Source organism: Kitasatospora sp. NPDC001527, assembly GCF_040298605.1.
GTDB lineage: Bacteria > Actinomycetota > Actinomycetes > Streptomycetales > Streptomycetaceae > Kitasatospora.
Genome location: NZ_JBEPAM010000008.1, coordinates 55,936 through 111,727, shown reverse-complemented (window position 1 = coordinate 111,727; position 55,792 = coordinate 55,936). Strand labels below are relative to the sequence as shown.

General features: G+C 74.8%; 52 protein-coding genes, 1 tRNA gene, 1 pseudogene and 1 riboswitch (2 of these 55 running past the window's edge). Of the genes and pseudogenes, 30 read left to right on the top strand and 24 right to left on the bottom strand.

Going from position 1 to position 55,792, the window contains the following annotated elements; genetic code table 11:
* Positions 1–12, top strand: partial view of a phosphoribosyltransferase gene (locus tag ABT238_RS11235; protein WP_350756680.1) — the end only. The gene continues 2,544 nt to the left of window position 1, outside the view; only the last 12 of its 2,556 coding nucleotides appear in the window; the start codon falls outside the window, past its left edge; it ends in the stop codon at positions 10–12.
* A gap of 6 nt (positions 13–18) precedes the next feature.
* Complete coding sequence (locus ABT238_RS11230) at positions 19–918, top strand: HAD family hydrolase (protein WP_350756677.1); 900 nt, start codon at positions 19–21, stop codon at positions 916–918.
* A 41-nt stretch (positions 919–959) separates the two neighbouring features.
* Here ABT238_RS11230 and ABT238_RS11225 read toward each other — a convergent pair whose 3' ends face one another.
* Both ABT238_RS11225 and ABT238_RS11220 read right to left on the bottom strand, forming a co-directional pair.
* Positions 960–1,187, bottom strand: a complete 228-nt coding sequence (locus ABT238_RS11225; protein ID WP_350562014.1) for an FmdB family zinc ribbon protein — start codon at positions 1,185–1,187, stop codon at positions 960–962.
* Positions 1,188–1,253: 66 nt separating this feature from the next.
* Positions 1,254–2,576, bottom strand: coding sequence for a hypothetical protein (locus ABT238_RS11220; protein WP_350756675.1), 1,323 nt, complete (start codon positions 2,574–2,576; stop codon positions 1,254–1,256).
* 220 nt (positions 2,577–2,796) lie between these two features.
* Between ABT238_RS11220 and ABT238_RS11215 the strand changes: the two genes are divergently transcribed.
* Positions 2,797–2,868: transfer RNA gene (locus ABT238_RS11215), tRNA-Val, on the top strand.
* A gap of 158 nt (positions 2,869–3,026) precedes the next feature.
* Positions 3,027–5,585 (top strand): ATP-dependent Clp protease ATP-binding subunit, encoded by a 2,559-nt coding sequence (locus tag ABT238_RS11210; protein ID WP_502884186.1) that lies wholly within the window; start codon positions 3,027–3,029, stop codon positions 5,583–5,585.
* A gap of 66 nt (positions 5,586–5,651) precedes the next feature.
* On the opposite strand, the gene ABT238_RS11205 is transcribed toward ABT238_RS11210, so the two are convergent.
* Positions 5,652–6,524 (bottom strand): metallophosphoesterase family protein, encoded by an 873-nt coding sequence (locus ABT238_RS11205; protein ID WP_350562048.1) that lies wholly within the window; start codon positions 6,522–6,524, stop codon positions 5,652–5,654.
* Positions 6,525–6,680: 156 nt separating this feature from the next.
* On the opposite strand from ABT238_RS11205, the gene ABT238_RS11200 reads away from it, so the two are divergent.
* The 8 genes and pseudogenes from ABT238_RS11200 (at position 6,681) to ABT238_RS11165 (ending at position 13,997) form a co-directional block, all read left to right on the top strand.
* Positions 6,681–7,598, top strand: a complete 918-nt coding sequence (locus ABT238_RS11200) for a S1 family peptidase (RefSeq protein ID WP_350562050.1) — start codon at positions 6,681–6,683, stop codon at positions 7,596–7,598.
* Between the two features lie 155 nt (positions 7,599–7,753).
* A complete protein-coding gene (locus ABT238_RS11195; RefSeq protein WP_350756672.1) occupies positions 7,754–9,238 on the top strand; it encodes a S28 family serine protease in 1,485 nt (494 codons plus the stop codon).
* 122 nt (positions 9,239–9,360) lie between these two features.
* Entirely contained in the window at positions 9,361–9,990 is a 630-nt protein-coding gene (locus ABT238_RS11190) for a TetR/AcrR family transcriptional regulator (RefSeq protein WP_350562054.1), read from the top strand.
* Positions 9,974–11,611 (top strand): acyl-CoA dehydrogenase family protein, encoded by a 1,638-nt coding sequence (locus tag ABT238_RS11185; protein WP_350562056.1) that lies wholly within the window; start codon positions 9,974–9,976, stop codon positions 11,609–11,611. The genes ABT238_RS11190 and ABT238_RS11185 overlap by 17 nt, the downstream gene beginning before the upstream one ends.
* On the top strand, positions 11,608–12,489 hold the full coding sequence (locus tag ABT238_RS11180) for an amidohydrolase family protein (protein WP_350562058.1): 882 nt from the start codon (positions 11,608–11,610) through the stop codon (positions 12,487–12,489). The genes ABT238_RS11185 and ABT238_RS11180 overlap by 4 nt, the downstream gene beginning before the upstream one ends.
* Positions 12,392–12,793: pseudogene (locus ABT238_RS11175) on the top strand (hypothetical protein); the annotation flags it as partial. The gene ABT238_RS11180 and the pseudogene ABT238_RS11175, both read left to right, overlap by 98 nt.
* A gap of 304 nt (positions 12,794–13,097) precedes the next feature.
* A complete protein-coding gene (locus ABT238_RS11170) occupies positions 13,098–13,472 on the top strand; it encodes an Lrp/AsnC family transcriptional regulator (protein ID WP_350756670.1) in 375 nt (124 codons plus the stop codon).
* 105 nt (positions 13,473–13,577) lie between these two features.
* On the top strand, positions 13,578–13,997 hold the full coding sequence (locus ABT238_RS11165) for a hypothetical protein (RefSeq protein WP_350756667.1): 420 nt from the start codon (positions 13,578–13,580) through the stop codon (positions 13,995–13,997).
* Positions 13,998–14,016: 19 nt separating this feature from the next.
* Here ABT238_RS11165 and ABT238_RS11160 read toward each other — a convergent pair whose 3' ends face one another.
* The 3 genes from ABT238_RS11160 to ABT238_RS11150 form a co-directional block, all read right to left on the bottom strand.
* Complete coding sequence (locus ABT238_RS11160) at positions 14,017–14,853, bottom strand: MmyB family transcriptional regulator (RefSeq protein WP_350756664.1); 837 nt, start codon at positions 14,851–14,853, stop codon at positions 14,017–14,019.
* Positions 14,854–14,885: 32 nt separating this feature from the next.
* Positions 14,886–15,368, bottom strand: a complete 483-nt coding sequence (locus ABT238_RS11155) for a DUF2269 family protein (protein WP_350756661.1) — start codon at positions 15,366–15,368, stop codon at positions 14,886–14,888.
* A 174-nt stretch (positions 15,369–15,542) separates the two neighbouring features.
* A complete protein-coding gene (locus ABT238_RS11150) occupies positions 15,543–16,268 on the bottom strand; it encodes a 4'-phosphopantetheinyl transferase family protein (RefSeq protein WP_350756658.1) in 726 nt (241 codons plus the stop codon).
* Between the two features lie 270 nt (positions 16,269–16,538).
* Between ABT238_RS11150 and ABT238_RS11145 the strand changes: the two genes are divergently transcribed.
* Positions 16,539–18,017, top strand: a complete 1,479-nt coding sequence (locus ABT238_RS11145) for a choice-of-anchor A family protein (RefSeq protein ID WP_350756655.1) — start codon at positions 16,539–16,541, stop codon at positions 18,015–18,017.
* Between the two features lie 69 nt (positions 18,018–18,086).
* Here ABT238_RS11145 and ABT238_RS11140 read toward each other — a convergent pair whose 3' ends face one another.
* Positions 18,087–18,725, bottom strand: a complete 639-nt coding sequence (locus tag ABT238_RS11140) for a TetR/AcrR family transcriptional regulator (RefSeq protein ID WP_350756652.1) — start codon at positions 18,723–18,725, stop codon at positions 18,087–18,089.
* Between the two features lie 65 nt (positions 18,726–18,790).
* Here ABT238_RS11140 and ABT238_RS11135 point away from each other — a divergent pair, with 65 nt between their 5' ends.
* A complete protein-coding gene (locus ABT238_RS11135; RefSeq protein WP_350562074.1) occupies positions 18,791–19,744 on the top strand; it encodes a hypothetical protein in 954 nt (317 codons plus the stop codon).
* 43 nt (positions 19,745–19,787) lie between these two features.
* Here the strand turns inward: ABT238_RS11135 and kynU are convergent, their stop codons facing one another.
* On the bottom strand, positions 19,788–21,014 hold the full coding sequence (kynU, locus tag ABT238_RS11130; protein ID WP_350756649.1) for a kynureninase: 1,227 nt from the start codon (positions 21,012–21,014) through the stop codon (positions 19,788–19,790).
* A 64-nt stretch (positions 21,015–21,078) separates the two neighbouring features.
* Positions 21,079–21,909: a tryptophan 2,3-dioxygenase gene (locus ABT238_RS11125; protein WP_350562078.1), complete on the bottom strand. Its 831-nt coding sequence runs from the start codon at positions 21,907–21,909 to the stop codon at positions 21,079–21,081.
* Positions 21,910–22,097: 188 nt separating this feature from the next.
* On the opposite strand from ABT238_RS11125, the gene ABT238_RS11120 reads away from it, so the two are divergent.
* Both ABT238_RS11120 and ABT238_RS11115 read left to right on the top strand, forming a co-directional pair.
* Positions 22,098–22,532, top strand: coding sequence for an Lrp/AsnC family transcriptional regulator (locus tag ABT238_RS11120; RefSeq protein ID WP_350562080.1), 435 nt, complete (start codon positions 22,098–22,100; stop codon positions 22,530–22,532).
* 22 nt (positions 22,533–22,554) lie between these two features.
* Positions 22,555–23,097: an NADPH-dependent FMN reductase gene (locus ABT238_RS11115; RefSeq protein WP_350562082.1), complete on the top strand. Its 543-nt coding sequence runs from the start codon at positions 22,555–22,557 to the stop codon at positions 23,095–23,097.
* Positions 23,098–23,146: 49 nt separating this feature from the next.
* Here ABT238_RS11115 and ABT238_RS11110 read toward each other — a convergent pair whose 3' ends face one another.
* Positions 23,147–23,782, bottom strand: a complete 636-nt coding sequence (locus ABT238_RS11110) for a MarC family protein (RefSeq protein WP_350562084.1) — start codon at positions 23,780–23,782, stop codon at positions 23,147–23,149.
* 182 nt (positions 23,783–23,964) lie between these two features.
* Between ABT238_RS11110 and ABT238_RS11105 the strand changes: the two genes are divergently transcribed.
* The 3 genes from ABT238_RS11105 (at position 23,965) to ABT238_RS11095 (ending at position 27,428) form a co-directional block, all read left to right on the top strand.
* The gene (locus ABT238_RS11105) at positions 23,965–24,525 is read left to right on the top strand and encodes a DoxX family protein (protein ID WP_350562086.1); all 561 of its coding nucleotides are present in this window, start codon (positions 23,965–23,967) and stop codon (positions 24,523–24,525) included.
* A 143-nt stretch (positions 24,526–24,668) separates the two neighbouring features.
* Positions 24,669–25,289 (top strand): hypothetical protein, encoded by a 621-nt coding sequence (locus tag ABT238_RS11100; protein ID WP_350562088.1) that lies wholly within the window; start codon positions 24,669–24,671, stop codon positions 25,287–25,289.
* A 339-nt stretch (positions 25,290–25,628) separates the two neighbouring features.
* On the top strand, positions 25,629–27,428 hold the full coding sequence (locus ABT238_RS11095) for a glycosyl hydrolase family 18 protein (RefSeq protein WP_350756647.1): 1,800 nt from the start codon (positions 25,629–25,631) through the stop codon (positions 27,426–27,428).
* 106 nt (positions 27,429–27,534) lie between these two features.
* Here ABT238_RS11095 and ABT238_RS11090 read toward each other — a convergent pair whose 3' ends face one another.
* A complete protein-coding gene (locus tag ABT238_RS11090; protein ID WP_350562092.1) occupies positions 27,535–28,095 on the bottom strand; it encodes a MarR family winged helix-turn-helix transcriptional regulator in 561 nt (186 codons plus the stop codon).
* A gap of 170 nt (positions 28,096–28,265) precedes the next feature.
* Here ABT238_RS11090 and ABT238_RS11085 point away from each other — a divergent pair, with 170 nt between their 5' ends.
* The 4 genes from ABT238_RS11085 (at position 28,266) to ABT238_RS11070 (ending at position 33,058) form a co-directional block, all read left to right on the top strand.
* A complete protein-coding gene (locus ABT238_RS11085) occupies positions 28,266–29,606 on the top strand; it encodes an MFS transporter (RefSeq protein ID WP_350562093.1) in 1,341 nt (446 codons plus the stop codon).
* A 227-nt stretch (positions 29,607–29,833) separates the two neighbouring features.
* Complete coding sequence (locus ABT238_RS11080; protein ID WP_350562094.1) at positions 29,834–31,441, top strand: dolichyl-phosphate-mannose--protein mannosyltransferase; 1,608 nt, start codon at positions 29,834–29,836, stop codon at positions 31,439–31,441.
* Between the two features lie 3 nt (positions 31,442–31,444).
* On the top strand, positions 31,445–32,230 hold the full coding sequence (locus tag ABT238_RS11075) for an ABC transporter permease (RefSeq protein WP_350562096.1): 786 nt from the start codon (positions 31,445–31,447) through the stop codon (positions 32,228–32,230).
* Positions 32,231–32,470: 240 nt separating this feature from the next.
* Positions 32,471–33,058 carry a TMEM165/GDT1 family protein gene (locus ABT238_RS11070; RefSeq protein WP_350562098.1) on the top strand — a complete coding sequence of 196 codons (588 nt, stop codon included), beginning with the start codon at positions 32,471–32,473 and terminating at the stop codon, positions 33,056–33,058.
* A gap of 66 nt (positions 33,059–33,124) precedes the next feature.
* Here ABT238_RS11070 and ABT238_RS11065 read toward each other — a convergent pair whose 3' ends face one another.
* The gene (locus ABT238_RS11065; RefSeq protein WP_350756644.1) at positions 33,125–34,288 is read right to left on the bottom strand and encodes a peptidoglycan-binding domain-containing protein; all 1,164 of its coding nucleotides are present in this window, start codon (positions 34,286–34,288) and stop codon (positions 33,125–33,127) included.
* 321 nt (positions 34,289–34,609) lie between these two features.
* Here ABT238_RS11065 and ABT238_RS11060 point away from each other — a divergent pair, with 321 nt between their 5' ends.
* Positions 34,610–36,712 (top strand): MDR family MFS transporter, encoded by a 2,103-nt coding sequence (locus ABT238_RS11060; RefSeq protein ID WP_350562102.1) that lies wholly within the window; start codon positions 34,610–34,612, stop codon positions 36,710–36,712.
* Between the two features lie 6 nt (positions 36,713–36,718).
* Here the strand turns inward: ABT238_RS11060 and ABT238_RS11055 are convergent, their stop codons facing one another.
* Positions 36,719–37,198, bottom strand: a complete 480-nt coding sequence (locus ABT238_RS11055) for a MarR family winged helix-turn-helix transcriptional regulator (RefSeq protein ID WP_350562104.1) — start codon at positions 37,196–37,198, stop codon at positions 36,719–36,721.
* A 63-nt stretch (positions 37,199–37,261) separates the two neighbouring features.
* On the opposite strand from ABT238_RS11055, the gene ABT238_RS11050 reads away from it, so the two are divergent.
* Positions 37,262–37,633, top strand: coding sequence for a cupin domain-containing protein (locus ABT238_RS11050; protein WP_350756641.1), 372 nt, complete (start codon positions 37,262–37,264; stop codon positions 37,631–37,633).
* A 45-nt stretch (positions 37,634–37,678) separates the two neighbouring features.
* Entirely contained in the window at positions 37,679–38,005 is a 327-nt protein-coding gene (locus tag ABT238_RS11045) for an antibiotic biosynthesis monooxygenase family protein (protein ID WP_350562108.1), read from the top strand.
* A gap of 76 nt (positions 38,006–38,081) precedes the next feature.
* On the opposite strand, the gene ABT238_RS11040 is transcribed toward ABT238_RS11045, so the two are convergent.
* The 6 genes from ABT238_RS11040 to ABT238_RS11015 form a co-directional block, all read right to left on the bottom strand.
* On the bottom strand, positions 38,082–38,984 hold the full coding sequence (locus ABT238_RS11040) for an ECF transporter S component (protein WP_350562110.1): 903 nt from the start codon (positions 38,982–38,984) through the stop codon (positions 38,082–38,084).
* On the bottom strand, positions 38,981–40,603 hold the full coding sequence (locus ABT238_RS11035; RefSeq protein ID WP_350756639.1) for an ABC transporter ATP-binding protein: 1,623 nt from the start codon (positions 40,601–40,603) through the stop codon (positions 38,981–38,983). The genes ABT238_RS11040 and ABT238_RS11035 overlap by 4 nt, the downstream gene beginning before the upstream one ends.
* Positions 40,600–41,817, bottom strand: a complete 1,218-nt coding sequence (locus ABT238_RS11030; RefSeq protein ID WP_350756636.1) for a CbiQ family ECF transporter T component — start codon at positions 41,815–41,817, stop codon at positions 40,600–40,602. Before ABT238_RS11030 ends, ABT238_RS11035 begins: the two co-directional genes overlap by 4 nt.
* A gap of 241 nt (positions 41,818–42,058) precedes the next feature.
* Positions 42,059–42,865 carry an SCO2322 family protein gene (locus ABT238_RS11025; RefSeq protein WP_350756633.1) on the bottom strand — a complete coding sequence of 269 codons (807 nt, stop codon included), beginning with the start codon at positions 42,863–42,865 and terminating at the stop codon, positions 42,059–42,061.
* Entirely contained in the window at positions 42,862–44,166 is a 1,305-nt protein-coding gene (locus ABT238_RS11020; protein WP_350756631.1) for an SCO2321 family membrane protein, read from the bottom strand. The genes ABT238_RS11025 and ABT238_RS11020 overlap by 4 nt, the downstream gene beginning before the upstream one ends.
* A 114-nt stretch (positions 44,167–44,280) precedes the next feature.
* Positions 44,281–44,350, bottom strand: a riboswitch (cobalamin riboswitch).
* Positions 44,351–44,457: 107 nt separating this feature from the next.
* Positions 44,458–45,081 (bottom strand): TetR family transcriptional regulator, encoded by a 624-nt coding sequence (locus ABT238_RS11015; protein WP_502891420.1) that lies wholly within the window; start codon positions 45,079–45,081, stop codon positions 44,458–44,460.
* A gap of 229 nt (positions 45,082–45,310) precedes the next feature.
* Here ABT238_RS11015 and ABT238_RS11010 point away from each other — a divergent pair, with 229 nt between their 5' ends.
* The 3 genes from ABT238_RS11010 to ABT238_RS11000 all read left to right on the top strand — a co-directional run bounded on the left by ABT238_RS11010 (position 45,311) and on the right by ABT238_RS11000 (position 48,675).
* Positions 45,311–46,621 carry a glycosyltransferase family 4 protein gene (locus tag ABT238_RS11010; RefSeq protein WP_350562120.1) on the top strand — a complete coding sequence of 437 codons (1,311 nt, stop codon included), beginning with the start codon at positions 45,311–45,313 and terminating at the stop codon, positions 46,619–46,621.
* Positions 46,622–46,786: 165 nt separating this feature from the next.
* The gene (locus tag ABT238_RS11005; protein ID WP_350562122.1) at positions 46,787–47,596 is read left to right on the top strand and encodes a class I SAM-dependent methyltransferase; all 810 of its coding nucleotides are present in this window, start codon (positions 46,787–46,789) and stop codon (positions 47,594–47,596) included.
* Positions 47,593–48,675, top strand: a complete 1,083-nt coding sequence (locus tag ABT238_RS11000; protein WP_350562124.1) for a prenyltransferase — start codon at positions 47,593–47,595, stop codon at positions 48,673–48,675. Before ABT238_RS11005 ends, ABT238_RS11000 begins: the two co-directional genes overlap by 4 nt.
* 88 nt (positions 48,676–48,763) lie before the next feature.
* On the opposite strand, the gene ABT238_RS10995 is transcribed toward ABT238_RS11000, so the two are convergent.
* The 5 genes from ABT238_RS10995 to ABT238_RS10975 form a co-directional block, all read right to left on the bottom strand.
* On the bottom strand, positions 48,764–49,744 hold the full coding sequence (locus ABT238_RS10995) for a hypothetical protein (protein ID WP_350756629.1): 981 nt from the start codon (positions 49,742–49,744) through the stop codon (positions 48,764–48,766).
* Between the two features lie 242 nt (positions 49,745–49,986).
* Entirely contained in the window at positions 49,987–51,048 is a 1,062-nt protein-coding gene (locus tag ABT238_RS10990) for an N-acetylmuramoyl-L-alanine amidase (RefSeq protein WP_350756626.1), read from the bottom strand.
* 7 nt (positions 51,049–51,055) lie between these two features.
* Complete coding sequence (locus ABT238_RS10985; protein WP_350756623.1) at positions 51,056–52,315, bottom strand: hypothetical protein; 1,260 nt, start codon at positions 52,313–52,315, stop codon at positions 51,056–51,058.
* A 257-nt stretch (positions 52,316–52,572) separates the two neighbouring features.
* Positions 52,573–53,232 (bottom strand): class I SAM-dependent methyltransferase, encoded by a 660-nt coding sequence (locus ABT238_RS10980; RefSeq protein WP_350756620.1) that lies wholly within the window; start codon positions 53,230–53,232, stop codon positions 52,573–52,575.
* A 532-nt stretch (positions 53,233–53,764) separates the two neighbouring features.
* Complete coding sequence (locus ABT238_RS10975; RefSeq protein WP_350756617.1) at positions 53,765–55,144, bottom strand: M48 family metallopeptidase; 1,380 nt, start codon at positions 55,142–55,144, stop codon at positions 53,765–53,767.
* A gap of 150 nt (positions 55,145–55,294) precedes the next feature.
* On the opposite strand from ABT238_RS10975, the gene ABT238_RS10970 reads away from it, so the two are divergent.
* On the top strand, positions 55,295–55,792 hold the beginning of the coding sequence (locus tag ABT238_RS10970; protein WP_350562136.1) for an alcohol dehydrogenase catalytic domain-containing protein. 579 nt of this gene lie beyond the right edge of the window; the window shows 498 of its 1,077 coding nt (coding positions 1–498); its start codon is at positions 55,295–55,297; the stop codon falls past the right edge of the window.

The following is a 55,792-nucleotide window of genomic DNA, read 5'->3' as shown; positions in this document are numbered from 1 at the left end:
AAGGAGTCCTGAGCCCCGATGACCGGTTACCTGAGCGGCGGCATGAACGGCGGCGCCGCGGGCCGCTTCGTCGTCGCGAGCGACCTCGACCGCACCCTGATCTACTCCAACCGCGCCCTCGCCCTCGACGTGCCGGACCGGCTCGCGCCGCGCCTGCTCTCCGTCGAGGTGCACGACGGCAAGGCGCTCTCCTTCATGACCGAGCAGGCCGCCGCGCTGCTCGTCGAGCTCGCCGGCCAGGCCCTGCTGGTCCCCGCCACCACCCGCACCCGGGCCCAGTACGAGCGGGTCAACCTGCCCGGCCCGACGCCCGGCTGGGTCCCGCCGTACGCGATCTGCGCCAACGGCGGGCGGCTGCTCGTCGACGGCGTGCCGGACGCCGACTGGGAGGCCGAGATGGCCGCCCGGCTGGCCGGCGGGGCGGCGCCGCTGGCCGAGGTGGTCGAGCACCTGGCGCTCTGCGCGGACCCCGAGTGGACGCACAAGCGGCGGGTCGCCGACGAGCTGTTCGCCTACCTGGTGGTGGAGCGCGCCGAGCTGCCGCAGGGCTGGCTCGCGGAGCTCACCGGCTGGTGCGCGGAGCGCGGGTGGACCGTCTCGCTCCAGGGACGCAAGGTGTACGCGGTGCCGGCGCCGCTCAGCAAGAGCGCGGCGCTGGCCGAGGTCGTGCGGCGGGTCGGCGGGGCCACCGTGCTCTCCGCCGGGGACTCGCTGCTCGACGCCGACCTGCTGCGCGCCGCCGACGCCGCCTGGCGGCCCGGCCACGGCGAGCTGGCCGACACCGGGTGGACGGCGCCCGGCGTCACCGCGCTCGACGAGGTGGGCGTGGCGGCGGGCGAGGAGATCGTCCGCCGCTTCCTGGCCCGGGTCCGGGGCGAGGCCGTCGAGGCCGACCCGGCCGCCGTCACGGCGGGCTGAGCCGCCGGCTGCGCCGTTCCGGCCGTTCGCTCAGGCGCCTGTCAGCCGCAGCAGCCGCCGCCGCAGCAGCCCCCGCCGCCACCGGCCGACGGGGCCTGCTGCGGCGCGCCGCCGGCGGAGGCCGCGCCCGTGACGGCGACGGTCGACAGCAGCTTCACGGTGTCCTGGTGGCCCTGCGGGCAGACGGCGGGGTCGCCCGCCTGGGCCATCGGACGGCGGAGCTCGAAGGTGGCGCCACAGGCGCGGCAGCGGAAGTCATAACGAGGCATGTCCGCCAGCGTATCCGCGCCGCCGCCCGTTGTCCGGCCCGTTGTCCGGCCCGCTAGCCCGGCCCGCTACCGCACTCCGCCGCCCAGCTCCCCGCGGATCAGCTCCACCACGTCCGCCGCCGTCTCCCGCACCGCGGCCAGCTCGGTCAGGAAGCGCCAGTAGTCCGGGTGCCGTCCGGCCGACTCCAGCTCGGCCACCGCGCGGTCCAGCCGGGCCACCGCGGCGTCCAGCGGCCCGGCGTGCCGCGGGTCCGGCGCGTGCCGCCCGGCCATCGCGAGCCGCTGGGCGTCCCGCAGGGCGAAGCGGGCCCGCTCGACCTCCTTGTTCGGGTCGATCTGCACCTCGTTCAGCTGCCGCAGCCGGTCGTTCACCGCGACCACCGAGCCGTCCGCCGTGTCCAGCAGCGCGCGCACCGTGCCCAGCGCGCCCGTGGCGTCCGCCCAGCGCTGGCCGTCCCGGGCCCGGGCGGCCTCGGCGAGCTTCTCCTCGGCGGCCCGCCGGGTCTCCGCGACCTGGACCGGCACCCGCTGGAGGTCCTGCCAGCACGAGGTCGAGAACCGCCGGCGCAACTCGCTCAGCGCCGGTTCCACCGTCCCGGCCTTGGTCTCCAGCGCCTGGATCCTGGTCCGCAGGCTGGCCACCCGGCGGTCGATCTCGCGGGCCCGCTCCGGCAGCTGCCCGGACTCCGCCGCGATCGCCTCGGCGCGCTCGCGCACCCGCTCCGCGCGCTCCAGCGTGCCGGGCACCCCGTGCTGCGCCACGCCCTCGTTCAGCCGCGCCAGCTCCGGGGCCAGCTCGGCCAGCCGCGTCGCCAGCTCGTCCGCCCGCAGCCCGGCGCCGCGCGCGGCGTCCAGCGCGTTGCTCGCGGCCAGCAGCGCCGCCCTGGCCTGCTCCACCGCCGGGGTCACCCGCATCAGCTGCTGCTCGGCCCGCTCCAGCGCCGGCTGCAGCTTGCGCAGGAAGTCGTTCAGTTCCGCGAGCGCCGAACCGAGCTGCCCCTTCACGTCGTCCAGCTGGTGCTTGGCGCGGGCCGCCGTCCCGGACTCCAGGTCCTCCGCGTCCAGGTCATGTGCGTCGAGGGCGGTCAGGTAGTTCACGGTCACCTGGTCGACCCGGCCGGAGATCGCCTCGAAGTCCGCCACCGCCCGCCGCGCCGTCGCGCCGTCCCCGGCGGAGCGCACCGTCTCCACCGCCAGCCGCGCCTCGCGCTGGGTGGAGTCCACGTCGTAGAACGCCTGCTGCGCCGCGTCCCGCGCCGCCCGGGCGTCCGCCCGCATGCCCTCCCCGCCGCGCCGCCCCCACCAGCCCCCGCCGGCCCCGAACGACGCCGCCCCGGCGGCCCCGAGGGCACCCGCGACGACCAGCGGCAGCACCAGCGCCTCGGACATCGCGCTCCCCGGCCACCGCCGCCCCCGCCCGCCTCCGCCGGCCACCCTCACTGCGCGCTCCCTGGTTCCCGACCACTGATCCACGGCCCATTCTTCCCGATCACCCCGCCCGACCGGCACCCCACCCGCCCCACCCCCGACCACCCTGCACCACACCACCCCACGGACCAGGTACCCTAAGCATTCGTCGTGCGCCCGAACCGGGCCCACCACACCCCCGGGGCGCGTAGCTCAGCGGTAGAGCGCTGCTCTTACAAAGCAGATGTCGGCGGTTCGAAACCGTCCGCGCCCACCTTGTGAATGACGGAACGACGGCTGCGGCCCGGGCCGGGACTTGTGTCCCGGCCCGGGCCGTTGTCGTGGGCTGGGTGGGGGTGTTCGGGAGGCGGGGTGGGGTGGGGTGTGTTTGTGTGGGCACCAACCGTTTGGGAGAGGTGATCCTCCGTGACCATGCCGCCGTTCGGTTCGAACGACCCGTTCTCCGATCTGCTCAGCCGGTTCTTCGGGATGAGCCCGCTGGCCTCCCCGCCCGCCGTGCAGCGGGTGCCGATCGGGCGACTGCTGAGCGAGTCGGCCCAGGAGTTGCTCGCCTCGGCCGCCCAGCGGGCCGCCGAGGACGGGAGCAGTGATCTCGACACCGCGCATCTGGCGTGGGCGGCCACCCGGGTGGAGCCGTCGCGGCGGATGCTGGAGCGGGCCGGGATCGATCCGGACCGGCTGGCCGGTGATCTGGCCGAGGTGCTGCCGTCCGGGGGCGGCGGGCCGGCGGAGGACGGGCGGCCCGCGCTGACGCCGGCCGCCAAGCGGGCGCTGCTGGCCGCGCACGCCCGGTCGCAGGGGGCCGGGGCCTCGTACATCGGGCCGGAGCACATCCTCGGCGCGCTGCTGGAGGAGGAACGCTCCGGCGCCGGGGCGGCGCTGCGCAACGTCGCGCCGTCCCAGGAGGCGCTGCGCACGGTGCTGGACGGGCGCGGGGTGGGCGGCGAGCGCAGCCAGGGCGGTGCGCGGCCGAGCCAGACGCCCACGCTGGACGAGTACGGGCGCGACCTCACCGAGGAGGCCCGGGCGGGGCGGCTGGACCCGGTGGTCGGCCGGGCCGAGGAGATCGAGCAGACCGTCGAGATCCTCTCCCGCCGGACCAAGAACAACCCGGTGCTGATCGGCGAGCCGGGTGTCGGCAAGACGGCGATCGTGGAGGGGCTGGCGCAGCGGATCGTCTCCGGGGACGTCCCGCAGAGCCTCAAGGAGAAGCGGGTCGTCACCCTGGACCTCACCGCCCTGGTGGCCGGATCCAAGTACCGGGGCGAGTTCGAGGAGCGGCTGAAGAGCGTGATCGACGAGGTCACGGCCGCCGAGCAGAGCGTGATCCTGTTCCTCGACGAGCTGCACACCGTGGTCGGCGCGGGCGGTGGCGGCGAGGGCTCGATGGACGCGGGCAACATCCTCAAGCCGGCGCTGGCCCGCGGCGAGCTGAGCGTGGTCGGCGCGACCACCCTGGACGAGTACCGCAAGCACGTCGAGAAGGACGCCGCGCTGGAGCGCCGCTTCCAGCCGGTGCTGGTGCCGGAGCCGACCGTCGAGGAGACGGTCGAGATCCTCCAGGGCCTGCGCGACGCCTACGAGGCGCACCACCAGGTGCGGTTCGCCGACGAGGCGCTGGACGCGGCCGCCACCCTCTCCGACCGCTACGTCAGCGACCGCTTCCTGCCGGACAAGGCGATCGACCTGCTCGACCAGGCCGGCGCCCGGGTGCGGCTGCGCAGCCTGAGCGGCTCCACGGTGGCGATGCCGGTCCAGGACCGGATCACCAAGCTGCGCCGCGAGCTGGAGGAGGCGGTGGCGGACGAGGAGTTCGTCCGGGCCGCCAACCTGAAGAGCGAACTGCGGCAGACCGAGGACGAGTTGGCCGCGATCGCGGAGTCCCGCGAGGAGGTCGTGGCGGTCACCGCGGACGACATCGCCCAGGTGCTGTCCAGCCGCACCGGCATCCCGGTCGCCGAGCTGAACGCGACCGAGCGCGAGCGGCTGCTGAAGCTGGAGGAGCACCTGCACGAGAAGGTGATCGGCCAGGACCAGGCGGTCACCGCGGTCGCCCAGGCGGTGCGGCGGGGCCGCGCCGGGATGGGCGATCCGGACCGGCCGACCGGCTCGTTCCTCTTCCTCGGCCCGACCGGCGTCGGCAAGACCGAGCTGGCGAAGGCGCTGGCCGCGCTGCTGTTCGGCGACCCGGACCGGATGATCCGCTTCGACATGAGCGAGTTCCAGGAGAAGCACACCGTCTCCCGGCTGGTCGGCTCCCCGCCCGGGTACGTCGGCTACGACGAGGCGGGCCAGCTCACCGAGGCGGTGCGCCGCAAGCCGTACAGCGTGCTGCTCTTCGACGAGGTGGAGAAGGCCCACCCGGACGTCTTCAACCTGCTGCTCCAGGTGCTGGACGACGGCCGGCTGACAGACGCGCAGGGCCGTACCGTCGACTTCCGCAACACCGTGCTGATCATGACGAGCAACATCGGCTCGCAGCGGATCCTCGACCACGCGGGCGACGTCGACGAGATCCGGGACGACCTGATGCGGGACCTGCGCGGTCGGTTCCGGCCGGAGTTCCTCAACCGGATCGACGAGGTGATCGTCTTCCACGCGCTGACCCGCAAGGACCTGCTCCAGGTGGTGGACCTGCTGCTGGACCGCTCCCGGCGCCGGCTCAGGGCCCAGGACGTGGAGCTGGAGGTGACGCAGGACGCGAAGGAGTGGCTGGTGAACCGCGGCTACCTGCCGGAGTTCGGGGCCCGGCCGCTGCGCCGGACGATCCAGCAGGAGCTGGACAACCGGATCTCCAACCTGCTGCTGGACGGCACCGTGCAGGAGGGGGACACCCTGGTCGCGGAGGTGTCGGACGGGGAGCTGACGGTGGCGCTGGCGCGTCCGGAACGCTCGGCCACCTTCGAGGAGGCCCAGGAGGAGGCCCAGGAGAAGGCGGGGGAGCAGGCCCAGGAGAAGGCCGGGGAGTAGCGGCACACGCGGCACACACGGCACACACGGCGCGCCGGGCGGGACCCGGCGCGCCGTCGTCTGCGCTCAGGCGCCCGGGAAGACCTCGCGCAGCAGCGGGTCGGGCACGCCGCGCTTGCCCCACTCGCGCGGGTAGCCGAGCGACACCTCCTCGAACGGGACGCCGTCGTAGCTGGTGCGCCGCGGGATGTGCAGGTGCCCGTAGATCATCGTGGCGGTGGGGAACCGGCGGTGCCAGTCCGCGGTCAGCTCGGTGCCGCACCACTGGGCGAACTCGGGGTACCAGAGCACCTCGGTGGGCTGGCGGACCAGCGGGTAGTGGTTGACCAGCACCAGCGGCAGCTGCGGGTCGTGCTCGGCGAGCCGCTTCTCGGTGAGCCGGACGCGCTCGCGGCACCAGGAGTCGCGGTCCGGGAACGGGTCCGGGTGCAGGAAGCGCTCGTCCGCGCAGACCACGCCGGATTCGTAGGCGGCGGCCAGCGACTCCTCCTTGGTGCTGGTGCCGGGTGCCCGGAAGGAGTAGTCGTACAGCAGGAACAGCGGGGCGACGGCGACCGGGCCGCCCGCGCCGGTCCACACGGGGTAGGGGTCCTCGGGGGTCACCACGCCGAGCTCGCGGCAGATGTCCAGCAGGTGCTCGTAGCGTTCGACGCCGCGCAGCTGGACCGGGTCGTTGGGGTGGGTCCACAGCTCGTGGTTGCCGGGGGCCCAGATCACCTTGGCGAAGCGCTCGGCGAGCAGGCCCAGGGCCCAGCGGATGGTGGTGGTGGACTCGGCCACGTCACCGGCCACGATCAGCCAGTCCTCGGGTGAGGCGGGCTGCAACTGTTCGACCAGCTCACGGTTCTGCTGGTAGGAGACGTGCAGGTCGCTCACCGCGAGCAGCCGGCCGCCGGCCCCGTCCCGTCGCGTGCCGTCCGTGTGGTTGTCGCCGGTCATGTCAGCCCCCCAGGTGGTCGTCCCTGCCGTTGCGGTCACAGTACCGGGGTCCGGCGGCCGGAACACGGCGCCCGGATCACCGGCCGCCGCCGCGGCCCTTGACAGGGCGTCATGTCCGCGCCAGCTTTGGGGCACCCCCACACCGAGAGGTCTCTCATGAAGAAGCCGCTCATAGGCATGCTGGCCGCGCTCCTGACCGCCGGGGCGACCGCCCTCGCCGGAGCACCCGCCGCGACCGCCACCACGACGGCCACGACGACGGCCGCGACTGCCACCACGACCACCGCGACGGCCGGCGCCACGACCGTCGCCGCGGAGCCGGCCCAGGCCGGCAAGATCGCCGCCGTCACCTTCGCCGGCACCGTGGCCCTGAGCAACTGTTCCGGCTCGCTCGTCCGGTTCCCCGGCTCCACCGCCAACGACCCGGCGCTGGTGCTCTCCAACGGCCACTGCCTGGAGACCGGTATGCCCGGCCCCGGCCAGGTGGTCGTCAACCAGGCCTCCAGCCGCAGCTTCACCCTGCTGAACGCGAGCGGCGGATCGCTCGGCACCCTGCGCGCCAGCAAGATGGTCTACGGCACCATGACCGACACCGATGTGTCGATCTACCAGCTGAACACCACCTACGCCGCCATCCAGTCGCGCTACGGCATCGCCCCGCTGACCGTGGCGGCCACCCACCCCGTGCAGGGCACCTCGATCAAGGTCGTCTCCGGGTACTGGAAGAAGATCTACTCCTGCTCCGCCGACGGCTTCGCCTACCGGCTCAAGGAAGCGGACTGGACCTTCAAGGACTCCCTCCGCTACACCTCCACCTGCAACGTCATCGGCGGCACCTCCGGCTCGCCGGTCGTCGACGCCACCAGCGGCCAGGTCGTGGCGGTGAACAACACCATCAACGAGAGCGGCCAGCGCTGCACCCTGAACAACCCGTGCGAGGTGGACCAGAACGGCGCGGTGACCGTCCGTCCGGGCATCGGCTACGCCCAGGAGACGTACATCATCCCCGCCTGCTTCAGCGCCGGGAACAAGCTCGACCTGACCAAGGCCGGCTGCACCCTACCGCGCCCCTGACCAGCACGTTCGCCCCTGATGGGCCATCCGCGACCGGCGGGTGGCCCATTCGGCCGTCTACCGGACGGCCGGTCCGACCGGCGGCCGCGCACCGGCTGCCGGAGAGTTGTACGGACCAGAGCACCAACCAGTTCCGTTGACCCGATGGAGAGTTGATGACCACCACGATCAGAAGGCTGCTGGTCGCCGTTCTGTTGATACCGCTGCTCGGCCTCGGCCTGGCCCCGACGGCCCTGGCCGCCGATCCGGCGGCAGGCGCGGCCCCGGGCGCCGCCCGGGCCGGCGGCGGCGCCTCGCCCGCCGACGACCCGTCGGCCGACATCGGGGACCGCCTGGCGGCGATCCCCGGGCTGACGATCACCGAGGAGCAGCCCACCACCACCGGCCACCGCTTCTTCCTGCTCACCTACACCCAGCCGATCGACCACAGCCGGCCCTGGCGGGGCACCTTCCAGCAGCGCCTCACCGTGCTGCACCGCGGCTACGACCGGCCGACCGTCTTCTTCACCAACGGCTACGCCCTGCGCACCGCGCCCACCCGCACCGAACCGGCCCGGCTGGTCGACGGCAACCAGGTCTCCATCGAGTACCGCTACTTCGCGCCGTCGCGCCCCGAGCCCGCCGACTGGACCAAGGCCGGCATCGAGCAGGCGGCCACCGACGCGCACCGGCTGATCACCGCGCTCAAGCGGATCTACCACCAGGAGTGGCTCTCCACCGGCGGCTCCAAGGGCGGCATGTCCTCCACCTACCACCGCCGCTTCTTCCCGGACGACGTGGCCGGCACCATCGCCTACGTCGCGCCGAACGACGTCGACGACCGCGAGGACTCCGCGTACAGCCGGTTCTTCCAGAACGTCGGCACCCCCGAGTGCCGGGCCGCGCTGACCGCCACCCAGCGTGAGCTGCTGGCCCGCCGCGACCGGCTGGAGCCCCGCTACGCCGCCGACAACGCCGCCGCCAGCTCCACCTTCACCACCATCGGCAGCGCCGACCGGGCCTACGAACTCGCCGTGCTGGACTCGGTCTGGGCGTTCTGGCAGTACAGCCTGGAGGCCGACTGCGCGAACGTCCCGGGCGCCGCCGGCACCGACGACGCGCTGTACGCCTGGCTGGACGCGCGGGTCGGCATCACCGGCAACAGCGACCAGGAGCTCGCCGGCTACACCGCGTACTACTACCAGGCCGGCACCGAGCTGGGCTCGCCCTCCTTCGACGTCTCGGCCCTCAAGGGCCTGCTGCGCTACGACTACAAGGAGCTGTACGCGCCGCGCAGCTACGTGCCGCGCAGCATCCCGATGCGGTTCGACCCGTCCGCCATGCGCGACATCGACCGCTGGGTGCGCCACTCCGCCGAGCGGATCATCTACGTCTACGGCCAGAACGACCCGTGGGGCGCCGAGCCGTTCCGCCTCGGCCGGGGCAGCGAGGACAGCTACGTCTACACGGTGCCCGGCGGCAACCACGGCGCGAACATCGCCCGGCTGCCGGCCGCCGAGTCCGCGGCGGCCACCGCCAAGGTGCTGGAGTGGGCCGGCCTCGGCTCCGACGCCGCCCACGCGCTGAAGGGCCAGTACCAAGTGCCGCCGATCGGCCCGCTGGACGAGGCGGGGCTGCGGCAGGACCGCGTCCGCCTGTAGGACGCCGCTGCCCACGAGACACGGGGCACGAGACGAGGGCCGCCCTGCCGGGCGGCCCTTCGTCGTACGGCGGGCCCGTGCACCCCCTCCCCGAAGCAGTGAATCGGTGCTTCAATGCTTCCATGGCCTACCGCCGCACCCCCGCCGTGCAAGCCCGCCTGGACGCCCAGCGCGAGGCGGTGCTCCAGGCCGCGGCCGGCCTGCTCGCCGAGCGCGGCTACGGCGGCTGCAGCATGGCCGCCGTCGCCGAGCGCGCCGGGATCGCCACCGGGTCGATGTACCAGCACTTCGCGAGCAAGGCCGAGCTGTCCGTCGAGCTCTTCCGCCGGGTGGTCACCCGGGAGGTCGCCGCCGTGCACGAGGCCGTCGCCCGCCACGACACCCCCCGGGGACGGATCGCCGCCGTCGTCGAGACCTTCGCCGCCCGCGCCCTGCGCGCCCCCCGGCTCGCCCACGCCCTGCTGGTCGAACCGGCCGACACCGTGGTGGACGCCGAGCGCCTGGTCTTCCGCCGCACCTTCCGCGACGTGCTCGCCGCCGAGATCACCGCCGCCCTCGCCGCCGGCGAGCTGCCGCCCCAGGACCCGCAGCTGACCGCCGCCGCGATCGTCGGCGCGACCGCCGAGGCCCTCACCGGCCCGCTCGCCGCCGCACCCCCGCCCGCCTCCCGGACCACCCCGCACGCGGTGGTCCCCGCCCTGGTCACCTTCACCCTCCGTTCCCTGGGAGCACGCGATGACAGCGACGCATGAGGTCACCAACCAGGTCCCGCTGCCGTACGGGCACGACACCGCCGCCGACCCCGCGCTGCTCGCGGCCCTGCACCGGGCCGGCGCCGGCTGGGCCGAGCCCGAACTGCGCGCCCTCGGCCGGCTGGCCGGCTCCGAGCAGGCCGCCGAGTGGGGCCGGCTGGCCAACGAGAACCCGCCGGTGCTGCGCACCCACGACCGCTTCGGCCACCGGATCGACGAGGTCGAGTTCCACCCGTACTGGCACGAGCTGATGCGCACCGCCGTCGGCCACGGCCTGCACGCCGCCCCCTGGCGGGACGAGCGGCCCGGCGCGCACGCCGCCCGCGCCGCCAAGTTCCTCGTCTGGGGCCAGGTCGAGGCCGGCCATACCTGCCCGGTCTCGATGACCTACGCCGCCGTCCCCGCCCTGCGCGCCACCCCGGAGCTGGCCGCCGAGTTCGAGCCGCTGCTCGCCGCCACCGAGTACGACTTCGGGCTGCGCGAGCCGCACGGCAAGCGCGGGCTGATCGCCGGCATGTCGATGACCGAGAAGCAGGGCGGCTCCGACGTCCGCACCAACACCACCACCGCCGTCCCGCAGCCGGACGGCAGCTACCGGCTGACCGGCCACAAGTGGTTCACCTCGGCGCCGATGTCCGACCTCTTCCTCACCCTCGCCCAGGCCCCCGGCGGGCTCAGCTGCTTCCTGCTGCCGCGCGTCCTGCCGGACGGCACCCGCAACCGGCTGCGGCTGCAGCGGCTCAAGGACAAGCTGGGCAACAAGTCCAACGCCTCCGCCGAGATCGAGTACGACGAGGCCTACGGCCGGCTGGTCGGCGAGGAGGGCCGGGGCGTGCGGACCATCATCGAGATGGTCACCATGACCCGCCTGGACTGCACCATCGGCGCCGCCTCCGGGATGCGGCTCGGCGCCACCCGGGCCGTCCAGCACGCCCTGCACCGCCGCGCCTTCGGCCGGGCCCTGGTCGACCAGCCGCTGATGCGCAACGTGCTCGCCGACCTGGTCGTCGAGTCAGAGGCGGCCACCACGGTGGCGATGCGGCTCGCCCAGGCCACCGACGCCGCGCTCGCCGGGGACGAGCGGGAGGCGCTGGTGCGCCGGCTCGGCCTGGCCGTCGCCAAGTACTGGGTCTGCAAGCGCGGTCCGGCGCACGCCGCCGAGGCCCTGGAGTGCCTGGGCGGCAATGGCTACGTCGAGGAGTCCGGCATGCCCCGGCTCTACCGGGAGGCGCCGCTGGTCTCCATCTGGGAGGGTTCCGGCAACGTCGCCGCCCTGGACGCGCTGCGGGCCATGGCCAAGCACCCGGAGACCGTCGACGCCCTCCTCGGCGAGCTGGACGCGGCCGCGGGCGCCGACCGCCGGCTGGACACGGCCGTCGCCGACCTGCGCAAGCAGCTCACCGACCTCGACCGGCTGGAGTACCGCACCCGCCGGCTGGTGGAGGCGATGGCGCTGGCCTTCCAGGGCTCGCTGCTCGTCCGGTACGGGGACCCGGCGGTGGCCGACGCGTTCTGCGCCTCGCGGCTCGGCGGCGACCACGGCGCGGCCTTCGGTACCCTGCCGCCCGGTCCGGACGCCGGGGCGATCATCGACCGCGCCCGTCCGGTGCCCGCCGCATGAGCGTGCCCGGCCAGGCGGCCGGGGTGCGTGCCTTCTGGCAGCGCCTCGGCCTGCCCGGCCTGATCGACGTCCACACCCACTTCATGCCGCAGAACGTCCTCGACAAGGTGTGGGCGTACTTCGACGCGGCCGGCCCGCTGACCGGCCGCCCCTGGCCGATCACCTACCGCGAGGCGGAGGAGCAACGCGTCGCCCGGCTGCGGGAGTTCGGGGTCCGGGCGTTCACCGCGATGCTCTACCCGCACAAGCCCGGGATGGCCGAGTGGCTCAACGCCTGGGGCGCGGACTTCGCCGCCCGCACCCCCGGCTGCCTGCACACCGCCACCTTCCACCCCGAGCCCGGCGCCCCCGGGTACGTCGCGCGGGCGCTCACCGGCGGCGCCCGGGTGTTCAAGGCGCACCTGCAGGTCGGCGGCTGGGATCCGAGGGACGGACCGCTCGACGGGGTGTGGGGCCTGCTCGCCGAGACCGGCACCCCGGTGGTCACCCACTGCGGCTCCGGCCCCGTCCCCGGCAAGCACACCGGACCGGGGCCGATCGGGGAGGTGCTCGCCCGGCACCCCCGGCTGGTCCTGGTCGTCGCCCACCTCGGGATGGACGAGTACACCGGCTTCCTCGACCTCGCCGAGCGGTACCCCGGCGTGCGGCTGGACACCACCATGGCGTTCACCGACTTCGCCGAGCGGGACGCGCCGTTCCCGCGCGTCGAACTGCCCCGGCTGCGGGCGCTGGGCGACCGCGTCCTGCTCGGCACCGACTTCCCCAACATCCCCTACCCGTATGGGCATCAGCTGGAGGCGCTGGAGCGGCTCGGACTGGGGGAGGAGTGGCTGCGCGCCGTCTGCCACGACAACGCGGCCGCCCTGTTCGGAATATGACGGACAGTCAGATCCCTTGGGCGGGAGAGTGCGTGGTAGCCGCCCATGGCGGCGACCCGCGCAGTTCCCGCACCTCGTGGCCGCCCGTCGTCCCCCTCCCGTTCGTCCCGGTCGCGTGGTCCGGGAGTACCGCCGGACCGGCCGGACAGGACGCCGCAAGGCGACGGAGCGACGGAGACCGGACACCATGGACGTCACAGCCGCCGATCCGGACACCGTGCTGGACACCCTGGACCGCCGGCTGGTCTGCGCGCTGCAGGCGAACGGCCGGGCCGGGGCCGGACTGATCGCCGAGGTGCTCGTCATCTCCCCGCGCACCGTCACCCGCCGGCTCGCCCGGCTCCAGCGGTCCGGCCTGGTCCGGGTGGTCCGGACGCCCGACGCCGGGGACGCCGCGGTCGGCGCGCTGCTGCTGCGGATCCGGGTGCTGCGCGGCAAGGCCGACACCGTCGCCCGGGCCCTCGCCGACCGGCCGGACGTGCCGCTCGTCGACGTCATGCCCGGCGGCCAGGAGATCGGCGCGGTGATGCTCGCCGACGCCGACGCCGACGCCGACGCCGACGCCGACGCCCGCCACCGCCGCCGTCGCCGAGACCACCGTCCACGCGGTGCTGCACGCCTTCGCGGACGCCGGCCAGTGGCGCTCGGGCCACCTGGGCGAGGCCGAGGCCGCCGCGCCGGCCGAACCCCCGGTCGCCCGCCCCGCCCCGGGCGGCGTCGTGCTGGACGACCTGGACCGCGCGCTGCTGGCCCGGCTCGGCGAGGACGCCCGGCAGTCCCACGCGGCGCTCGCGGCGGCCGTCGGCACCCCGGAGCCGACCGTGCGGCGCCGGCTGTACCGGCTGGACGGCGCCGGGCTGGTGCGCTCCCGGGTCACTGACACCCTCGGCCCGCTGGGCGTCGGCCGCGCCGAGACGACGATCGTGGCGCGGGCCGTGAAGCGGGCGGGCGTGCCGCCGCGTCGGCCGCGCGCCCGGGCATGACCCCGGAGGTAATCGACGCCCGGCCGGGCCCCCGGCACAGTGGTGCCCACCCGGCGGCGGCACCGCCGGCCGGGTTCCCACCCCACTCCCGGAGGCCGATCCGCCATGTCCGCGCACACCCTGAGCACCGCCGGCCGCACCGCCCCCGCCTCGTTCAAGGCGCTGCGCGGCTTCCTCGCCCTCGACGCCGTCGTCAGCGGCGGCAACGGCCTCGCCTACCTGGCCTTCCCCGGGCCGCTCGGCGAGCTGCTGGGTGTCGGCCGCTCGACCCTGCTCGAACTCGGCGCCGTGCTGGCGGTGTTCGGCCTCGCGGTCGGCCTGCTGGCGGCCCGCCCGCAGCCGCCGGGCCTCGCGGTGCGGGCGGTGATCGACATCAACCTGCTCTGGACGGTGCTCAGCGTGGTGGCGATGGAGCTGTGGTTCGCGCCGACCACCGCCGGCTACGTCTGGATCCCCTTCCAGGCCGCCGCCGTGGCCCTCTTCGCCGTGCTCCAGTTCACCGCCCTGCGCCGCCTGCCCGGCTGACGGCACCGGATCGTCGCCGCTACCGCACCGCCCCGACGGCGGCCTGGAGGTAGGCGGCCGTCTCCGGGTCGGCCGGGAGGAAGGTCTCCATGGCCAGCTCGGAGACGGTCACGTCCATCGGCGTGTTGAAGGTGGCGATCGTCGACAGGAACGACAGCACCCGCCCCTCGTGGGCGATCCGCAGCGGCAGCGCGAACGGGAACAGCTCGGTGATGTCCTCCTCGGCCTCCTGGGCCGCCGCTCCGGACGGCTCGGGGTAGGCCCGGACCTCCTCCAGCAGAGCCCGCAGCGGCTCCGAGCGGACCAGTCCGACCTGCTGCTCCATCCGCTCCAGCAGGTGCCGCCGCCACTGCCGCAGGTTCACGATCCGCGGTGCGACGCCCTCCGGGTGCAGGGTGATCCGCATCGCGTTGAGCGGTGGATCCAGCAGGTGCGGGGCGATCCCGGAGAGCAGCAGTCCGAGCGCGCGGTTGGCCGCGAGGACCTGGAAGGTCCCGTCGACGACCAGCGCCGGGTAGGGGTCGTGCGAGGCGAGCAGCCGCTCCATCCCGGAGCGCAGGGCCGCCATCGCCGGGTCGTCCAGCCGCTTCTCGGGGTAGTGCGGCGCGTACCCGGCGGCCAGCAGCAGCGCGTTGCGCTCGCGGACCGGGACGTCGAGGTGCTCGGCGAGCCGGAGCACCATCTCCTGGCTGGGCCGGGCCCGGCCGTTCTCGATGAAGCTGATGTGCCGGGCCGACGAGTCGGCCAGCAGGGCCAGCTGCAGTTGGCTGAGCCGGCGCCGTTCCCGCCAGCCGCGCAGCAGTACGCCCACGCCCGTCCCGGCGGCCTCCGGCCCCATCCCCACCATGATCGTCATGGCCGGAGGCTACTACCGCGGGCGCCGGGGCGTCAGGCGCCGGTGGTCGAACCCGGCCGGACGATCATCAGCACCACGACGACCGCCCAGAGCAGGTTGAAGACGCCGGCCGTCATCGGCAGCAGCTTGAGGCCGTTGACCGCCTTGCCGTGGTCCTCCGAGCCGTTCTCCAGGGCGAGCGCGTCCACCGCGGCCTGCTGGGCGGGCAGCACGAACAGCAGCAGCGCCAGGGCCGCGACGGCGGTCAGCACCATGGAGACGATCATCCAGGACTGGCCGAGCACGTCCATCACCTGGGCGAGCCCGATGCCGAGGACCGGCACGGCGATCCCGAGCAGCGCGTAGACCTGGGTGATCCGGTGCAGCAGCCGCAGCATGCCGGCGTCGGCGGCCTGCTCGGGCCCGCCCGCCAGCGCGGCCCGGGCCCGGCGCGGGAACATGCTGACGGCCACGGCCACCGGGCCGATGAACAGCACCGAGGCGAGGACGTGCAGGCTCAGCAGGAACTTGGCCATGGCGGGGCACCCTTGGGAGTCAACGGGGGCGGCCCGGCGGCGGTCGCGGCGCGGGCAGCCGGGGCGCACGGTTCTCCTCGCCCCGCCCAGGACGCTAACACCGCTTATCCGACCGGCCCCCACCCAGGTCGGCCCCCGCCCGCCCGCGGCGCCCGCCCGCGGGGCCCGCCCCGGTCAGGCGCGCAGGGCGTCGAGCGCCACCGCCCGCGGCGGCAGCTCGCTGACCGCCGCGACGGCCGCGCCGTGCGCCTCGTCCACCCAGTCGAGCACCTGGAAGCCCTCGAAGGGGCTGAGCAGCGGCGCCCCGCCGGGCAGGTCGAGCGGCAGCCCGGAGAGGTCGACGGAGGCGAGGCCGTCCAGCGTGGTCCGGCCGATCTTGACCAGCGCCTCCTTGCGGACCCAGAGCCGCAGGAAGGCCCGGGCCGGGTCGGTGTGCTCCCGGACCTGCCGCAGTTCCTCCTCGGCCAGCACCCGGGGCGCCACGTCGAGCAGGGTGCCGCCGCGGTCGGTCAGCTCGACGTCGACGCCGACCGGCCGGTGCCCGGCCGCCGCCGCGACCACGCCCCTGGTGTGCGAGAGGCTGACCTCGATCCCGGGGTGGTCGGGCAGGTAGGGCTTGCCGTGGTCGCCCTTGTCGCAGTCGGGGCAGTGCTGGGCGAGCGTCAGCGCGGCGGCCGGGACGCCGAGCAGGTCGGCGGCGCAGAGCCGGACCAGGACGTGCCCGGCGATGAAGTCGGTCCGCCCGGACTCGTGCCGGAACCGGGCGGCGCGCTCCTTCTCCACGGCGGTGAGCAGGTGCTCGCCGGCCCCGGGGCGGCGCAGCACGTCGGCGCTCGTGGCGACGGTGGCGATCACGTCGGGAGCGGCGGAGGCGTTGGAGGTCAGGCCCGCGGAAGTCATGCCCCCAACCTAGCGGGGCCGCGTCCGTGCGGGGGAGACACGGTCGGCTCGCCCGGCCGGAGGATTTTCGGATCAACGCTGATGGTCTGTAGGGTATGGATCGTCCGATTTGGTATCGGATATCCCGAATCTCTGGATTCTCTGGGAATCGACCGGGATGATCCAGGATCAGCCGGAACACGGCAGGTGCGCCCCACCTGCCATTTCTCTGCGCGGAGGAAAGTGTCGATGAGTCAGGGAACCGGTGCGCCCGGTCACAGAAGAGCCACCGTGGAGCGGCCCCCCGCCCCCCGCGGCCGGCGGAACGTCCGGATCGCGGTGGCGACCGCCGCCGCGGTGCTGCCGCTCGCGGCGGTGCTGACGGTCGGTTCGGCCGCGCCGCTGGCCCCGCCGCTGGGCGCGTGCAGCGGGCCGGACTGCCCGGCCACCTGGCCGCCGCCGAACAACGGCGACTTCCCCGGCCGGGACGCCACCATCAACGTCTTCACCGGCGGCAACTACACGGTCACCGGCCGGGCGGCCGAGGCCGAGGGCAAGATCGTCACCCTCGGGAACTTCACGGTCGACAAGAGCCAGGGCGGCGGCGCGTTCAACGCGGGCGTCGTCGGCGTCGGCTCGCGGGTTCCTCCGCCGAACGGCAGCGACTTCCTCACCGTCGGCGGCAACGTCAGCGTCCTGCCCGGCAACTCGCTGCTGATCGGCGGCAGCGACTCCCAGGGGCAGGCCTTCGGCAACCTCCGCTACGCGGGCACGCTCACCGGCACGGTCAACATCGACCCGACCGGCCAGGCGATCCAGGACGCCAACGCCGCCGCGCCGTACCAGTCGGTGCTCACCCAGATCGAGGACGTCTCCGCCTGTGTCGGGCGGGCCACCGCCACCGGCACCGTGGCGCTCACCAGCAGCGAGGCGACCTTCACCGGTGACGGGACCAGCATGAAGCAGGTCTTCAACGTCACCGGGAACCTCACCTCGCCGACCGGCGGGCAGATCGGCCTGGTGTTCAACAACATCCCGGCCGGTGCCACCGTCGTGGTCAACATGCTGTCCGCCGACCCGGTGATCAACACCTACACCGGCACCGGGCTGCCCGGCGACCCGACCACCGAGATGCGCTCCAAGCTGATGTGGAACTTCCCCACGGCCACCAGTGCGCAGATCAACGGCAGCGCGCAGTTCCAGGGCGCCGTGATGGCGGGCAACCCGGCCGGCACCACGACCATCGACATGCCGGGCCTCAACGGCCGGGTGTACCTGGCGGGCAATCTGGTGCAGACCGGTAGCGGCGGCTACGAGATCCACAGCTACCCGTTCGACGGGGACCTGCCGGACTGCGAGGTCACCCCGAGCCCGACGCCCACCTCGCCCTCCCCGACGTCCCCGACGCCGACCCCGACGCCCACCGAGACCACCACCTCGCCGGCGCCGACCTCCCCGACGCCGACCACCACGTCCCCGGCGCCGACCTCGCCGACCCCGACGCCGACCGAGACCACCACCTCGGCCGCCCCGACCAGCCCGACCGCGACGTCCAGCACCTCCAGCGCCGCGCCCACCAGCCACGGCCCGACCAGCCACGGTCCCACCACCCACCACCCGGCGCCGAGCCACGGCGGCGGGGGCGGCGGCCAGCTGCCGTCGACCGGCGCGGGCAACGCCCCGGTGGTCTTCGGCCTCGCCGGTGCGGGCCTGCTCGCCCTCGGCGGCCTCGCCGTCCTGGCCGCCCGCCGTCGCGGCCGCCACAGCTGACGGTTCGCGGCGGCCGCTCGCCGCACAGCTCGGGCCGCCCGGTCTCCCCGACCGGGCGGCCCGTCGCGTTCAGGCCCCCGCGCGCCCGCCCGGCCACCCGGCGAGCCCCTCGGCGAGCAGGCCGAAGCCCGCCGTCACCGCCGCCGTGACCCGGGCCCGGACGGCGTCCGCCGGCTCGCCGGCCACCACGCCCCGCCGGACCTCCGCGAGGGCCGCCCGGTGCGCCCCGGCGAGCGCGCCCGCCACCACCCGGGGGAGCGGGGCCCCGGCCGGAAGGCCGGCCTCCTCGGCCAGGGTGGCGGCCAGCGCCTCCTCGGCCCGTTCGCCGAGCTCCAGCAGCCTGGCCCGCAGCGCCGTACTGCCCTCGACCGTCCGCCAGAACGCCGCGGCCCGCGGGTCCAGCCCGTACGTCGGCTCGCCGGCGTCCAGCCCGGCCAGCAGCTCCGCCCGGACGGCGTCGACCGGCGAGCTGCCCGCCGGCCGCTGCCGCACCACCAGGGCCAGCCGGTCGACCACCTCGTCCTGGCGGTCGAAGAAGAGGTCCTCCTTGGTCGGGAAGTAGTTGAACACCGTGGTGACGGCCACGCCGGCGGCGCGGGCGACATCGGCCACCGTCACCCGCTCGAACCCGTGCTCGGCGAACAGCCCCGTCGCGGTGTCGGCCAGCAGGGTCCGGGTCTGCCGCTTCTTCTCCTCGCGAAGTCCCATGCCGGGAATCATAGTGCCGCACCAAACTTGTAGTGACACCAGGAATTTGGGCTACGGTGGGGCCCATGACCTTCACCTTCGGCATCTACCCCGGCGGCCTGCTCGGCGACGAGAGCCGTGTGATCACCCCCGTCCGCCCCGACGACCCCGCGCGGATCACCGCCGCGCTGCGCGCACTCCAGGGCGCCGCGCCCGCCCTGCTGGTCCGCGCCTACCGCTCCTACCCCGGGGGACCGGCCACCCCGCCGACCCCGGCCGCCCCGGAGCAGTACACCGGCGGGGGGCGCCGGCTCGACCTGGTCCTCCAGTTCCGGGCGCCGGACGGCCGGCTGGACGGCTGGCCGGAGTTCGTCCGGCGGACCGTCCGCGAGGAGGGCGGGCGGATCGGCACCCTGCAGATCTGCGAGGAGCCGAACGTCGGCCTCCCGGTGCTCGACGGCTCCGTGCCTAACGTCCGGCGGGCCCTGGTCGAGGGGGTCGTCGCGGCCAAGGAGGAGGCGCTGGCGCTCGGCCTCGACCTCGCCGTGGGGTTCAACGCGGCGTTCAGCCCGGACCCGGCCGACCCGTTCTGGCCCGCCCTCGGCGAGCTCGCCGACGAGCGGTTCCACCGCGCGCTCGACTACGTCGGCCTGGACTTCTTCCCCGACGTCTTCCGTCCCGTGCCCGCCGCGCATCTCGGCGCGGCGGTCGCGGCGGTGCTCACCGGCTTCCGCCGGGAGGTCGTCACCCGGGCCGGCATCGGGCCCGGGGTGCCGGTCCGGGTCTGCGAGCACGGCTGGCCCACCGGCCCCGGCCGCCCGGAGCAGCGGCAGGCCGAGGTGGTCGAGGAGGTGGTCCGGACGGTCGCGGGCCTCGCCGGCGAACTCAACCTCACCGGCTACGGCCACTTCGGCCTGCGCGACGCGGACAGCGCCGGCCCGGGCCCGTTCCACCGCTTCGGCCTGCTGCGGGACGACTACACGCCCAAGCCGGCCTTCGCGGTGTACGGGAAGCTGATCGAGGAGCTGACGGCGGCGTGACACCGGGAGCCCGCCGCCGCGGGCCGGCGGCGGGCTCCCGGGCTCAGGTCACCTCGCCGCGCCGGGCGAAACGCCCGTCCTTCCACTCACCGCTCTCCAGCACCTGCGCCAGGTGCCGCGCCGCGTCCCACACCTCGGTGTGCGAGAGGTACAGCGGGGTGAAGCCGAAGCGCATGAGGTCCGGCGCCCGGAAGTCCCCGATCACCCCGCGGGCGATCAGCGCCTGCACCACCGGGTAGCCGTCGGCGTGCCGCAGCGCCACCTGGCTGCCGCGCCGGGCGTGCTCGCGCGGGGTGGCCACCTCGACGCCGTCCAGGTCCTCCACCAGAGCGATGAACAGATCGGTCAGCGCCAGGCTCTTGGCCCGCACGGCGGCCCGGTCGGCCCGCTCCCAGACGTCCAGCGAGGCCTCCAGCGCCGCCTGGCCGAGCAGCGAGGGCGAGCTGGTGAGGAAGCGGCCGATGCCCTCCTTCGGCTCGTAGCCGGGCTCGAAGGCGAACGGGCGGGCGTGCCCGAACCAGCCGCTCAGCGGCTGCGGCGGCCCGGCCGCCAGGTGCCGCTCGGCGACGTACAGGAAGGCCGGTGCGCCGGGGCCGCCGTTCAGGTACTTGTAGGTGCAGCCGATCGCGAAGTCGGCGCCGCTCGCGGTGAGTTCGACCGGCAGGGCGCCCACCGAGTGGCAGACGTCCCAGATCATCAGCGCCCCGGCGGCCCGCACCCGGGCGGTGATCCCGGGCATGTCCAGCAGCTCGCCGGTCCGGTAGTCGACGTGCGAGAGCACGACCGCGGCGACGTCCCCGTCCAGGTGCTCGTCCAGCTCGGCCGGGTCGATCAGCACGCTGCGGGTGCCCGGGACCAGCCCGGTCACGCCCTCGGCGATGTAGAGGTCGGTCGGGAAGGCCGCGCGGTCGCCCAGCACGGCACAGCGGCCGGGGCGCAGCCGTAGCGCCGCCGCCAGCACCTTGAACAGGTTCACCGAGGTGGTGTCGCAGACCACCAGCTCCTGCGGGGCGGCCCCGACCAGCGGGGCGATCCGCCGGCCCAGCCGGTACGGCTGCTCGAACCAGCCCGCGTCGTTCCAGCTGCGGATCAGCTCCCGGCCCCACTCCTGCTCGACCACCGCCCGCACCCGCTCCGGGGTGCGGACCGGCAGCGCGCCGAGCGAGTTGCCGTCCAGGTAGATCACCCCCGGCGGCAGGGCGAACTCCCCGCGGAACGCCGCCAGCGGGTCGGCGGCGTCCAGCGCCGCGCACTCCTCGCGCGTGATCATGCCCTGCCCCTCCATCGTGTCGCCCGTGCCCACTGCCTGTTCATGCCCGCCGCGCCCGGCGCCGTCACAGCTCGTCCCGGATCGTCCACAGCTCGGGGAAGACGTCCTGCTCGGCGGAGCGGCGCAGCCAGGTCAGACCGCTGGAGCCGCCGGAGCCGGGCTTGCCGCCCATCGACCGCTTGACCGCCGCCAAGTGGCGCTGACGCCACCGCGTCACCCGCTCGGCGACGTCCAGCAGCGCCTCGGCCAGCGGCAGCAGCCCAGCGTGCTCCGCCTCGGTGTAGACCCGCCGCCACGCCGCCGCGACCGCCTCGTCGGGCCGGTACCGCTGCGCGGAGACCGTGTCCGGGACGTCCAGGCCGCGGCGGGCCAGCAGCGCGAGCGCGTCGTCGTACAGGCCGGGGGAGCGCAGCGCCGCGGTGAGCTCCGCGTGGGTCCGCGGGCTGTCCCGGTACATGTTCAGCAGCGCCGGGTTCTTGTTGCCGAGCAGGAACTCCAGGTGCAGGAAGGCCGAGGACTGGAAGCCCGAGGCCTCGCCGAACAGCGGGCGGAAGGCGTTGAACTCGCGCGGGGTGAGCGTGGCCAGGAGGTCCCAGGACTCCACCAGCACGTCCTGGACGTGCGTGCCCCGGCGCAGCGCGGCCAGCGCGCCCGGCAGGTCGTCCTCGCGCAGGGCGCGCTGGGCGAGCGTCCACTCGTGCCGCAGCAGGCCGAACAGCAGCTCCATCACCTGGGTGGTGACGATGAACGACAGCTCGGCGGGCACCTCGCTGAGCGGGTGCTGCAGGCTGTGCAGCTCGTCCAGCCGGGCGTAACGCGCGTAGGGGGTGCCCCGCTCCGGCGCACCGTCCCGACCGAACGACAGGTTGGGCTTCTCCACCGTGTCGTGCCCCATGCCCGATCCTCCTGACGTCCTCGGTGAGTACCGGAGCCCCATTGTGCGGCGGCCCGTCCCGCATTTGAATGGGCGGCGGGCACGGCAACCGCGGCCGCGCCTGTCGTTCGAGAGGTGTTCTCCCGATCCTCTTCACGATCGCAAAGCAGCGGGATCCAGCCAACCGGACCACACCCTCAGGAGCCGCCGTGGACGCCGTCGACCGCCGCCTGCTGGCCGAGCTGCAGGCCGACGCGCGGCTCTCCTACAACGAACTCTCCCGCCGGGTGAGCCTGTCCGCACCCGCCGTGGCCGAACGGGTCCGCCGCCTGGAGGCCGACGGGGTGATCACCGGCTACCACGCCCACGTGGACCTCACCCGCTCCGGCCTGCCGATCACCGCGCTGGTCCAGCTCCAGTGCTACGGCCCGCGCTGCGTGCTGCGCGACCCGGAGGTGGCCCGGTGGCCGGAGGTGCTCCAGCTGCACCGGGTCACCGGGGGCGCCTGCTGCGTGCTGCTGGTCGCCGTTCCGGCGATGGCCGATTTCGAGGCCCTCATCGACCGCCTCGGCGGCTACGGGCAGCCGGCCAGCTCGATGATCCTCTCCAGTCCCGTTCCCTGGCGGCCGGTGGTCGTGCCCTGAGCCGGCCGATAGGTTCCTGGCCATGCCGATCGACCGTCACATCCTGCTGCTCCCGGGCAGCCTGCGCGCCGGGTCCGTGAACGAGACCGTGCTGCGCACCGCCGCCGCCGTCGCGCTGGCCACCGAGGGCGTCGCGACCACCTACTACACCGGGCTGGCGGGGCTGCCGCACTTCAACCCGGACCTCGACACCGACCCGCTGCCGGAGCCGGTGGCCGAGCTGCGGGCGGCGGTGGAGGCCGCCGACGCCCTGCTGATCTGTACGCCCGAGTACGCCGGGACCCTGCCGGGGGCCTTCAAGAACCTGCTGGACTGGACGGTCGGCGGCATCGAGATCGCGGACAAGCCGACCGCCTGGATCAACGCCGCCGGGACCGGCCGGGGCCTGGGCGCCGAGGCGGCGCTGGGCACGGTGCTGCGCTACACCGGGGCGAGCGTGGTCGAGGCCGCCTGTGTGCGGGTGCCGCTGGCGCGCGGGGACGTCGGCGCGGACGGGCTGGTCGCCGACCCGCTGGTGCGCGACCGGATCGGCGAGGCGCTGGTCCGGCTGGCCGCGGCCGCCTGAGCCGCCGCGCCGTCGCCCGCCCCGCTGCGCCGGCGCGCGGCGCCCCGGCTCAGTGCTCCTCGGGCAGGTGCACGCCGAGCCCGGCGAGTCCTTCCAGGAACAGCTCGGCGCCGACCGCCGCGAGCAGCAGACCGAGCAGCCGGGCGATCACCTCCAGCGAGGTCCGGTGGGTGCGCAGCATCAGCGGGGCGAGCACGGCGACGCAGGCGAAGTTGATCGCCACCACGGCGACGTAGGCGCCGGCCACGGTGGCGTGCCAGCCCCAGTCGTCCTTGGCGAGCGAGCCGACCAGGACGGCGGTGACCGCGAGCGGGCTGGCCAGGTACGGCAGCAGCAGCTCGCGGACGCCCTCCACCATCGGGTTCGCCAGGTGCTCGTCCGTCTCGTCGGCGCCGGCGCCGAGGTGGACGCCGAAGACCAGCGCGACCGCGTAGACGAAGAAGATCAGTCCGCCGGCGAGCTGCAACGACTGGTCGCTGATGTGGAACAGCGAGGTGACGAAGTCGGCGCTGAAGGCGAGGGCCACGCCGATCAGGGCCGAGATCAGCGAGCTCCAGGCCGCCAGGCGCCGCAGTTCCCCGGAGGTCCGGGTGGAGGCCAGCCGGGCGAAGGAGAGCAGGACCTTCGGCGGGCCGACCACGGCGAAGAAGGCGATGAAGGCGCTGCTCAGGTCGAAGACGAACATGCGCCAAGCATGGCGGCGGCGATCACCGCCGCCCGGCCGCCACGCCTGGGCGCGGGTTATTCCCGTTCCCGCCGCGATTCGCCCGAACGGCCGTCCCGGGTCGAGCCGGGCGGTGGTTTCCGCTGCCATGGAAGCCGGACCACTCCTCCGTGCGGCGGAGGGCTCCGGAAGGGGACTTGGACATGGCTCTGAACCGTAGCGACCTGGGCCTGCTGGCCCTGCGCGGTGCCGTCGGCGGGGTGCTGATCGCCCACGGCACGCAGAAGCTGTTCGGCTGGTTCGGCGGCGGCGGCCTGGAGGGCACCACCAAGGCGATGGAGGCGATGGGCTTCCACCCGCCGCGGCAGAGCGCGCTGGCCGCGGGCCTCGGCGAGACCGGCGGCGGCGCGCTGCTGGTGGCCGGGCTGGCCACGCCGGCGGCCGGCGCGGTGGTGGCCGGGACGATGGCGGGCGCGGTCGCGGTGCACGCGCCGTCGGGGTTCTTCGCGATGTCGGGCGGCTACGAGTACCCGGCGTTCCTCGGCGCGACCGGTCTGGCGCTGGGGCTGGCCGGGCCGGGCCGGCTGTCGCTGGACCACCTGACCGGGCACGCCGTCAACCAGCCGTGGGTGGGCCTGCTGGCCTTCGCGGCGAGCGCGGCCTCGGCGTACGGGGTGGTGGCCCGCCGCCGGCACGCCGTGCGGCTGGCGGAGGAGCGCGCGGCGGTGGAGGCGCAGACGCAGGAGGGCTCGGGGCTCTCCTGACCCCGGCCGGGCCGCCGGGCGGGGGCTCACCCGAACGCTCCAGCCCTGGTGGCGCCCGCCCCGCGGCCGCCGGAACGTGGGCGGGGAAGCGCGCCGGGCATCCGGCGCCGGCCAGACCCCGCCGGCCAGAATCGAGGACCCCGATGGACCGCCAGCCGACCCGCCGCCCCGCGGCCCCGCCCCGGCCCACCGCCGCCGACCCGCACGCCCCCGCCGTCCGCCGTCCGCACCGCGCCCTGGCCGCGGCCGTGGGCGCCGCCCTGCTCGGCGGGGCCGCGCTGGCGGGCTGCTCCTCCGACGGCGACGGCGGCAACGCGGCCTCCTCGGCCGCCGCGCAGGCGGGCTCGGCGATCGCCGGAGCCGCTTCCGCGGCGGCCTCGGCGGCGAGCGCGGCGCTGGGCACGGCGGCCGGCGGGCTCTCCTCGGCGGCGGCCTCCGCGGTCGCCTCGGCGCAGGCGGCGGCCTCCTCGGCGATCGCCGGTGTGAAGGGCGGCCTGGACGCGAAGGGGGACGTCGCGGTCGGCGCGGTGTCCTTCGTGGACGGCAAGGCCGAGGTGACGCTGACCGTCACCAACCACGAGCAGGAGGGCAACCGTTACGTGATCCAGGTCAACTTCACCGACGACAGCGGCAACGTGCTGGACGTGACCGCGGTGACCCTCCCGGACGTCGCGGCGGGCCAGAGCACCGAGGCGAAGGCGCGCAGCAACCGGGACCTGACGGGGTCGGTGAAGGCCGTAGTCGCCAATGCCGTCCGCTACTGAGCACCCCCGGGCCGCCCCGGCCCGCCCGGCCGCCCCCGCTGATCCGCAGGTCAGCGGGGGCGTCGCGGTTCCCGGGGAACCTTAACGGCGGCTCAAGCCTCAACATCACCCCTTGACGGGGTAGTTGGTCTAGTCCATTTTAGTCCCCAGGTGCAGGGAGCCCCTGAGCCGGCGTCAGCGGTTCGCCGCTGACGCCGGTTCGGCATATCCCGGCGTCCGTCAAGGCATGATCCGCTCGATTCCCCCATCCCGTTCTGTCATGTCCCGGTCGTACGGCCCCACCCCGTACCCGCGTCCCGGGACACGCCGGAATCCCCCACACCCAGGAGTCACGCACCCATGCTCCGTTCACGCATCGAAAGGGCCGGGGCCCCGGTTCAGGAGGGCGGCCGTCGCAAGCGGTCCAAGAGCCTGACCGCGATCGCCGCCGGTACCACGGCCTCCCTGCTGCTCGGCGCGGGCCTCGCGCTCAGCGGTGGCGCCACGGCCAACGCCGCCGTCGGCAACAGCACCGGCGCGCCCGCCACCAGCGGTGGCATCAAGGTCGCCTACTTCGACCAGTGGTCGATCTACTCGAACGCGTACTACCCGAAGACGATCCAGGACACCGGCGTCGCCGGGAAGCTGGATTACATGATCTACTCGTTCGCCAACATCCACCCCACCAACGGCACCTGTTTCCAGGCCACCAAGGCCGCGAGCCAGGACGAGAACAACCCCAACGCGGGTGACGGTGCGGCGGACGCGTTCGCCGACTACCAGAAGAGCTTCGGCCCGGACCTCTCGGTCGACGGCGTCGGCGACGTCTGGGGCCAGCCGATCGCGGGCAACTTCAACCAGCTGAAGAAGCTGAAGGCGAAGAACCCGAACCTCAAGATCCTGATCTCGCTGGGCGGTTGGACGTACTCCAAGTACTTCTCGTCGGCGGCCGCCACGGACGCCTCGCGCAAGAAGCTGGTCTCGTCCTGCATCGACATGTTCATCAAGGGCAACCTGCCGGTCGACGCCGGCTACGGCGGCCCGGGCTCGGCGGCGGGCATCTTCGACGGCATCGACATCGACTGGGAGTACCCGGGCGGTGGCGGCCACCTGGGCAACCAGGCGAGCCCGAACGACAAGCAGAACTTCACCCTGCTGCTGAAGGAGCTGCGCGAGCAGCTCGACGCGCAGGGCAAGATCGACGGCAAGACGTACCACACCGCCGCCGCGGTGGGCGCCGGCCAGGACAAGATCAAGAACGTCGAGACCGACAAGATCGGCCAGTACCTGACGTTCCTGGACATCATGACGTACGACATGCACGGCGGCTGGGAGGCCAAGGGCCCGACCAACCACCAGGCCCCGATCTACTCCGGCCCGAACGACCCGATGACCCCGGTCCCCGGCGGCACCGGCAAGTACTCGGTCGACGACGCCGTCAAGGCGTACACCGTGGGCGACCCGCAGTACGGCATCGCGGGCGGCTTCCCCGCCAAGAAGATCAACGTCGGCGTGCCGTTCTACTACCGCGGCTGGACCGGCGTCCAGAACAACGGCAAGAACGGTCTGTTCCAGCCCGCCACCGCCCCGGCCCCGGGCGCGGCCCTGTCGGGCAACGTCCCCGGCATCCAGATGTACAAGGAGCTGGCCGGCTTCGTCGACAACCCGTCGAAGACCTACTGGGACGACGCGGCCAAGGCGACCTACTTCTACGACGGCAACGTCTTCTGGTCCGGTGAGGACGCCCGCTCGATCCAGGCCAAGCTGGACTACGCGCACTGCAACGGCCTCGGCGGCTCCTTCGCCTTCTCGCTGTACGACCTGGGCACCAAGACCGCGCTGTTCGACAAGATGGTCGAGGCCACCAACGGTTCCGCCGCGGCCTGCCCGGCCCCGCCGGTGACCACCCCGCCGACCACGCCGCCGACCACGCCGCCGACCACGCCTCCGACCACCCCGCCCACGACCCCGCCGACCACCCCGCCGACCACCCCGGCCGGTTGCGCGGGCGCCCCGAGCTGGGACGCGGCCGCCACCTACGCGACCCCGACCAAGGTCTCCTGGAAGGGTCACTACTACACCAACAAGTGGTGGACCAAGGGCGACGACCCGAGCGCCAGCGGCGCCTGGGGCGTCTGGACCGACAACGGTCCCTGCTGACCCGCCACTGATCGGATGAGGGCCTGACGGACCCTCGCACCGCGCACCAGAGGTCCGGCCCGCCGGGGGAGTCCCCCGGCGGGCCGGACTGCTGTCGTGGGGCCGCTCAGGCCAGGTCGGCGGTGCGCCCGAGGGCGTCCGGCTGGCTCTCCTCGATCCGGCGCAGCATCCGCGCCAGCATCCCGGACAGCACCGTGCGGTCCTCGCCGACGACGTCCTGGAGCAGTTCCTCCTCGAAGACCGCGGCCATCCGCATCGACTCCAGCCACTTGTCCCGGCCGAGGTCGGTCAGCTCGATGATCACCCGGACCCGGTTGGCCTCGTCCCGCTCCCGGGTGACCAGCCCCTCGGTGACCATCCGGTCGATCCGGTGGGTCATCGCGGCGGGGGTGAGTCCGAGCCGCTTGGCCAGCTCGCCGGGTCCGAGCTGGTACGGGCTGCCGGAGACCACCAGCGCCTTGAGCACCTCCCACTCGGCGGAGGTGATTCCGAGCACAGTCAGCTGCCGGTCGTAGGCGACGGTCATCCGCCGGGCGACCCGGGAGAGCGTCTGCACGATGGTCTCCACCTGCGGGTCGACGGTGGGGAATTCCCGCTGGTAGAGGGCCACCTGCTCGGCGATGCCCAGCTCGCGGGGGGTGGCCGGCGCGGGCTTCTCTGCAGTCATGCGGACCAGTGTCCCATGCGCGATGCACTCCTTAAGCCTTTGACTCGACACTCTTCTGGTGCTAAGACTTTAGAGTCAAACTTTAGCTCTTAAGTCTTCTTCCCTTAAGAGTACGCGACGAAAACCGACGGAGCCCTGACGCCTCCGTCCGCAACGAAGGGGTGTGCACGGTGACCGGCACGGTGAAGCAGCAGAGGCAGCAGCGACGCGGGGCGGGCGGCCCGCTGCGCCGCGTCCAGATCGGAAACGCGCTGAGCGCGTTCGGCAGCGGATTCACGATGCCGTACATGTTCGTGTACGTGGACCAGGTGCGCGGGCTGGGCTCGCTCGCCGCCGGGATGGTGTTCACCGTCTTCGCGCTGGCCGCGCTCGCCGTCCTGCCGTTCACCGGCCGCGGCATCGACCGGTACGGGCCGCGTCCGGTGCTGCTGGCCGGCGCCGCGCTGGCCTCCACCGGCGCGTTCGCCTTCGGGCACGCCACCGGCACCCCGGCGCTGCTGGTCGCCTCCTTCCTGTTCGGCGCGGGTGTCACCACCTGCCAGCCGGCGCTCGCCACGATGATCGTCCGCTGCTCCACCGCGGCGACCCGCTCGCACGCCTTCGCGCTGCAGTTCACCCTGGTCAACCTGGGCATGGGCATCGGCGCGCTGGTCGGCGGGCAGATCGTCGACGTCGCCGACCCGGCCAGCCTGACCCGGCTGTTCACCATCGAGGCCGCGACCTTCCTCGGCCTCGCCCTGGTGACCGGTACCGCCAGGATCCCGAAGGCCGCGCCGCTGCTCGTCCAGGAGAAGAACGACGGCCCGCAGGGCCTGCGCGCCCTGCTCGCCGACAAGGCCATGGTCCGGCTCAGCATCCTCGCCGGCATGATCTTCTTCGCCTGCTACGGCCAGTTCGAGTCCGGCGTCGCCGCCTTCGCCACCGACACCGTCGGCACCGCCCCGTCCACCCTGGGCATCGCCATCGGCGCCAACGCGCTGACCATCGTGGTGCTGCAGATGTTCGTGGTGCGGATCACCGCCCGCCGCCGGCGCACCACCGCGATGGCCGCCGCCGGCGTGGTCTGGCTCGGCGCCTGGGCGATGGCCCTGGTGGCCGGCCTGATCCGGACCGAGGCGATGGCCGCCACGGTCGCGATCGTCTCGATCTACGCCCTGTTCGGAGTCGGTGAGTCGCTGCTCGCCCCGACCATGGGCCCGATCGTCGCCGACCTCGCCCCGGCCCGGCTGCTCGGCACCTACAACGCCGGGTACGCCCTGGTGAAGCAGATCGCGGTCGCCGTCGGCCCGGCGGTGGGCGTCCTGCTGGTCGGCTCCGGCACCTGGCCGCTCTACCTGGCGGCGATGGCCGGCTGCACCGTGCTGATCGTCGTCCTGGCGCTGCGCCTGCGGCCGTACCTCACGGCGGCCCAGGACAACGCGCCCGACGCCTCCGCCGGCGACGAGCAGGCCCCCGCGGCCCCGGTCCGCGCCCCGGCCCGGCCGGTCCGCGAACTCCAGGCCGCCGCCTGACCACGGGCGGCACCGCCCGGACGGGCGCCGGACAGGTCACCTGTCCGGCGCCCGTCGCGCTTGGTTTCGCGACCGGCGGCACATAGTGTCAATGGCTGTCGGCCGTCCGGCCGCGGTCACCCGGGCCGGTGCAGGCCCCGGCCGGCCCGGGCCGACCGCGGCCACCGGCGCGTCCTGCCGGCGGCCGGCACAGGCGAGACAGGCGAACCGGCGAGGCAACCGACACCATGACGCAAGCGGCGCTCACCCACTCCCCGGCGGCAGCGGCCCCGGCCGGCCCGGCACCGGAGCGGCGGGGGCTGCTGCGCCGGGCGGCGGCCCGCACCGACTGGCTCGGACCGATCGCCGTGGCGCTCTTCGCCGGCCTGCTGCGGTTCTGGAACCTCGGCTACCCCAACGCCTTCGTCTTCGACGAGACCTACTACCCCAAGGACGCCTGGTCCCTGCTCCGGCAGGGCTACGAGGGCACCTGGTCGGAGCGCGCGAACGAGCAGGTCCTGGCCGTCCCGCAGCAGATCCCGCTGACCTCCGCGCCCGAGTTCATCGCCCACCCGCCGCTCGGCAAGTGGGTGATCTCGCTCGGCGAGTGGGCCTTCGGCCTGAACCCCTTCGGGTGGCGGTTCATGACCGCGCTGCTCGGCACCGTCACCGTGCTGATGCTCGCCCGGATCGGCCGCCGGCTCTTCGGCTCCACCCTGATCGGCTGCACCGCCGCCCTGCTGATGGCCGTCGACGGCCTCCAGCTGGTGATGAGCCGGGTCGGCCTGCTCGACGGCGTCCAGATGTTCTTCGTCCTGGCCGCCTTCGGCGCGCTGCTGATCGACCGCGACCGCACCCGCGCCCGGCTCGCCGCCGTGCTGCCCGACCGCGGCGGCGACACCGTCCGGCTCGGCTGGCGCCCCTGGCGGATCACCGCCGGGCTCTGCCTGGGCGCCGCCGCCGGGGTCAAGTGGAACGGCGCCATGGTGCTCGCCGCCTTCGGCCTGCTCACCGTGCTCTGGGACCAGTCCGGCCGCCGCTGGGCCGGCGCCCGCCGCCCCTGGCGCTCGATGCTGCGCCTCGACGCGGTGCCCGCCTTCCTCGCCATGGTCGGCTCCGCCTTCGCCGTCTACGTCGGTGGCTGGGCCGGCTGGCTGTTCACCGGCGGCGGCTTCGACCGGCACTGGGCCGACGGCCGGGCCGGCCTGTCCCCGGACAGCTTCCTCGGCGTCGCGCTGCCGCAGGTCTCGATGAGCTGGGTGCCCGCCCCGCTGCGCAGCCTGTGGCACTACCACGCGCAGATGTACGACTTCAACACCGGCCTGAGCAGCCCGCACACCTACCAGTCCAACCCGTTCAGCTGGCTGGTCCAGGGCCGGCCGGTCTCCATGTACTGGGAGCAGGTGCCGGCCGGTCAGCACGGCTGCACCGCGTCCGGCGGCTGCGCGGCGCAGATCCTGGGCCTGGGCACCCCGCTGCTCTGGTGGACGGCCTGCTTCGCGCTGGTCTACCTGCTCTGGCGCTGGTTCTTCCGCCGGGACTGGCGCTCCGGCGCGGTGCTGTGCGGCGTCGCCGGCGTCTACCTGCCGTGGTTCCAGTACCAGGAGCGGACGGTCTTCTCCTTCTACATGGTGGTGCTGGTCCCCTTCCTCTGCCTGGCCGTGGCGCAGATGCTGGGCGCGATGCTCGGGCCGCCGGGCTGCTCGCCCGAGCGGCGGCGGATCGGCGCGGTGGGCGCCGGGCTGATCGTGCTGGCGATCATGGCCTGCTTCGCCTTCTTCTATCCGCTCTACACGGCGGAGGTGATCCCGATGACGTCCTGGCAGGACCGGATGTGGTTCACCAGCTGGATCTGATCGGTGGTCCCTCTCGCCGAGGGCGACCGGCTGCTGCCGGTCACCCCGGGCCTGGGCGCGGTCACCGCCGTGCTGCTGCTGGCCGCCGTCGCCGTCGCCGGGTGGGGCCGGCTCGGCCAGGGGCGCGCCGTCCTGCGGGCCGGGCTGCGCGCGCTGGTGCAACTGGCCGCCGTCGCGCTGGTGATCACCTGGGTGGTCGGCTCGCGCTGGTGGTCGGCGCTCTTCGTGCTGCTGATGTTCGCCGTCGCGGTGCGCACCGCCGGGCGGCGGATGGTGCCGGCCCCCGCGCGCGGGTGGGGGTGGGCGGCCGCGCCGATCGGGGCCGGGGTGCTGCCGGTGCTGGTGCTGCTGCTCGGCACCGGGCTGCTGCCGCCGAAGGGCCTGTCGGTCATCCCGGTCGCCGGCATCCTGATCGGCGGCGCGCTCACCGCCACCTCGCTGTCCGGGCGGCGCGCCCTGGACGAGCTGCGCCAGCGGCACGGCGAGGTCGAGGCGGCGCTGGCCCTCGGCTTCGAGGAGCGGGACGCCCGGATGGAGATCTGCCGCACCGCCGCCGCCACCTCGCTCGTCCCGGCGCTCGACCAGACCCGGACGGTGGGGCTGGTCACCCTGCCGGGCGCGTTCGTCGGCATGCTGCTCGGCGGGGCCTCGCCGGTCCAGGCGGGCGCGGTGCAGCTGTTCGTGCTGGTCGGGCTGCTGGCGGTGGAGTCGGTGGCGGTCGTGGTGGTGCTGGAGCTGGTCGGCCGGGGGCTGGTCGGCGCCGGCCGGCCGGGAGACGGCATCGGGTAGGCTTGGCGCGTTGAAGGGGAGTAGCCCTCCACCGGACCGTCGACATACTGGCCCCCTCGGGCCCGGCGCCCGGGGCACCACGGTCCGCGCGACCGGTGCCGGCGAGACCTTCGGCCGCAGTGCTGTGCGTTCGCGTCCTGGCGCGTTCCGCGAATCACCCACCAGCGCTGTCGGGCCGGAGCGACCCCCTGACGGAGCTGCTGCGGGCCGGCAGCCCGAACCCGAGGGACACCACCCCCGATGAGTCTGACCGTCGCCGCGATCACGTTCGGCATCGTCTTCCTGTCAGAGCTGCCCGACAAGACCGCCCTGGCCAGCCTGATGCTCGGCGCCAAGTACCGGGCGAGCTACGTCTTCGCCGGGATCGCCGCCGCCTTCGCCCTGCAGGTGGGCATCGCCCTGGTCGCCGGGCACCTGCTCTCGCTGCTGCCGCACCGCTGGGTGGAGGGCGTCACCGGCGTGCTGTTCCTGGCCGGCGCGGCGATGCTGCTGTTCCACGGCGGGGGTGACGACGAGGACGGGCACGCCGCCAAGGAGCCGTCCTCCAGCAGCTTCTGGAAGGTCGCCGGGGCCAGCTTCGTGGTCGTGGCGATCGCCGAGTTCGGTGACCTGACCCAGATCATGACCGCCAACCTGGCCGCCAAGTACGCCGACCCGCTCGCGGTGGGCCTGGGTGCCTGGCTGGCGCTGTGCTCGGTCGCGGGGATCGCGATCCTGGGCGGGCAGAAGCTGCTGAAGCACGTCCCGATGAAGATGATCATCCGGGTCGCGGCGAGCGTGATGGTGCTGATGGCCGCGTTCAGCATCTTCCAGGCGATCAAGGGCTGACGCGACGGGCGGTCCGGCGGACGGGGCGCACCGGCTGCTCGGCGGCCGGGTGCGCCCCGTGTCCGTTCAGCAGCCGGTGCGCCCTTCCAGGGCGGCGCGGGTGACCGGGCCGTAGACGCCGCGGGCGTCGCCCCGGATGCCGTTGATGTCCTGGAAGTACGTGACGATGAGCCTGGTGCGGTCGTCGTACTTGCCGGTCGGGGGCACCTTCTCCCAGCAGATCACGACGCTGAGCTGCCGTTGGAGCGCCTGGACGTCGGGCCCCTCCATCCCGTACTCCAGCACGCGGACCGTCGGCGTCGGCGTCGGCTTCGGAGTCGCGGTGGGGGCCGGGGTGGGCGGCGCGGTGGTCGGCGCCGGCGGCGGGGTGGTGGGCAGCGGCGCCGGGGGCGCGGGCGGGGCGGTGGCGGGCTGGTCCGGCTCCGGCGCCTTCACCGGGGGAGCGGCGGCCTCCGTGGTGGCGGGCGCGGCCGGGGGCGGGGTGCCGGTCGCCGATCTGGTCGGTGACGCCTTGGCGGTCGTCCGGGTGGGGGTCGGCGTCGGGGCGGACTCGGTGGACTCGGCGGGCTGCGGAGCGCTGGGGCTCGGCTGGGCCGGGGTGCTCGGGTCCACCGGTGCGAGGCCGAGCGTGGCGGTCGGCGCGGGGGCGGCCCGGTCGTTCGGCTCGGAGGACGGGGTGATCGCGTAGGCGAGACCCACGGTGACCGCCAGCAGTCCGGCGCCGGCCGCGATCAGCAGGCCCTTGCGGCGGGCGAGCGGGCCGCGGGCGCCCTCCTGCTCCGCCGCGCGCCGGGCGGCCCGGCCGCCGCCGGGCGCGGCGGGGGCGACCGGGAACACGCCGAGCTCGTCCGCGTCCGGCGCGGGAACACCGTCCGGCTGCGGCTGTTGCGGCTGTTGCGGCTGCTGTGGCGGGAACGGCGGGGCCGAGGCGACGGGCGGCAGCACGGTGGTCGCGTAGGCGTCGGCGTCCGGGCCCAGCGGGGGAACGGCGGCCGGTGCGTCCGGCGGGCCGGCCGGGGGCAGCACGGTGGTGCCGAACGGGTCGCCGGCCACTCCGTCCGGCGGGCCGTCCACGACCTGGCCGACGGCCTGCGGCACGTACGGGCGCACCAGCGGCGGGCCCTCCATGTGCGGCAGGACGGTGGTCTCGTCGAGGCTGCCGTCCGGGACGAGGCAGCCACAGCCGGCGGAGCGTGCGCTGCCGCACGTCGGGCAGTGCTGGTCCGGCATCGGCCGGCCTCCTCGGGTTCTCGGTCGGTCGCGGTCGCGGTCTCGGACGCGGGTTGCGGTCGGACTCGTGTTCTGGCGGTGGACGGGCCTGATTATGCAGGACGTCCCTGAGGGGGGACAGGGGCGTCCGGCCCGGTGTGGGTGCCTTGTGCCGGTTGGTGGGGGTTGGTGATCGATGAACGGTCGATGCGTCGGGGCCGACGTCCTGATAACGGACGGTCTTACGTTCGGCTCAACTGAAAACGCGCGAAACGGTGCATTTCTGACAGCATGGTGAACCGGGAGTGATCACCGCCGAGCTGCTACGGAGACGGAGACCCCATGACGGATCCGATCGCCGCGTCCGACCAGGGGCCGTCCGACCGGGGGCCGTCGGACCGGATCCCGGCGGGCGAGCCGGGGCCGCCCGGGGCCGGCCACGGCAACCTGTGGGTGCCGATCGGCGCCCTGCTGCTGGCGATGCTGCTCGCGGCGCTCGACCAGACCATCGTCTCCACCGCGCTGCCCACCATCGTCAGCGACCTCGGCGGCCTGGAGCACCTGTCCTGGGTGGTCACCGCCTACCTGCTCGCCTCCACCGCGGCCACCCCGCTCTGGGGCAAGCTCGGCGACATGTACGGCCGGAAGGTGTTCTTCCAGGCGTCCATCGTGATCTTCCTGCTGGGCTCGGTGCTGTGCGGCATCGCCCAGAACATGGGTGAGCTGATCGCCTTCCGCGCCCTCCAGGGCCTGGGCGGCGGCGGTCTGATGGTGCTTTCCCAGGCCATCGTCGGCGACCTCGTGCCACCCCGGGACCGCGGCAGGTACCAGGGCGTCTTCGGCGCCGTCTTCGGTGTCACCAGCGTGCTCGGGCCGCTGCTCGGCGGGCTGTTCGTCGACAACCTCAGCTGGCGCTGGGTGTTCTACATCAACCTGCCGATCGGCGTGGTCGCCCTGGCCGTGATCGCGGCCGTGCTGCCCGGGGCGCAGACCCGCCGCCGGCACCGGATCGACTACCTCGGCACCACGCTGATCGCCGCCGTCGCCACCTGCGTGGTGCTGGTGACCTCGCTCGGCGGGACGACCTGGGGGTGGGGCTCCTGGCAGATCATCGGCCTGGGCGTGCTCGGGCTGGTCCTGCTGCTGGCCTTCGTGCTGGTGGAGCGGACCGCCGCCGAACCCGTCCTGCCGCTGCGGCTGTTCCGCTCCCGGACGTTCAGCCTGGTGGCCGTCATCTCCTTCGTGGTCGGTTTCGCGATGTTCGGCGCGCTCACCTATCTGCCGACCTTCCTCCAGGTCGTCATGGGCGTCTCGCCGACGGTGTCCGGTGTCCATATGCTGCCGATGGTGATCGGCATGCTGGTCACCTCGATCGCCTCCGGTCAGATCGTGTCCCGCACCGGTCACTACCGGACCTTCCCGATCGCCGGCTCGGCCATCACCGTCGTCGGCCTGCTGCTGCTCTCCCTGCTCGACGAGCACACCAGCACCTTCGTGATGAGCTGTTACTTCCTGGTCTTCGGCCTCGGGCTTGGCCTGGTGATGCAGGTGCTGGTGCTGATCGTGCAGAACTCGGTCGGCTACCAGGACCTCGGCGTCGCCACCGCCGGCGCCACCTTCTTCCGCTCCATCGGCGCCTCCGTCGGCGTCTCGGTCTTCGGTACCGTCTTCGCCTCCGGCCTGGACCGCCGGCTGGGGGAGGCACTGGCCGGCGTCCCGTTGCCGCCCGGCTTCGACCCCGGGGTGATCACCTCCGACCCGCGCGTCGTCGAGGTGCTGCCCGCCGCCCTCCAGGACGCGGTCCACCACGCCTACGCCGAGTCGATCACCCGGGTCTTCCTGTACGCGGTGCCGGTGGCCGCGGTCGCCTTCGTCCTCTCGCTGTTCCTGCGGGAGCAGAAGCTGCGCAGCACCGTGACCGCCCCCGACCTCGGCGAGTCGATCGGCCTCAATCCGGTGGAGCGCTCCTCGCTGGACGAGATCAGCCGGGCCCTGTCCGTGCTGAACACCCGGGAGGCCCGGCGCGACCTGTTCAAGCGGATCACCGCCACCGCCGGGCTCGACCTCAAGCCCGCCTCCAGCTGGCTGCTGCTCCAGATGCACCATCACGGCTCGGTGGAGCCCGCCGAACTGGCGGAGCGCCGGATCGTCCCGTTCGCGGTGGTGGAGGAGGCGGTGCGCGAGGTCGAGGGCCGGGGCCTGGCCGCACGCAGCGGCGGGTTGCCGCTGCGGCTCACCGAGCCGGGGGAAGCGGCGGCGCTCCAGCTGGTCGCCGCCCGCCGCGAGCAGCTGGCCGAACTTCTCGGCGACTGGGACGAGAAGCAGTTCGACGACCTCGCCGAACTGCTCACCCGGCTGGCCTCCTCGCTCGGCGCCGACCCCCGCGACCGGCCGGATCCGATCGGCCACGAGCCCCCGTACCACGGCGAGGGCCGCTCCTTCTGACCCGTCCTACGGGGCTCCGAACCAGCGCGGGGTGTCCAGCCGGAACGGGTCCCCGGGCGCGAGCGTGCGCAGCGCGTCCTCCAGCCCCCGCAACCGCTCCTCCCCGCCGAGCTTCCCGGCCCACTCCACCCGGAGCTCGTCGAAGATCCGGGCCGAGCGGACCAGGCTGTCGACCCCGCGCGCCGTCAGCCGGACCACCTTGCGCCGGGCGTCCGCCGGATCGCTGCCGCGCTCCACGTAGCCGAGCCGTTCGAGCTGCTCGACGGTCTTGCCGGCCGCCTGCTTGGACACCCCGAGCCGCCGGCCCAGTTCGACGGCGGTGGTGCCATCCGGCCCGATCGCCTGGAACACGAACCCGTGCATCGGCCGGAAGTCGGGGTGTCCCTCGCGGGCGATCCGCTCGTGCAGCTCGTCGATGATCAGCCGGAACGCGAACAGCAGCCGCAGCGGCAGCTCGAACCCCGGCCCGGCCTGCTCACTTGACACGATAGACAACCTCATTGACCATATAGACAACTCGGTTGTCCATCTTAGAGGAGAAACCAGGCCTTGTCCGTCATCCGCCACGCAGACGCCCGCCGCACCGAGACCCCCAGCGCCGTCATGACCACCTGCGCCTCGCCCACCCAGGGCGGCACCGGCCTCTCGGTGTGGCGCGTCGAGATGCCCCCGGCCCGCACCGGCCCCCGGCACGCCATGGACACCGAGCAGGTGTGGACCTTCCTCACCGGCTCCGCCGCCGTCGAACTGGCCGGCGCGGAACTCCGCCTCGGCGCCGGCGACACCCTCGTCCTGCCCGCGGACGCCCCGCGCCGGCTGCGCACCGACGAGGGCTTCACCGCCGTCGTCGCCTCCCCGGCCCCGTCCATGGCCCGCAACCTGGACACCGGGGACCGGGTGGCCCCGCCGTGGATCGTGTGAGGTGTAGCAGACTGCCTTCTCAGAACAACCCCGAGGAGGTACGGCGTGTCCGTCGTCAAGATCAATGTCCTGACCGTCCCCGCTGAGCAGCGGGAGGAACTGGAGAAGCGCTTCGCCGCGCGGGCCGGGGCGGTGGAGAACTCCGACGGCTTCGAGTACTTCGAGCTGCTCCGCCCGGTCGAGGGCACCGACCAGTACCTCGTCTACACCCGCTGGCGCGACGAGGAGTCCTTCCAGGCCTGGCTCTCGGGCCCGATGCAGGCCGCCCACCGCCCGGCCTCCCCGGAGGGCGAGGCCCCCAAGCGCCCCGCCGCCACCGGCTCCACCCTCTGGTCCTTCGACGTCGTCCAGGCCACCGGCCCGAAGGCCTGACCCGCCGCGCACGACGCCGCGCCCCGGACCGCAGCGGTCCGGGGCGCGGCGTCGTGCGGTGCCCCGGTGCGGGGGATCAGGGGGTGGTGCGGTTCACCCCTTCGGACGGCGGGGTGCTGCCGGATGGGCGAGCCGGCGGGTGGAAGGCGACCGGGGCGCTGAAGGCGGCGCGGCGGGTGGCCCGGCGCAGGGCGCGCAGCACGGGGGTGCCGAGGGAGAGGCAGAGGACCACGGTGAGGGCGGCGCGCGGGAGGTCCCAGCCGAGGGAGGTGGTGAGGCAGTAGGCGGCGAAGCGGACCAGGTTGTCGGAGAGCGGGTCTCCCGGGACGAAGGAGATCGAGCTCGCGAGGCCCGCGATGTAGGGCCAGCCCTGGAGGTTCATGATCACGCCGTAGAGGAGCGAGGCCGTGGCCCCGTATCCCGCGAGCAGCAGGAGTTCGCGGCGGCCGCGCAGGCGGGCCGGGCCGGGCAGGAGGCCCGCGCCGAGGCTCACCCAGCCCATGGCGAGCATCTGGAACGGCAGCCAGGGGCCGACACCGCCGGTGAGCAGGGCGGAGGCGAACATCGACAGCGCGCCGAGCACGAAGCCGAAGCCGGGTCCGAGCACCCGGCCGGCCAGCACCATCAGGAAGAACATCGGCTCCAGCCCGGCGGTGCCCGCCCCGAGCGGGCGCAGGGCCGCGCCGGCGGCGGCCAGCACCCCGAGCAGGGCCACCGACTTGGCGTCCAGGCCGGGGGCGCCGCCGCCCGCCGCGCGGCCCTCGGAGATCTGGGCGACGAGGACGGCGAGCAGGAGCGGCAGGAGCAGGGCGAACAGCCAGGGGGCGTCGGCGGAGTGGCCGACCAGGGCGGAGTCCGTGGCGGCGAGCAGCGGCCAGCCGAAGCCCGCCACGCCGACCAGCGAGACCAGGGCGAGGGCGAGGACCGAGCGGCGGCCGAGCGGGACGGGTCGGGCCAGCGGGGCGTGGGGCGGGTTCACTCGGCGGCCCCCGCGAGGGCGTCGGCGACCTGGTGGACGGTGAGCCAGGGGCCGGGGGCGAGGACCTTGGCGACCTGCGGGGCGAACGCCGGCGAGCCGAGCACCACCTCGGGCGTCGGACCGTCCGCGACGATCTCGCCGTCGGCCAGCACGGCCGTGCGGTGGGAGAGTTCGGCCGCCAGTTCGACGTCGTGGGTGGCCAGGAGCACGGCGTGGCCCTCGGCGACGAGGGCGCGCAGGATCTCGACCAGCCGGGCCTTCGCGGCGTAGTCGAGGCCCCGGGTGGGCTCGTCGAGCAGGATCAGCGGCGGGCGGGCGGTCAGCACCACCGCCAGGGCGAGGGTGAGGCGCTGGCCCTCGGAGAGGTCGCGCGGGTGGGCGGAGTCGGCGAGGCCGGGCAGCAGCCGTTCCACCAGGGCGCGGCAGGTGCCGGGCGCGGCGCCCGCGTCACGGTCGGCGGAGGCGCACTCGGCGGTGACGCTCTCCCCGTAGAGCAGGTCGCGCGGGTCCTGCGGGACGAGGCCGACGTGCCGGATCAGCTCGGCGGGCCGGGTGCGGTGCGGGGTGCGCCCGCCGACGGTGACCGAGCCGGCGGCGGGCGCGTGCAGGCCGACCAGGGTGCCGAGCAGGGTGGACTTGCCGGCGCCGTTGCGGCCCATCAGGGCGGTGACCTCGCCGGGGTGCAGGGTGAGGTCGACGCCGCGCAGCGCGGGGACGGGGCCGCGGCGGACGACCAGGCGGGAGGCGGCGGCGAGCGGGGCGGCCCTGTTCGGCGGGTGGTGGGGGGCCGGGGCGGGCGGGCGGTGGCCGTCGAGGCGGGCGCGCAGCCCGGCGGCCCGGCGGCGGGCGTCGCGGACGGTGAGCGGCAGCGGGTGCCAGCCGGCCAGTCGGCCGAGCCCGACCACCGGCGGGTGCACCGGCGAGTGCGCCATCACCTCGGCCGGTTCGCCGAGCACGGGCGGCGCCCCGGGGGTCAGCAGCAGGACCTGGTCGGCGTACTGGACCACGCGCTCCAGCCGGTGCTCCGCCATCAGCACGGTGGTGCCGAGGTCGTGGACCAGTCGCTGGAGCACGGCCAGCACCTCCTCGGCGGCGCCCGGGTCGAGCGCGGAGGTGGGCTCGTCCAGCACCAGCACGCGCGGGTGGACGGTGAGCACCGAGCCGATCGCGACCCGCTGCTGCTGGCCGCCGGAGAGCGAGGTGAGCGCGCGCCGGCGCAGGTCGGCCAGGCCGAGCAGGTCGAGGGTCTCCTCGACGCGGCGCCGCATCACGTCCGGCGGCAGGCCCAGCGACTCCATGCCGTAGGCGAGTTCGTCCTCGACGGTGTCGGTGACGAAGTGCGCGCGCGGGTCCTGGCCGACCGTGCCGACCAGGTCGGCGAGGTCGCGCGGGCGGTGCTCGCGGGTGTCGCGGCCGCCGACGGTGACCCGCCCGTGCAGCACGCCGCCGGTGAAGTGCGGGACGAGGCCGCTCACCGTGCCGAGCAGGGTGGACTTGCCGGAGCCCGACGGGCCGACGAGCAGGCAGAGTTCGCCCTCGGGGACGGTCAGGTCGACGCCGCTGAGGGTGGGGGCCGCGGCGTCGGCGTACTGGACGCCGACCTGGTCGAAGGTGATCACGAGGTCCTCCGGGGCTCGGTCGGGTCGGTGGTGGCGGTCGGGTCGGTGGTGGCGGTCGGGTCGGTGGGGGTTGTGGCCTCGGTGGTGCCGGTGGTGTGGGCCGGGGTGCCGGTGGCGGGCGGCGGGGGCGGGGCCGCGAACGCGGGGACGAGGCCGAGCAGGACGGCCGCGGCGGCGGCGACCGGCAGGACCGGCGCCGTCGGCGGGACGACGGTGGGGGCGAAGGCGAGCGGATCGAGCGAGGCGAGCCAGGCGGTCGACGCGGCGACCGCGATCCCGGACCCGGCGGTGAGCCACTCGGGCAGCGCCCACGGATCGGGACGGTAGCGCGTCCTGACCGAGCGCCGGCCACCGAGCAGCAGCCCGGCGAAGGCGGCGGCCAGACCGGCCACGAGCACCGGCACCGCCCAGCCGCCGCCGTCCGCGGTCAGCAGCCCGTAGGCGGCCAGGCAGATGCCGAGCAGGCCGGTCAGGGTGAGGACGGCGGTGAGCACGGTGATCCGGCGCGGCACCGCCGCGGTGCGCCCGAACCCGCGGGTGTCCATCGCGGCCGCGAGCGCCACCGAGCGCTCCAGCGCGCCCTCCAGGACGGGCAGGCCGACGCTGAGCACGGCGGCGACGCCCCGGTCGGTGCGCCCGCGCAGGCGGCGGGCGGCGCGCAGGCGCCGGACGTCGGCGATCAGGTTCGGTGCGAAGGTCATCGCGACCACGACGGCGACGCCCGCCTCGTAGAGCGCGCCCGGGAGCGCGCGCAGCAGCCGGGCCGGGCTGGCGAGGGCGTTCGCCGCGCCGACGCAGACCAGCAGGGTGGCCAGCCGCAGTCCGTCGTACAGCGCGGCCAGCAGGCCCTCGGCGGTGACCCGGCCGCCGATCCGCACGCCCTGCGCCCAGACGGGGAGCGGGACCTCGGGGAGGGTGAACAGGACGTGGGTGCCGGCGACCGGCGAGCCGAGGAGGACGGCGAAGACGAGACGGATGCCGAGGACGAGGAGGCCGAGGCGCAGGAACGCGCCGTAGGAGCGCGACCAGGGCGCGTCGCCGCGCCGGGCGGCGACGACGTAGCCGGCGACGGCGGCGAGCAGCAGCAGGACCAGCGGGTTGGTGGTGCGGGTGGCGGCCGCGCCCAGGCCGAGCGCCCACAGCCACCAGGCCCCGGGGTGGAGGTGGCGGGGCCCGGCGGGGGGCCGGCGGCGGGCGGCGCGGGGTGTGGGCACGGTGGGGTCCAACGGTCGGGTCCAGGGGTGGGGTGTCGAGTCGTGCGGGGGAGTGGTGGGCGTGGAGTGGTGGGCGTGGAGTGGGAAGTCGGACCGGCCGACTTCCTGCGCCGGGGCCGGGTCTATGTAGACCGGTCGGCATAGGCGGAATATGTCGACCGGTCTACAGAGAAGCGAATCTGTAGACCGGTCGACATATTCGGTTGCCGGGGAGGGACGGCGGGACCGGGCTGCGTGATCCTCATCGGCGGCGGCGCACCTGCCAGGCGGCGCCCGCGCCGAGCGCGACGACGAGCGCGAGGCCGGCGCCCACCCCGAGGACGGGCCCGCCGGAGGAGGTACGGTCGGCGCTCGCGCTCTCCGTCGTGCGCCCGCCACCGTCCGCTCCGGCGGTCGGCCCACCACCCGGCCCACCACCACCCGGCCCGCCACCACCCGGCTTGGCGGCCGCGCCGAGCTGGTCGGCGCACCCGGCGTGCGGGTAGCCGGCGATGGCGCAGAGCAGGCCGTTCCCGTCGTACCGCAGCGGCGGCGCGACGGTGGCCAGTACCTCCGCCGAGCCGGCCCGCGGCGCGACGGAGGCGCACACGGTGCGCGGTGCCGGCGGAGCCTCGCCGCCCGCCGCGTCGGCGGCGCCGCCGAAGTCCAGGACCACGGCCACCCGCTTGCGCCCGCCCTCCGCCGGAGTCCCGGCGCAGATGGTCTCGAAGTCCCCGCCCGCGCCCGGCCGGGCGGCGTCCCGCCCGCCGTCGGGGCTGACGGCGAACCGCCAGCCCTCCACGTCGCCGTCCGCCGGAACGTGCACGGCCGGCCCCTGCTGCTGGTACGCCCAGCCGCCGTCGGACCAGCGCCAGAACGACCAGTACCGGTACCCGGCGGCCTGTGCCGGCGCGGCGCCGAGCATCAGCAGGATCAGCACCCCGGTGATCATCCCGGCCGTGAACCGCAAGGCCGCCCGCACCACCCGCCGCCGGGTCTCCGACGCGGCGGCGGTGCGGGTGGCGTCCGCCGGCCGGGCCCCGCGGCCGGCCCGGCCGGGGGTGGTCACAGCTTCGCGCCGCGCTTGCGCTGGAGGCTCAGCACGAGACCGCCGCCGATGCCGATCAGCAGGCCGATGCCGAGCGGCCAGTACTTGTTGAGGCTGCCGCCCTCGTCCTTCTTCGCCGTCGCGGACGCACCGGCCGACGCGGACGCGGACGCACCGCCGGAGGCCTTGGGCGCCGGGCCGAGCGCGGTCAGCTGCTTGACCAGGTCCGTCCCGCCGAACGCGGCCGGATCGCGCTGCGCGGCCTGGGCGACCAGCAGCAGTGTGGCGGTGGCGGCGGCGTCGGTGCCGCCCTTCGTCCAGCCGCCGCCCTCCTCGGCCAGCCAGTCGACGGCGCCCGCGGCCTGCTGCGGGTGGCCGCCCTGGACCAGGCCCAGCGCGCCCCAGGCGGTGGCCGCGTAGTCGGGGGCGGGCGCGGCGCCGGGCAGGGTCAGCGTCAGGTGCCGCCCGCCCGCCGCGAGCTGCGCGGTGAGGTACGCGGCCGCCGCCTCCCCAGAGTCGGCGCGCGGGACGGCCGTCCCGGCGGCGCCGTCCGGGCAGACCAGGGCCTTGGGCGCGGCGTCGGTGCGGTTGGTGCTGGTGACCGGCAGCCTGCCGCCGGCCGCGGCGAGCGAGGCCTGGCCGCTGGCCAGGCCGTTGGCCTGGGCGGGGGTGCCGTCCGGCGACGGCTGGTAGACGAAGCCGCCGCGCTGCTCGGCGGGGGCCGCGCAGCCGAGCTGGAAGGCGGCGAGCCCGTCGAAGGCGCTCCTGCCGGCCTTGGCGACGCCCGCCGGGTCGGTCTTGGCGGCGAGCAGGGCGTTGACGGCGAGGCCGGTCGAGTTGGCGTCACCCGGGTTGCCGGGGTTGTAGGCCCAGCTGCCGTCCGCGTTCTGGTTGGCCTTGAGCCACTGGAGGCCCTTGTCCACGGCCTCCTTGTGCCCGCCGAGGGCGACCAGCGCCTGGACCGCGACGGCGGTCGCGTTGCTGTCCTCCGTCGCGGCGTCGCAGGCGGCCGAGGCGTCGGCCCGGTAGGAGGGCCAGCCGCCGTCCGCGCACTGCTGGCCGGTGAGCCAGGCGACCGCGGAGTCGGCCGGGGTCACCTGGGCGGCGGTCAGCGCGGTCAGGGCGAGCGACTGCCGCCAGACGCCGTCGTAGGTCGGGTCGCCCTTGCCGTACAGCCCCTCGGGGACCGCGGCGGAGGGGGCCGTCCCGGTGCCGGGGGCCGTCCCGGTACCGGGGGTGTCGGCCAGGGCCGGGACGGCGGCGGCGCCGGTGAGCAGCGCGGCGGCCAGGGCGGCGGCGCCCAGACGGGCGGCGGTCAGCATGATCGGAGGTATGCCTTTCGATGAGCGGTGCCGGCCCGGGCGGGCCGTTCCGTAGTCCTCGACGGTGCCCGGCGGTGGTCCACCGGGCGCGGGGCCGCTCGCCCCTCCCCGGGCACTCCGACTCGCCCGGCGGACGGGCGCCGGGCTCACGGTTGCGGGGTCAGCGCCGGATTCGCACCGGCTTTCCCCGGAGGAGGGGCGGATGGAGTTGTCCTGCCCGTCGACTTTAGCCGCCGGGCCGGTCGCCGCGGAGCCGTCCGGGTGAGAACAGGTTCCAGTTCGCCCGCCGCCTCAGGGCAGCGTGAGCAGCCGGGCCGCGGTGTGGAGGTCGGCCCGCACCTCGGCGATCGAGGCGCGGCCGGAGAGCCAGGCGACCAGCGCCGCGTGCCAGGTGTGCTCGATCACCCGGACGGCGGCGCGCTGCGCCTCGGTGGGCGGTCCGGACTGCCCGATGGCGTCCAGGATGAGCTGTCCGGTGGCGGCGGAGACCTGGTCCACCTCGGCGCTCACCGAGCGGTCGGCGAACGACAGCGCGCGGACCATCGCCTCGGCCAGCAGCGGCTCGCGCTGCAGCGCGTGGAACGCCCGGGTGAGCGTCTCGGCGACCCGCGGCGCCGGCTCGGCCTCGGCCGGTGGGTGCCGCCGGACCTGCTCCTGCAGGCCGCGCAACTGCTCCAGCATCACCGCCACCAGCAGGTGCACCTTGGACGGGAAGTACCGGTAGAGCGTGCCCAGGGCCACCTGCGCGCCCTCCGCGACCTCCCGCATCTGGACGGCGTCGTACCCGCCGCGCGCGGCCAGCGCGGTCGCGGTCCGCAGGATCCGCCGGCGCCGCTCCGCCTGCCGGGCGGTGAGCTGCGGTTCCTGAGGTGTCGGCAGCGGCGGCGGGGGCGACGGTGCCTGCGGCGACGGCAGTGACGGGGGTGACGGGGGTGAGGGCGGTGACGGCGGTGACGATGACGACGGCAAGGACGCTCCCGGGCGTGGCGCGAATCACCAGCCCTGGATCCTGAGCGCAAGCTACGGGCCGGTATCTTCGAGGTCTCTCATTGTTCACATGGTCACCGGTGGACTCCACGCCCACTGAAACCTGATCTACTTTATCGACCGGCAGCACAGACAGCAGCAGAGATGAGGGCCGACGATGACCGCGCAGCCGCTGCGGATTGCCCTGCTCTCGTACCGCGGCGACCCGTTCTGCGGCGGCCAGGGCGTGTACGTACGGCACCTCTCCCGTGAGCTGGCCCGCCTCGGCCACCACGTGGACGTGATCGGCGCCCAGCCCTACCCCGTCCTGGACGAGGTCGAGGGCCCGGGCTCGGTCCGGCTGGTCGAACTGCCCAGCCTCGACCTCTACCGGGCCGACGACCCCTTCCGCACCCCGGCGCGCGAGGAGTACCGGGGGCCGGTCGACGTCCTGGAGTACCTGACCATGCGCACCGGCGGCTTCCCCGAGCCGCTGACCTTCTCGCTGCGCGCCCGCCAGTACCTGGCCCGCCACCGCGGCCGCTACGACGTCGTGCACGACAACCAGACGCTCGGCTACGGCCTGCTCGGCCTGGCCCGGCACGGCTTCCCGCTGGTCACCACGATCCACCACCCGATCACGGTGGACCGGCGGGTCGAACTGGACGCGGCCACCAGCCGGCTGAAGCGGCTGTCGCTGCGCCGCTGGTACGCCTTCACCCGGATGCAGCGCCGGGTCGCCGCCCGGCTGGACCACATCATCACCGTCTCCGGCACCTCCCAGCGCGAGATCGCCGAGCACCTGGGCGCCGCGCCGCACGCCGTCTCGGTGGTCCCGGTCGGCGCCGACACCCGGCTCTGGTCGCCCTCGGACACGGTGGCGCGGGTGCCCGGCCGGATCGTCACCACCTCCAGCGCGGACGTCCCGCTGAAGGGCCTGGTGCACCTGGTCGGCGCGCTGGCCAAGGTCCGCACCGAACGGGACGCGCACCTGGTCGTGGTCGGCAAGCCGCAGAAGGAGGACGGCCCGATCGCCCGCGCGGTGCGCTCCTTCGGGCTGGAGCGGCACATCGAGTTCCGGCACGGCCTGACCGACCAGGAGCTGGTGGACCTCTACCGCTCGGCCGAGGTGGCCTGCGTGCCGTCGCTCTACGAGGGCTTCTCCCTGCCGGCCGCCGAGGCGATGGCCACCGGCACGCCGCTGGTCGCCACCACCGGCGGGGCGATCCCCGAGGTCGCGGGGCCGGACGGCGAGAGCTGCCTGGCGGTGCCCCCGGGCGACGCGGACGCACTGGCGTCGGCGCTCGGCCGGCTGCTGGACGACCCGGGGCTGCGCGCCGCGCTCGGCGCGGCGGGCCGGGAGCGGGTGCTCGCCCGGTTCACCTGGGAGCGCGCCGCCGAGCTGACCGTCGAGAGCTACCGGGCCGCGATCGCCACCGGGACCGGGGGCGCGGCCCGCTCCGGCCCGGGCTGGCGCTACGTGGCCTGACGGTGTCCGCGGCGAGCGGCCCGGCGGCGACCGGCCGCACCCGCTCCGCCGGGCGGCGCGCGCACCGCCCGGTCCGCCCCGCACGCCCCGTATGCCCCGTACGCCCCCGCGATTTCTCTGACTCGGCGTCAGGAACCTTGGGTACCGAAGGAATGGGAGTCCGCAGTGCTGACCGTTGATTTCTCGCGCTTCCCGCTCGCCCCCGGCGACCGGGTGCTCGACCTGGGCTGCGGCGGGGGGCGGCACGCGTTCGAGTGCTACCGGCGCGGGGCCAACGTGGTCGCCCTCGACCAGAACGCCGAGGAGATCGCCGAGGTCAGGAAGTGGTTCGCCGCCATGGAGCAGGCCGGTGAGGCGCCGCAGGGCGCGTCCGCGGTCGCGATGGAGGGCAACGCGCTGGCCCTGCCGTTCGAGGACGACCACTTCGACAAGATCATCATCTCCGAGGTGATGGAGCACATCCCGGACGACAAGGGCGTGCTCACCGAGATGTTCCGGGTCCTCAAGCCCGGCGGACTGCTCGCCGTCACCGTGCCGCGCTGGCTGCCCGAGAAGATCTGCTGGGCGCTCTCCGACGAGTACCACGAGGTCGAGGGCGGCCACATCCGGATCTACCGGGGCGACGAACTGCTCGACAAGCTCAAGGACGCCGGCCTGGAGCCCTACGGCACCCACCACGCGCACGCGCTGCACTCGCCGTTCTGGTGGATCAAGTGCGCGGTCGGCGTGAACAACGACAAGGCGCTGCCGGTCAAGGCCTACCACCAGCTGCTGGTCTGGGACATCGTCGGCACCCCCGTCATCAGCACCCTCACCAAGGCCGCCGAGCGGGCGCTCAACCCGGTCATCGGCAAGAGCTTCGTCGCCTACGCCTCCAAGCCCCACCGGCCCGGGGCCGACCGCGGCGCGGCGGGGGCTTCGGACACGGCGGGCACGGCGGGCACGGCGGAGCGGGCAGCGGGCGGGACCGAGTGACCGCCGCCGTCCCGGAGGTCCTGCTGCTCGACGGGGTGCTCGACGCCGAACAGGCCGCCGGCACCGTCCGCAGCATCCTCGCCGAGCAGCAGCCCGACGGCGCCATACCGTGGTTCCGCGGCCACCACCTCGACCCCTGGGACCACACCGAGGCGGCGATGGCGCTGGACACCGCCGGGGAGCACGCCGCCGCCGAGGCCGCCTACCGGTGGCTGGCCGGGCGCCAGAACCCGGACGGCTCCTGGTACGCCGCCTACGCCTACGGCCTGCCCGACCACGCCGACGGCGCGGTCTGCAACCCGGCCAAGGAGACCAACTTCTGCGCCTACGTGGCCGTCGGCGTCTGGCACCACCACCTCTCCACCGGCGACGACGCCTTCCTGGAGTGGATGTGGCCCACCGTCCGGCGGGCGCTGGACTTCATCGTCGCCCAGCGGCTGCCCGGCGGTCCGATCGCCTGGCGGGTCGACGAGCACGGCGCGGCCACCGACGAGGCGCTGCTCACCGGCTCGTCCAGCATCCTGCACGCGCTGCGCTGCGGACTGGCCGTCGCCGACTACCTGGAGGAGCCGCAGCCCGACTGGGAGCTCGCGGCCGGCCGGCTGCGGCACGCCGTCACCCACCACCCCGAGCGGTTCCTCGACAAGGACCGCTACTCGATGGACTGGTACTACCCGGTGCTCGGCACCGCGCTGCGCGGCCCGGCCGCGCTGGAGCGGATCGCCCGGGACTGGGACCGCTTCGTCGTCCCCGGCCTCGGCGTGCGCTGCGTCAGCGACCGGCCCTGGGTCACCGGCGGCGAGAGCGCCGAGCTGGCCATGGCGCTCTGGGCGGTCGGCGAGTCCGACCGCGCGGTGGACATCCTGCGCTGGATCCAGCGCCACCTGCGGCACAGCGACGGCTCGTACTGGACCGGGTACGTGTTCGAGGACGACGCGATCTGGCCCGAGGAGCGCACCACCTGGACGGCGGGGGCGCTGCTGCTCGCCGTCGCGGCGCTCGGCGGCGACCCGGCGACGGTGGCGGTGTTCGGCGGCGAGGAGCTGCCGGCCGGGCTGGTGGTCCAGGACTGCTGCTGAACCGCGCTTGCCGTACGTACGCCGAAGGGGCGGGACCGGATCTCTCCGGTTCCCGCCCCTTCGGCGTACGTACGGGGTACCCGCGGGATCAGCCGCGCTGGATGCCCGAGGTGTCCGCGAGCACGCCCTGGGTGCCGTCCTGCAGCTGGGCGACCAGCGCGGTGCCGCGCTGCTCGACCGCCAGGTACCAGGTGCCCGGGACGAGCTCGCCGACCGGGGCGCCGGCCGGGTTGTCCTTCGGGGCCAGCTGACGCGGCGCCGGGACGGCGAACCAGAACGGGGCGAAGTCGGCCGCCGGGGCCGTCTGGGCCGGCTGCGGCTGCGCGGCCTGCTGGACGGAGGCCTGTCGGGCGGCCTCGGCCTCGGCGGCCTGCGCGGCAGCGGCCTGCTGGGCGGCGACGTCCTGCGGCTGGCCCGGGACGGGCTGGTGCTGGCCGGCCTGCGGGGCCGGGTAGCCGTAGCCGGCGGGCTGGCCGCCGAACGTCGGGGACGCCTGGTTCGGGTCCTGGCCCGGGGCCGGGTAGCCGTAGTGGCCCTGCTGGCCGGGCTGGCCGGGCTGGCCGGGCTGGCCGGGGGCCGGGTAGCCACCGGCCGGGAAGGCGGCGGGGGCGGCCGGGCGGTCGGTGACCAGCGGGGTCTTGAGCACCGGGATCAGCTGACCGCCGGCGGCGGCGCCGGCCAGCACGATCAGCGCGACGACGGCGAGCCAGGCGCCGATGCCGTGGTCGATGCCCTCCAGGCCGCCGCCGAGCGACCACAGCGCGGCCCAGAGCGCGGCCACCGAGAAGGCGATGCCCCACTGGTCCAGGCGCAGGCCGAGGATCTGGCGGTTCGCGGCCGCCTGGCCCTGGAAGCGCTGGACCAGGATCAGGGCCGCGGCGAGGATGCCGAGCAGGAAGACCGAGGGAAGGACGGGGAACAGGACGCTGTCCCAGGCGTTCGTCGAGGTGTCGCCGCAGTACTTGCTCTTGCAGTCGACGGTCCAGTACGGCAGGAAGGAGGCGATGAAGAGCAGGACGGCCGCACCTGCGACGGCGGCGTCTCCCTTGGTGAGAGCGCGCAGATTCACTAACGTTCCCCTCGTTGGTGTGTCGTGGTCGGCGGTTTTCGTTTCGGCGCTCGGCCGGTGTGCTGTCGGCGCCCGCCCGCCCGGTCGACTGACCGGCCGGAAAACCCCGAACGGACCAGAAGCCTAGGGCCAACGGCCGCACGGGTGCACGGCAGGGCACGGGTACGGGGCGAAGTCGTTGCAAATCACGCGGTTGCGACCACGCCGGTTCCGGTCCCGGCCGCCGGGCTCCGGCGGGGTTCCTACCGGGTGGTCAGGAACGCCGTCAGCGCGTCGGCGATCCCCTGGGCGGCCTGCTGGCGCCACTGAGGATCCGTCATCCGGCGGGCGTCCGCCGGGTTGCGCATGTTACCGCACTCGATGAACACCTTGGGGACGGTCGAGAGGTTGAGTCCGCCGAGGTCGGAGCGGGTGTCCAGGCCCTGGCTCGCGGTGTAGTCGGCGTACGGCTCGCCGGTCGCCGTGTGGAAGTTCTCACGCAGCAGCAGGCCGAGCCGGTGCGAGGGGTCGACGATCGCGGAGGTGTTCGCCCGGCCCGCGACCACCTTGGCGGGCATGATCACGTGGAAGCCGCTGCCGCTCGCCGGGCCGCCGTCGCCGTGCACCGAGACCGCCGCGTCGGCGTGGGCGGTGTTGCCGATCCGGGCGCGCTCGTCGATGCACGGCCCCCAGGGGCGGTCGCCGTCGTGGACCAGCACCACGGTGGCGCCCCGGGCGGCGAGGATCGCGCGGGCCCGGTGGACCACGTCGAGGGAGTACTCGGCCTCGGTGTAGCCGGCGTTGGTGGCGGTGCCGGTGGTGTCGCACTCCTTGCGGGCGTTGCCGATGTCGACCTTGCGGTTGATCTCGGTGGTGTGGGCGGAGTTCCCGGTGTTGTGGCCCGGGTCGAGCAGGACGGTGCGGCCGGCCAGGGTGGTGGCGGTGGGGGCGGCGGGCGCCGGGACGGGGGCGGCGGGGTCGGCCGGGGTGCCGGCCGCGGTCGCGCCCGGGGTGGCCGGGGTGGCCTGGGTGGCCTGGGTGGTGGGCGCGCCCTGGGCGGTGGGGCCGGTGGCCGGCGGGGCGGCGTCGGGCGTATCGGGGCCGGGGCCGCCGACGGCCTGCCAGCCCAGCCAGCTGACCAGGCCGAGCGGGGCCAGAACGCCGACCACGGTCGCGGTGCGCCGGAGGGCGGAGCGGCGCCGGGGGCCGGCGGTGGCGGTCGCGGTGGTGGCGGCGGTGGGGGCGTCGGGGCCGTCGGGGGGCGCGGGGGCCGTGGTGTCGACCGGGTCGACCGGCTCGGTGGGGCGGCGGGTGGTGCGTGTCACGGGTGGGTCAGATCCGGTCCTGGGTACGGGCGGTGAGTCCGAACTGGTCGGCGATCGTCCGCCACTTCGTCACGAAGTCCTTCTTCGCCTGGGTGGCCTGCGGGTTGAGCTCGTCGGCGCGCTTCTTGTCGGCGGTGTTCGGGGCGGAACCCGAGCAGCCCTGGGTGGCGACCGTCCGGGCCCAGCTCGCGTACGCCCGGTCGATGTCGGCGGACAGTTGCCAGGCGGACTTCAGCGACTGTACGGCGTCCGCGCCGCCCGGCAGGTCGGTGACACTCAGGGTGGCCAGCTTGGTGAGCAACTGGTCGCGCTGCTTGGCGCCGTTGTCGAAGGTCTGGGCGGCGGACTCGATGTCGGGCTTGGCCGGGCAGCTGTTCACCTTGGCGACCGCGCTGCCGATCGGGGCCTTGGCGCCCTCGCCCTGGGTGAGCAGCTCGTCCAGCGCCTTGGCCTGGGACTGCGCGTTGGGACCGCCGGCGGTCTCGGTCGGGCTGGGGGTCGCGCTCGCCGTGGCGGCGTCGGACGCCCCCGGGGTCGGCGCGCCGGCCGAACCGTCGGGGGCCGGGGCGGGCGGCGGGTTCCCGGACGCGTCGGCGCTGCCGGTGGCGGCGGCGGACGGGGTCGCGGGGCCGGCCTGGTCGGTGCCGGAGCCCTTGTCCCGGACGGCCCAGAGGATGCCGCCGCCCAGGGCCAGCACGAAGAGCAGGGCGAAGGCGATCAGCAGCGGTGCGCGCTTGCTGGCGGTGCCGCCCTCGTCGTCGGGCTCGGCGTAGGCGGTCGGGTAGTCGGGGTGGTAGGGCGCCGCTTGGTCGTACTGGTCGTAGCCGGGCTGGTCGTAGCCCGGTTGGGGGTGGCCGGAGTGGCCGGGGTGGCCGGGGTGGTTGTACGGGGCCTGGGCGCCGTAGCCCTGCTGGGGCGGGGGCGGGTAGGCGGCCTGCTGCGGCGGCTGGTGGGGTGCGCCGTACGGCGGGCCGCCGGCCGGGGCGGCCTGCGGGAACGCCGGGCCGGGCCGTGGCGGCACCGGGTGCGGCGGAGCGGGCTGCGGCGGCACTGGTTGCGGGATGACGGCCGTCGGGGCGTCGTCGGCGGGCGGTCCGGCCGGCGACCGCAGGGGGTAGGACGGCGCGGCGGGCGCGGTCGGGGCGGTGGGCGGCGGGGCGGGGGCGGCCGGCGCGGAGGGCTGCTGGGGACCGCGCACCCAGCCGCCCGCACCGCCCCGGGCGGTCGGGTCCCAGACCGCCGGAGCGGTGTTCTGCTGGTCCGTCATCTGTGCTGGCCCCCACGGTCGGCCCGGGTGCGCTCCGCCCGGATGTTCTGCTGGTGTCATGCGGCCGTGCCGCGATCGCGGGCGTCCGCGACCGCGCGGACACCGTACCGTTCGCGCCCCCGCCCGACAGCCCCGGCACGACGTTAGAGCATCCGTGATCGCCGTGGGGCGGGTCGGCCGATTCCGGACGCTGTGCGGGGGCCTGGGGGTGTGGGGGGGCCTGGGGGTCTGGGGGTGCGGGGGCGGTGCCGGACGGCTCAGGCGGCGGCGCGGCGGCGCAGGACGCGCAGCGAACCGGTCACCGAGACCTCCTCGAAGCCCTCGGCGAGCGCCCGTAGGTAGACCCGGTAGGGGGCCTGGCCGCCGTCGGCCGGGTCGGGAAAGACGTCGTGGACCACCAGTAGGCCCTCGGGCGCCAGATGCGGCGCCCAGCCCTCGTAGTCGGCGGTGGCGTGCTCGTCGGTGTGGCCGCCGTCGATGAAGACCAGAGCGAGCCGGCCGCTCCACAGGGCCGCGATCTGCGGCGAGCGGCCGACCAGGGCGACCACGTGCTCCTCCAGGCCGGCCGCGTGCAGGGTGCGGCGGAACCGGGGGAGGGTGTCCATCCGGCCGACCTCCGGGTCGACCAGCGTCGGGTCGTGGTACTCCCAGCCGGGCTGCTGCTCCTCGGAGCCGCGGTGGTGGTCGACGGTCAGCGCCACCGTGCCGGTCTCCCGGGCGGCGGCGGCCAGCAGGATCGCGGAGCGGCCGCAGTAGGTGCCGATCTCCAGCACGGGCAGCCCACCGGTCCGGCGCGCGGCGGTCACGGCGGCGGCGTACAGCGCGAGGCCCTCGTCGACGGGCATGAACCCGGTCGCGTCCTCGAACGCGGCCAGCACCTCGGGCTGGGGGCGCGTGGTCTCCAGGAGGTCGGACATGGTGCTGCTCCTCGGCGGGGGTGGTCCAGTGTTCCTGCTCGCCGTCGGACCCTACTCGACGGTACGCCCCGCCCTCGCCGCTGCCCCGTGCCCGCCCCCTCGCCGTGCCCGGCGCTCGCCGCTGCCCCGTGCCCGGCGCTCGCGGGTGCTCCGGCCTCGCGCCCCCTCGCCGTGCCCGGCCCCGCGCCGTGCCCCGGCGCTCGCCGCTGCCCCGTGCCGCCCCGACGCCGTCCTCACCCTCGCCGCTGCCAGCCCTCCCGCCCTCCCGGCCGCTTCCAGAGCCTGCGTGCCGTCCTCGGGCGCAGCCGTAGCGCTTGCTGCCGCCACCGGCGCTGGGCGGCAGGAATATGCAGACCGGTCTACCTATCTCGCACGAAATATGTAGGCCGGTCTAGATACGCCGACCAGTTACTCCACTAAATAAGTAGACCGACCGACATATTCCTGCTGATACGGCCCCCACCCGGAGAAGCCTCCCGGAGTAGGAAGTCGGCCGGTCCGACTTCCTACTCCGGGCCGACGGCCACCTCGCTCAGCCGGCGAGGAGGGTGCGGGCGATGCGGGTGCGGTGCGGGGCGAGTTCGGCGGCGATGGTGGTGGCCTCGCTCCGTGGGCAGGTGACGGTGGCCGGCAGCGGCGGGCGCTGGGCGATGAGCGCGAGCCGCAGGTGGGTCGGCGGGTGCGAGGCGTCCACGGCGTGCCCGTCCTGCCGCGAGCGGCGGAGCAGCCGCTCACGCTCCAGCGGCGGAATCGCGGCCAGGTGCTCGCGCAGTTGCGGCCAGAGCGCGTCGGCGTCCGGCCCCGCGGCGGCGTCCCGCCGGCCGGACCGCGGCCGCGACTGGATCTCGGCGCGCAGCCGCATGGTCACCGTCCCGGCCGCCGGGCCGAGCAGCAGCGTCCGCAGAAGTCCGCCCGCCGCCTCGGAGGACGCGACCCGCGCGCCGAGCCCGTCGGCCCGGTACTCGGCCTCCTGCCCGGCCCGCGCCGTGAGCCGGTCGAGCAACAGGTACGCCCGGTACGGCAGCCGGCTGACGAGGTGCAGGAAGGCGTTGCCCAGGTAGTCCCCGATCAGCGACAGCAACGCGACCACGCCGTACCCGCCCCTGGTCCGCTCGCGCGGCCGGGCGAGGTCGTACCAGTGCGCCAGCGCCCGCATCGCCGAGCCGAGCCACAGGCCGCGCCGGTTGTCGCCGTTGACCCGGTGCGCGATCTCGTGGCCGAGCAGCGCGATCCGCTGCCGGTCGTCCAGCGCCTCCCACAACGGCAGCCCCAGCGTGAGCACCGACGTCCGGCGCAGCCCCACCACCGCCATGCTCGCGTTGAAGTCCTCGTCGACCCGGATCACCCCGACCGGCGGCGCCCCGAGTTCGGCGGCGACCCGGTCGGCCAGCCCGTACAGTGCGGGGGCATCGGCCCGGCTCAGCACGCCCGCGCCGCTCGGCACCCGGCCGAGCCGAGGCCGGAGCAGGAAGGCGACCGCGAGGAGGAGGGCGCCCAGGCAGCGCAGCGGCGTGTTGCCGGTGACGAGCAGCCAGAGGGCGGCCCCCGCCACGACGACGGTGACGGCGTGGACCGGGGCCGCGAGGGCCGAGGCGGCGAGCCAGTCCCGCCGGGTGGTGCCGGTGCGGCCGGCCACGACCTCCTCGAACAGTCGCTCGGTCCGCTCGGACGCCGCCCGTTCCCGCGCCACGACCTTGGCGTTCTTGGCGCACTCCTCGGCGGCCTCCTCCGCGGGAACGAGGTTCCACTCGCACGCCGGGCACCAGGCGGTGAACCGGGGATCGGGGTCGATCGCCGCGGAGCACGCCGGGCAGGGGCGCGGACGGTCGGAGGAGGCGGACGGTGGCGGCGACGGCGCGGGCGCGGGCGCAGGCGCAGGCGCTGACGACAGCGAAGCGGCGGGGTTCGGCATGACGGAGGATCATGCCAGGTGCGGCGGACGGGGGCGCTCCGTTTTCCACCGGGTCCGACCGGCCGGGTGGAACACGTTCTACTCGGCCCCGGCGCGCCGTGCCAGAATCGGCCCGACCAGCGATCCGCGACGGACCCGGGAGCAGCCCCCATGCGCGCAGCCATCCTGCACAGGACAGGTCAGGAGACGCTCGACGTCCGCGACGACGTCGAGGCCGTGGGCTTCGGCCCCGGCAAGGTGCGGGTCCGGCTGCGCGCCGCCAGCCTCTGCCACTCCGACCTCTCGGCGATGAGCGGCGTTCTGCCCCAGCCCGCGCCGTTCGTCCCCGGGCACGAGGGCGCCGGGGACGTCGTCGAGGTCGGCGAGGGCGTGACGGACGTCGCCGTCGGTGACCGCGTCGTGCTCTGCTGGATGGCGCCCTGCGGCCGGTGCGCGCACTGCGAACGCGGCCGCTCGCACCTCTGCGTGGCCAGCCTGCGGCGGCTCGGCGCGCCCGGCTTCCGCTTCGACGGGACGGAGGCGTCCGGCTTCTACGGCACCGGCACCTTCGCCGAGGAGGTCGTGGTGGAGCGCGAGGCGGTGGTCCCGGTGCCCGCCGACCTGCCGTACGAGCTGGCCGCGCTGATCGGCTGCGGCGTGACCACCGGC

Coding starts and splice junctions, on each gene's coding strand:
- ABT238_RS10980 (WP_350756620.1), bottom strand. CDS start 53,232: ATGTCCGACCTCCTGGAGACCACGCGCCCCCAGCCCGAGGTGCTGGCC.
- ABT238_RS11225 (WP_350562014.1), bottom strand. CDS start 1,187: ATGCCTCGTTATGACTTCCGCTGCCGCGCCTGTGGCGCCACCTTCGAG.
- ABT238_RS11220 (WP_350756675.1), bottom strand. CDS start 2,576: ATGTCCGAGGCGCTGGTGCTGCCGCTGGTCGTCGCGGGTGCCCTCGGG.
- ABT238_RS11180 (WP_350562058.1), top strand. CDS start 11,608: ATGAGCGTGCCCGGCCAGGCGGCCGGGGTGCGTGCCTTCTGGCAGCGC.
- ABT238_RS11160 (WP_350756664.1), bottom strand. CDS start 14,853: ATGACGATCATGGTGGGGATGGGGCCGGAGGCCGCCGGGACGGGCGTG.
- ABT238_RS11060 (WP_350562102.1), top strand. CDS start 34,610: ATGACGGATCCGATCGCCGCGTCCGACCAGGGGCCGTCCGACCGGGGG.
- ABT238_RS11190 (WP_350562054.1), top strand. CDS start 9,361: ATGGCCTACCGCCGCACCCCCGCCGTGCAAGCCCGCCTGGACGCCCAG.
- ABT238_RS11185 (WP_350562056.1), top strand. CDS start 9,974: ATGACAGCGACGCATGAGGTCACCAACCAGGTCCCGCTGCCGTACGGG.
- ABT238_RS11140 (WP_350756652.1), bottom strand. CDS start 18,725: ATGGGACTTCGCGAGGAGAAGAAGCGGCAGACCCGGACCCTGCTGGCC.
- ABT238_RS10985 (WP_350756623.1), bottom strand. CDS start 52,315: ATGACGGACCAGCAGAACACCGCTCCGGCGGTCTGGGACCCGACCGCC.
- ABT238_RS11195 (WP_350756672.1), top strand. CDS start 7,754: ATGACCACCACGATCAGAAGGCTGCTGGTCGCCGTTCTGTTGATACCG.
- ABT238_RS11070 (WP_350562098.1), top strand. CDS start 32,471: ATGAGTCTGACCGTCGCCGCGATCACGTTCGGCATCGTCTTCCTGTCA.
- ABT238_RS10975 (WP_350756617.1), bottom strand. CDS start 55,144: ATGCCGAACCCCGCCGCTTCGCTGTCGTCAGCGCCTGCGCCTGCGCCC.
- ABT238_RS11230 (WP_350756677.1), top strand. CDS start 19: ATGACCGGTTACCTGAGCGGCGGCATGAACGGCGGCGCCGCGGGCCGC.
- ABT238_RS11165 (WP_350756667.1), top strand. CDS start 13,578: ATGTCCGCGCACACCCTGAGCACCGCCGGCCGCACCGCCCCCGCCTCG.
- ABT238_RS11065 (WP_350756644.1), bottom strand. CDS start 34,288: ATGCCGGACCAGCACTGCCCGACGTGCGGCAGCGCACGCTCCGCCGGC.
- kynU (WP_350756649.1), bottom strand. CDS start 21,014: ATGATCACGCGCGAGGAGTGCGCGGCGCTGGACGCCGCCGACCCGCTG.
- ABT238_RS11105 (WP_350562086.1), top strand. CDS start 23,965: ATGGCTCTGAACCGTAGCGACCTGGGCCTGCTGGCCCTGCGCGGTGCC.
- ABT238_RS11135 (WP_350562074.1), top strand. CDS start 18,791: ATGACCTTCACCTTCGGCATCTACCCCGGCGGCCTGCTCGGCGACGAG.
- ABT238_RS11100 (WP_350562088.1), top strand. CDS start 24,669: ATGGACCGCCAGCCGACCCGCCGCCCCGCGGCCCCGCCCCGGCCCACC.
- ABT238_RS11095 (WP_350756647.1), top strand. CDS start 25,629: ATGCTCCGTTCACGCATCGAAAGGGCCGGGGCCCCGGTTCAGGAGGGC.
- ABT238_RS11125 (WP_350562078.1), bottom strand. CDS start 21,909: ATGGGGCACGACACGGTGGAGAAGCCCAACCTGTCGTTCGGTCGGGAC.
- ABT238_RS11080 (WP_350562094.1), top strand. CDS start 29,834: ATGACGCAAGCGGCGCTCACCCACTCCCCGGCGGCAGCGGCCCCGGCC.
- ABT238_RS11200 (WP_350562050.1), top strand. CDS start 6,681: ATGAAGAAGCCGCTCATAGGCATGCTGGCCGCGCTCCTGACCGCCGGG.
- ABT238_RS11010 (WP_350562120.1), top strand. CDS start 45,311: ATGACCGCGCAGCCGCTGCGGATTGCCCTGCTCTCGTACCGCGGCGAC.
- ABT238_RS11150 (WP_350756658.1), bottom strand. CDS start 16,268: ATGACTTCCGCGGGCCTGACCTCCAACGCCTCCGCCGCTCCCGACGTG.
- ABT238_RS11115 (WP_350562082.1), top strand. CDS start 22,555: ATGCCGATCGACCGTCACATCCTGCTGCTCCCGGGCAGCCTGCGCGCC.
- ABT238_RS11090 (WP_350562092.1), bottom strand. CDS start 28,095: ATGACTGCAGAGAAGCCCGCGCCGGCCACCCCCCGCGAGCTGGGCATC.
- ABT238_RS11205 (WP_350562048.1), bottom strand. CDS start 6,524: ATGACCGGCGACAACCACACGGACGGCACGCGACGGGACGGGGCCGGC.
- ABT238_RS11210 (WP_502884186.1), top strand. CDS start 3,027: ATGCCGCCGTTCGGTTCGAACGACCCGTTCTCCGATCTGCTCAGCCGG.
- ABT238_RS11110 (WP_350562084.1), bottom strand. CDS start 23,782: ATGTTCGTCTTCGACCTGAGCAGCGCCTTCATCGCCTTCTTCGCCGTG.
- ABT238_RS11155 (WP_350756661.1), bottom strand. CDS start 15,368: ATGGCCAAGTTCCTGCTGAGCCTGCACGTCCTCGCCTCGGTGCTGTTC.
- ABT238_RS11020 (WP_350756631.1), bottom strand. CDS start 44,166: ATGCTGACCGCCGCCCGTCTGGGCGCCGCCGCCCTGGCCGCCGCGCTG.